The 56,466-nt window shown below is 66.1% G+C and carries 53 protein-coding genes, 2 pseudogenes and 1 riboswitch (2 of these 56 only partly in view); of the genes and pseudogenes, 23 read left to right on the top strand and 32 right to left on the bottom strand.

Translation table 11 applies throughout. The features are described from left to right. A protein-coding gene (locus tag B4U45_RS00820) for a nuclear transport factor 2 family protein (RefSeq protein ID WP_075548498.1) crosses the window boundary here: on the top strand, positions 1–417 show its 3' portion. The gene continues 42 nt to the left of window position 1, outside the view; 417 of the gene's 459 nt are visible here — the last part of the coding sequence; its start codon lies beyond the left edge, outside the window; the stop codon is at positions 415–417. Positions 418–434: 17 nt separating this feature from the next. Here the strand turns inward: B4U45_RS00820 and B4U45_RS00815 are convergent, their stop codons facing one another. The 5 genes and pseudogenes from B4U45_RS00815 to bfr form a co-directional block, all read right to left on the bottom strand. Next, positions 435–1,145 (bottom strand): hypothetical protein, encoded by a 711-nt coding sequence (locus B4U45_RS00815; RefSeq protein WP_075548499.1) that lies wholly within the window; start codon positions 1,143–1,145, stop codon positions 435–437. A 208-nt stretch (positions 1,146–1,353) separates the two neighbouring features. Then, complete coding sequence (locus tag B4U45_RS00810; protein WP_075548500.1) at positions 1,354–1,848, bottom strand: carboxymuconolactone decarboxylase family protein; 495 nt, start codon at positions 1,846–1,848, stop codon at positions 1,354–1,356. Between the two features lie 34 nt (positions 1,849–1,882). Beyond that, a pseudogene (locus B4U45_RS00805) lies at positions 1,883–3,026 on the bottom strand (MFS transporter); the annotation flags it as partial. Positions 3,027–3,147: 121 nt separating this feature from the next. Beyond that, entirely contained in the window at positions 3,148–5,223 is a 2,076-nt protein-coding gene (locus B4U45_RS00800) for an MDR family MFS transporter (RefSeq protein WP_075548501.1), read from the bottom strand. Between the two features lie 72 nt (positions 5,224–5,295). After that, a complete protein-coding gene (gene bfr, locus B4U45_RS00795; RefSeq protein ID WP_036403411.1) occupies positions 5,296–5,775 on the bottom strand; it encodes a bacterioferritin in 480 nt (159 codons plus the stop codon). Between the two features lie 321 nt (positions 5,776–6,096). Between bfr and B4U45_RS00790 the strand changes: the two genes are divergently transcribed. After that, the gene (locus tag B4U45_RS00790; RefSeq protein WP_075548502.1) at positions 6,097–6,273 is read left to right on the top strand and encodes a (2Fe-2S)-binding protein; all 177 of its coding nucleotides are present in this window, start codon (positions 6,097–6,099) and stop codon (positions 6,271–6,273) included. A 17-nt stretch (positions 6,274–6,290) separates the two neighbouring features. Here the strand turns inward: B4U45_RS00790 and B4U45_RS00785 are convergent, their stop codons facing one another. The 4 genes and pseudogenes from B4U45_RS00785 to B4U45_RS00770 all read right to left on the bottom strand — a co-directional run bounded on the left by B4U45_RS00785 (position 6,291) and on the right by B4U45_RS00770 (position 9,195). After that, a complete protein-coding gene (locus B4U45_RS00785; protein ID WP_075548503.1) occupies positions 6,291–7,046 on the bottom strand; it encodes an enoyl-CoA hydratase/isomerase family protein in 756 nt (251 codons plus the stop codon). A 9-nt stretch (positions 7,047–7,055) separates the two neighbouring features. Beyond that, a pseudogene (locus B4U45_RS00780) lies at positions 7,056–7,498 on the bottom strand (TIGR03618 family F420-dependent PPOX class oxidoreductase). A 9-nt stretch (positions 7,499–7,507) separates the two neighbouring features. Then, positions 7,508–8,209, bottom strand: a complete 702-nt coding sequence (locus tag B4U45_RS00775; RefSeq protein ID WP_075548505.1) for an EthD domain-containing protein — start codon at positions 8,207–8,209, stop codon at positions 7,508–7,510. A 29-nt stretch (positions 8,210–8,238) separates the two neighbouring features. Continuing rightward, the gene (locus B4U45_RS00770; protein WP_075548506.1) at positions 8,239–9,195 is read right to left on the bottom strand and encodes a hydrogen peroxide-inducible genes activator; all 957 of its coding nucleotides are present in this window, start codon (positions 9,193–9,195) and stop codon (positions 8,239–8,241) included. A 106-nt stretch (positions 9,196–9,301) separates the two neighbouring features. Here B4U45_RS00770 and B4U45_RS00765 point away from each other — a divergent pair, with 106 nt between their 5' ends. Then, a complete protein-coding gene (locus B4U45_RS00765) occupies positions 9,302–9,889 on the top strand; it encodes a peroxiredoxin (protein WP_075548507.1) in 588 nt (195 codons plus the stop codon). 17 nt (positions 9,890–9,906) lie between these two features. Further along, positions 9,907–10,443 (top strand): alkylhydroperoxidase, AhpD family, encoded by a 537-nt coding sequence (gene ahpD / locus B4U45_RS00760; RefSeq protein ID WP_075548508.1) that lies wholly within the window; start codon positions 9,907–9,909, stop codon positions 10,441–10,443. A gap of 9 nt (positions 10,444–10,452) precedes the next feature. Here the strand turns inward: ahpD and B4U45_RS00755 are convergent, their stop codons facing one another. Then, positions 10,453–10,890, bottom strand: a complete 438-nt coding sequence (locus B4U45_RS00755; protein WP_075548509.1) for a DUF1810 domain-containing protein — start codon at positions 10,888–10,890, stop codon at positions 10,453–10,455. A gap of 57 nt (positions 10,891–10,947) precedes the next feature. Between B4U45_RS00755 and B4U45_RS00750 the strand changes: the two genes are divergently transcribed. From B4U45_RS00750 to B4U45_RS00725, 6 genes are all read left to right on the top strand, one after another. Next, positions 10,948–12,189: an alpha-hydroxy acid oxidase gene (locus B4U45_RS00750; RefSeq protein WP_075548510.1), complete on the top strand. Its 1,242-nt coding sequence runs from the start codon at positions 10,948–10,950 to the stop codon at positions 12,187–12,189. 173 nt (positions 12,190–12,362) lie between these two features. Then, positions 12,363–12,752, top strand: coding sequence for a nitroreductase family deazaflavin-dependent oxidoreductase (locus B4U45_RS00745; protein ID WP_075548511.1), 390 nt, complete (start codon positions 12,363–12,365; stop codon positions 12,750–12,752). A gap of 6 nt (positions 12,753–12,758) precedes the next feature. After that, positions 12,759–13,091 (top strand): TfoX/Sxy family protein, encoded by a 333-nt coding sequence (locus B4U45_RS00740; RefSeq protein WP_075548512.1) that lies wholly within the window; start codon positions 12,759–12,761, stop codon positions 13,089–13,091. Positions 13,092–13,132: 41 nt separating this feature from the next. Then, positions 13,133–13,768, top strand: a complete 636-nt coding sequence (locus B4U45_RS00735; RefSeq protein ID WP_075548524.1) for an HhH-GDP family DNA glycosylase — start codon at positions 13,133–13,135, stop codon at positions 13,766–13,768. A 7-nt stretch (positions 13,769–13,775) separates the two neighbouring features. Continuing rightward, positions 13,776–14,501 carry a DUF72 domain-containing protein gene (locus tag B4U45_RS00730; protein WP_075548513.1) on the top strand — a complete coding sequence of 242 codons (726 nt, stop codon included), beginning with the start codon at positions 13,776–13,778 and terminating at the stop codon, positions 14,499–14,501. A gap of 13 nt (positions 14,502–14,514) precedes the next feature. Continuing rightward, the gene (locus B4U45_RS00725) at positions 14,515–15,753 is read left to right on the top strand and encodes an NAD(P)/FAD-dependent oxidoreductase (RefSeq protein ID WP_075548514.1); all 1,239 of its coding nucleotides are present in this window, start codon (positions 14,515–14,517) and stop codon (positions 15,751–15,753) included. A 5-nt stretch (positions 15,754–15,758) separates the two neighbouring features. On the opposite strand, the gene B4U45_RS00720 is transcribed toward B4U45_RS00725, so the two are convergent. The 4 genes from B4U45_RS00720 to B4U45_RS00705 form a co-directional block, all read right to left on the bottom strand. Continuing rightward, entirely contained in the window at positions 15,759–17,867 is a 2,109-nt protein-coding gene (locus B4U45_RS00720; RefSeq protein WP_075548525.1) for a Rossmann-fold NAD(P)-binding domain-containing protein, read from the bottom strand. Between the two features lie 113 nt (positions 17,868–17,980). After that, positions 17,981–19,465 (bottom strand): acetyl-CoA acetyltransferase, encoded by a 1,485-nt coding sequence (locus B4U45_RS00715; protein ID WP_083154858.1) that lies wholly within the window; start codon positions 19,463–19,465, stop codon positions 17,981–17,983. Positions 19,466–19,523: 58 nt separating this feature from the next. Beyond that, positions 19,524–21,917 carry a CoA transferase gene (locus B4U45_RS00710; RefSeq protein ID WP_089025184.1) on the bottom strand — a complete coding sequence of 798 codons (2,394 nt, stop codon included), beginning with the start codon at positions 21,915–21,917 and terminating at the stop codon, positions 19,524–19,526. 78 nt (positions 21,918–21,995) lie between these two features. Beyond that, positions 21,996–22,505, bottom strand: a complete 510-nt coding sequence (locus B4U45_RS00705) for a GNAT family N-acetyltransferase (protein ID WP_075548516.1) — start codon at positions 22,503–22,505, stop codon at positions 21,996–21,998. 98 nt (positions 22,506–22,603) lie between these two features. Between B4U45_RS00705 and B4U45_RS00700 the strand changes: the two genes are divergently transcribed. Then, positions 22,604–23,452, top strand: a complete 849-nt coding sequence (locus tag B4U45_RS00700) for an SDR family oxidoreductase (RefSeq protein WP_075548517.1) — start codon at positions 22,604–22,606, stop codon at positions 23,450–23,452. A 63-nt stretch (positions 23,453–23,515) separates the two neighbouring features. Then, positions 23,516–25,891 carry a phosphoketolase family protein gene (locus B4U45_RS00695; protein ID WP_089025182.1) on the top strand — a complete coding sequence of 792 codons (2,376 nt, stop codon included), beginning with the start codon at positions 23,516–23,518 and terminating at the stop codon, positions 25,889–25,891. Between the two features lie 41 nt (positions 25,892–25,932). Here B4U45_RS00695 and B4U45_RS00690 read toward each other — a convergent pair whose 3' ends face one another. After that, positions 25,933–26,637, bottom strand: coding sequence for a TetR/AcrR family transcriptional regulator (locus B4U45_RS00690; protein ID WP_241780301.1), 705 nt, complete (start codon positions 26,635–26,637; stop codon positions 25,933–25,935). Between the two features lie 38 nt (positions 26,638–26,675). On the opposite strand from B4U45_RS00690, the gene B4U45_RS00685 reads away from it, so the two are divergent. Together B4U45_RS00685 and B4U45_RS00680 are read left to right on the top strand one after the other, a co-directional pair. Next, entirely contained in the window at positions 26,676–27,710 is a 1,035-nt protein-coding gene (locus tag B4U45_RS00685; RefSeq protein ID WP_075548518.1) for a pyridoxamine 5'-phosphate oxidase family protein, read from the top strand. 13 nt (positions 27,711–27,723) lie between these two features. After that, positions 27,724–28,920 (top strand): hemerythrin domain-containing protein, encoded by a 1,197-nt coding sequence (locus B4U45_RS00680; protein ID WP_082275549.1) that lies wholly within the window; start codon positions 27,724–27,726, stop codon positions 28,918–28,920. Here the strand turns inward: B4U45_RS00680 and B4U45_RS00675 are convergent. Then, the gene (locus B4U45_RS00675) at positions 28,913–30,160 is read right to left on the bottom strand and encodes an ISAzo13 family transposase (RefSeq protein WP_116526644.1); all 1,248 of its coding nucleotides are present in this window, start codon (positions 30,158–30,160) and stop codon (positions 28,913–28,915) included. The genes B4U45_RS00680 and B4U45_RS00675 overlap by 8 nt on opposite strands. A gap of 152 nt (positions 30,161–30,312) precedes the next feature. Between B4U45_RS00675 and B4U45_RS00670 the strand changes: the two genes are divergently transcribed. Together B4U45_RS00670 and B4U45_RS00665 are read left to right on the top strand one after the other, a co-directional pair. Next, positions 30,313–30,987: an MOSC domain-containing protein gene (locus B4U45_RS00670; protein WP_075546630.1), complete on the top strand. Its 675-nt coding sequence runs from the start codon at positions 30,313–30,315 to the stop codon at positions 30,985–30,987. Between the two features lie 166 nt (positions 30,988–31,153). Then, the gene (locus B4U45_RS00665; protein ID WP_075546632.1) at positions 31,154–31,867 is read left to right on the top strand and encodes a CPBP family intramembrane glutamic endopeptidase; all 714 of its coding nucleotides are present in this window, start codon (positions 31,154–31,156) and stop codon (positions 31,865–31,867) included. A 6-nt stretch (positions 31,868–31,873) separates the two neighbouring features. On the opposite strand, the gene B4U45_RS00660 is transcribed toward B4U45_RS00665, so the two are convergent. The 8 genes from B4U45_RS00660 to B4U45_RS00625 all read right to left on the bottom strand — a co-directional run bounded on the left by B4U45_RS00660 (position 31,874) and on the right by B4U45_RS00625 (position 41,754). Further along, complete coding sequence (locus B4U45_RS00660; protein WP_075546631.1) at positions 31,874–32,902, bottom strand: zinc-binding alcohol dehydrogenase family protein; 1,029 nt, start codon at positions 32,900–32,902, stop codon at positions 31,874–31,876. Between the two features lie 48 nt (positions 32,903–32,950). Then, the gene (locus tag B4U45_RS00655) at positions 32,951–33,247 is read right to left on the bottom strand and encodes a GlsB/YeaQ/YmgE family stress response membrane protein (RefSeq protein WP_075546575.1); all 297 of its coding nucleotides are present in this window, start codon (positions 33,245–33,247) and stop codon (positions 32,951–32,953) included. 154 nt (positions 33,248–33,401) lie between these two features. Then, on the bottom strand, positions 33,402–34,433 hold the full coding sequence (locus B4U45_RS00650; protein WP_075546576.1) for an alanine and proline-rich secreted protein Apa: 1,032 nt from the start codon (positions 34,431–34,433) through the stop codon (positions 33,402–33,404). Positions 34,434–34,515: 82 nt separating this feature from the next. Then, positions 34,516–35,613, bottom strand: a complete 1,098-nt coding sequence (locus B4U45_RS00645; RefSeq protein ID WP_075546577.1) for a sulfate/molybdate ABC transporter ATP-binding protein — start codon at positions 35,611–35,613, stop codon at positions 34,516–34,518. A 275-nt stretch (positions 35,614–35,888) separates the two neighbouring features. Further along, the gene (locus B4U45_RS00640) at positions 35,889–37,781 is read right to left on the bottom strand and encodes a serine/threonine-protein kinase (RefSeq protein ID WP_075546578.1); all 1,893 of its coding nucleotides are present in this window, start codon (positions 37,779–37,781) and stop codon (positions 35,889–35,891) included. A 137-nt stretch (positions 37,782–37,918) separates the two neighbouring features. Beyond that, a complete protein-coding gene (locus B4U45_RS29755; RefSeq protein WP_219859281.1) occupies positions 37,919–39,838 on the bottom strand; it encodes a serine/threonine-protein kinase in 1,920 nt (639 codons plus the stop codon). 261 nt (positions 39,839–40,099) lie between these two features. Further along, a complete protein-coding gene (locus B4U45_RS00630) occupies positions 40,100–40,300 on the bottom strand; it encodes a hypothetical protein (protein ID WP_075546580.1) in 201 nt (66 codons plus the stop codon). Beyond that, positions 40,297–41,754, bottom strand: coding sequence for an NAD(P)/FAD-dependent oxidoreductase (locus B4U45_RS00625; protein ID WP_083153847.1), 1,458 nt, complete (start codon positions 41,752–41,754; stop codon positions 40,297–40,299). Before B4U45_RS00625 ends, B4U45_RS00630 begins: the two co-directional genes overlap by 4 nt. A gap of 158 nt (positions 41,755–41,912) precedes the next feature. On the opposite strand from B4U45_RS00625, the gene B4U45_RS00620 reads away from it, so the two are divergent. After that, positions 41,913–42,749, top strand: coding sequence for a class I SAM-dependent methyltransferase (locus B4U45_RS00620; RefSeq protein WP_075546582.1), 837 nt, complete (start codon positions 41,913–41,915; stop codon positions 42,747–42,749). Positions 42,750–42,763: 14 nt separating this feature from the next. Here the strand turns inward: B4U45_RS00620 and B4U45_RS00615 are convergent, their stop codons facing one another. After that, positions 42,764–43,558, bottom strand: a complete 795-nt coding sequence (locus B4U45_RS00615) for an ABC transporter permease (protein ID WP_075546583.1) — start codon at positions 43,556–43,558, stop codon at positions 42,764–42,766. A 9-nt stretch (positions 43,559–43,567) separates the two neighbouring features. Then, positions 43,568–44,347 (bottom strand): molybdate ABC transporter substrate-binding protein, encoded by a 780-nt coding sequence (modA, locus tag B4U45_RS00610; protein WP_075546584.1) that lies wholly within the window; start codon positions 44,345–44,347, stop codon positions 43,568–43,570. A 234-nt stretch (positions 44,348–44,581) separates the two neighbouring features. Here modA and B4U45_RS00605 point away from each other — a divergent pair, with 234 nt between their 5' ends. Genes B4U45_RS00605 through B4U45_RS00595 form a run of 3 tightly spaced genes read left to right on the top strand, consistent with a single transcriptional unit; the run spans position 44,582 to position 47,722 of the window. Then, the gene (locus tag B4U45_RS00605; RefSeq protein ID WP_075546585.1) at positions 44,582–45,259 is read left to right on the top strand and encodes an SDR family oxidoreductase; all 678 of its coding nucleotides are present in this window, start codon (positions 44,582–44,584) and stop codon (positions 45,257–45,259) included. Between the two features lie 40 nt (positions 45,260–45,299). Further along, the gene (locus B4U45_RS00600) at positions 45,300–46,286 is read left to right on the top strand and encodes an LLM class F420-dependent oxidoreductase (protein ID WP_241780219.1); all 987 of its coding nucleotides are present in this window, start codon (positions 45,300–45,302) and stop codon (positions 46,284–46,286) included. A 50-nt stretch (positions 46,287–46,336) separates the two neighbouring features. Further along, positions 46,337–47,722, top strand: a complete 1,386-nt coding sequence (locus tag B4U45_RS00595) for an NAD(P)/FAD-dependent oxidoreductase (RefSeq protein WP_083153846.1) — start codon at positions 46,337–46,339, stop codon at positions 47,720–47,722. Here B4U45_RS00595 and B4U45_RS00590 read toward each other — a convergent pair. From B4U45_RS00590 to B4U45_RS00565, 6 genes are read right to left on the bottom strand one after another with little or no spacing between them, the layout of a single operon-like run. Then, the gene (locus B4U45_RS00590; RefSeq protein ID WP_082275353.1) at positions 47,628–48,362 is read right to left on the bottom strand and encodes an urease accessory protein UreD; all 735 of its coding nucleotides are present in this window, start codon (positions 48,360–48,362) and stop codon (positions 47,628–47,630) included. The two genes, B4U45_RS00595 and B4U45_RS00590, sit on opposite strands and share 95 nt — an antisense overlap. Continuing rightward, positions 48,352–49,023 (bottom strand): urease accessory protein UreG, encoded by a 672-nt coding sequence (gene ureG / locus B4U45_RS00585; protein WP_075546588.1) that lies wholly within the window; start codon positions 49,021–49,023, stop codon positions 48,352–48,354. The genes B4U45_RS00590 and ureG overlap by 11 nt, the downstream gene beginning before the upstream one ends. Positions 49,024–49,033: 10 nt before the next feature. Beyond that, positions 49,034–49,669 (bottom strand): urease accessory protein UreF, encoded by a 636-nt coding sequence (locus tag B4U45_RS00580; protein WP_075546589.1) that lies wholly within the window; start codon positions 49,667–49,669, stop codon positions 49,034–49,036. A gap of 20 nt (positions 49,670–49,689) precedes the next feature. Continuing rightward, complete coding sequence (locus B4U45_RS00575; protein WP_075546590.1) at positions 49,690–51,411, bottom strand: urease subunit alpha; 1,722 nt, start codon at positions 51,409–51,411, stop codon at positions 49,690–49,692. Further along, a complete protein-coding gene (locus B4U45_RS00570) occupies positions 51,408–51,722 on the bottom strand; it encodes an urease subunit beta (RefSeq protein ID WP_075546591.1) in 315 nt (104 codons plus the stop codon). The genes B4U45_RS00575 and B4U45_RS00570 overlap by 4 nt, the downstream gene beginning before the upstream one ends. Beyond that, positions 51,719–52,021, bottom strand: a complete 303-nt coding sequence (locus tag B4U45_RS00565) for an urease subunit gamma (protein ID WP_075546633.1) — start codon at positions 52,019–52,021, stop codon at positions 51,719–51,721. Before B4U45_RS00565 ends, B4U45_RS00570 begins: the two co-directional genes overlap by 4 nt. Positions 52,022–52,129: 108 nt before the next feature. Beyond that, a riboswitch (guanidine-III (ykkC-III) riboswitch) is annotated at positions 52,130–52,197 on the top strand. A 116-nt stretch (positions 52,198–52,313) separates the two neighbouring features. Here B4U45_RS00565 and B4U45_RS00560 point away from each other — a divergent pair. The 3 genes from B4U45_RS00560 to B4U45_RS29745 all read left to right on the top strand — a co-directional run. Further along, positions 52,314–53,477, top strand: a complete 1,164-nt coding sequence (locus tag B4U45_RS00560; protein ID WP_075546592.1) for an agmatinase family protein — start codon at positions 52,314–52,316, stop codon at positions 53,475–53,477. A 760-nt stretch (positions 53,478–54,237) separates the two neighbouring features. Continuing rightward, entirely contained in the window at positions 54,238–55,626 is a 1,389-nt protein-coding gene (locus B4U45_RS29750; protein WP_082275357.1) for a PPE family protein, read from the top strand. Between the two features lie 8 nt (positions 55,627–55,634). Further along, positions 55,635–56,466 carry the 5' portion of a PPE family protein gene (locus tag B4U45_RS29745; protein WP_082275358.1) on the top strand. 557 nt of this gene lie beyond the right edge of the window, so only the first 832 of its 1,389 coding nucleotides appear in the window; its start codon is at positions 55,635–55,637; its stop codon lies off the right edge, out of view.

Here is a 56,466-nt window from a genome sequence, read left to right as displayed (position 1 = left end):
GGGCTGTGGCGAGCCCTCGCGCAGCGTGATTGGGATGCCGTCAAGACTTTTCTCGCCGCGGACTGCCTCTACGTCGACATACCGGTGCCGGCGCTGGCCGCGCGTGGTCCCGACGACATCGTGACGCGACTGAAGCTCGGACTGGAGCCGCTCGCCGACTACCAAAACCACGACGGGCTGCTGCTGTCCAACGGATCCGACGTGATGTACGAGCATTCGGAGACCTGGACGTTCAGCACCGGCGAACGCGGCCTGCTCAGGTTCGTCAGCGTCCACAAGGTGGTCGACGGGAGGATCGCCGTGTGGAAGGACTATTGGGACTTCAACAGCCTGGTCAGTTTCGCGCCGCCGAACCACTTTGAGAACCTTGCAAATACGGACACCAGCTGGGTATTCGATGCCACGGCGTTAGTTTGACACGGCCCGCGCCACGGTTAGTGATGGTGATGGTGATGCACGCCGCTGCCGAGCGGCGTGCAAAATTGCCTGCATCCCGTGAGGAATGTCAGAGTCGCTGTCGGTCCGGTTTCCGTCAGGGTGGGTTTGCATTGCCAGTATGTTTCGATGGCGTTGTCGGGAGTTTGTGTGCGGTCGATGACGTCGCAGTGCAATGCCCGGCGCCACGGGTCGCAGGTCTCGGAAAACACTTTCGTCTCGGATAGTTTTGATGGGTTGCGGATTAGCCGCACGCCGAAGCGGTCGATTTTGCCGTGGTCATGCAGCCGTTGGGCCAGCCCGGCCAACACCTCGTCGTCGGAGTCGTTGATCGGCGCAGTGTCGCCGAAGTCGGCCGGTCCGGCGAACTCCATGCCAACAAGGCTCATTCCGCAGTCGTGCTCGCTGTCGAACCGCACTGCAGTAGCACGCAAACCCGCTGGGGAGAACGCATTTCGCTCAATCGGGGTGGTGTGGGTCTGCGGCGGCCAGTCGATGACACGTTCGACGAACACCTCGCCCGGTTCGGGATCGAAATGCTTGTGCAACAGCCACACACCAAACCGATGCCAGGCACCAGCCGCGACCAGATAGGCGCCGAGATCGCTCAGACAGGCCCGGTCATCTGCAGTCAAGACACCCACGTCGGTGCCGTCCATATCGGCTAATTCCGTGTAATCCTCGACTCGATGATCGCGCAACGAAAGCATCGCACTTCTCTCCTACCGCTCCTACGGATTGACGGCCCCGAAAAGGGTGCACGAACCAAACGGTAACAGTCGAGTCGCAGATATTTCACGGTACAGCGGCTGACGAATGCCGACACCGGCTTGATCTTCGGCCCCACCGACATCGCCCGGATTTCCCCGCTACGAATTCTGCTGCGTCACAACGTCACCCAAGACAGCGTCAGGTGTTTCAGACTCGGCTGGTTAAGGTCACCCGGCAAGCCTGACCGATGTCCAGGGTCCGCAGCACCCGCCCCATGCCCACCCACAGCGCGCAGGACAAGGCCAAGTCGGCGAGCAATTCGTCGGAGAAATGTTCGCCGCAGCGGCTCCAGAAATCCTCGTCGTCACGCAGCATGGTGTGCTCGGTGGCGAACCGGTACGCGAACTCGGCTGCCAGCCGCTCCTGTTCGCTGTAGCCCGGCCAGGTGCGCCATTCGGCCGCGTGCGCGTACAGGTCCTCGTCGACCCCGGCGGCGGGCCCGTCGGCATCGCGGGTGTTGGCGCAGACAATGCACTCGTTGTTGTCGGCAATCACCGCGCGGGCAAGCTCGCGGGTGCGCATCGGCAACCGGTTGCTGGTGTAGACCGCCCGGCTGAAGGCGGCCAGGGCGCCGCCGAGCTCAGGGGATTTCGCGATCCAGCCGGCCACGTCGTCGTCGGCGAAAGTTCCGATTCGGCTCATGGCGCGATGGTACGCCCGGGTGGCACGCCGTCGGTCAATGCGGGTGCGGTATTGCGCCGGTGGCAGTGGAGGCTACCGCGGGGGCAGCCGCAGCCGGTGCGTCGCCGGCCCAGCCATGGCCCCAATCACGCTGCGCCAGCACACGATACGCAATATGTCGGAGAGCCGTTTCGACTTCGCGGCGATCCGGCCGTCGTGCAAAGCCGGGTGATCTGGCCAGTTTGTCAGCGATCCAGTTCAACAGCAGCGAGTACACGTAGTCGACTTGGCGGACCCCCGCGGCGGTCAGCGACATGTGATCGTCGTCGTGCGCCACATCTCCGTTGGCAACCAGCGGCTGAAGGTGGGCTCCACGACCTCGAAGGGTGACCCCAGGTGGTTACCGATGGGGCCGCGCCGAAGTATTGCTGATAGCGGTTGATGCGCGGCAATGCCCATAGACCGGCGACGTCGAGCCGGCAATCGGGACGCATGGCGATGCTGCGCAGTCGCATACCGGGATCGCCGCGCAACATCCGGCCGATCGCGTTCTCCAACAGCGTCTCCGGCGTCTCGGTGGTCGGCATCCCGAATCCGTCGCCTAAATCAACCGCGCTGTTGTGGATGTCGCGCGGCGGGGCTTCGCGCAAAACAGCGCCAGGGCGAAAGCGACGGCGGCAACCGTTGCGGCCCAAGGAAAACCTCGCCCAGTGATTCGGCGTAGGCCTGCACGACAGGTGCCCCTCGGCGAGAGGCTGTCGGTGCAGGGCTTCCGGGGAGTTGACCGACTCGGCCGACGACCCGTTGCTTGCCAGCGCCGGGCCCAATCTGTCCGGCAGGAAGTTCACGAACAGCGAGCCCAAGACCGCCGCACCGAATGAGCCGCCGATGGTGCGGAAGAACGTCACACCCGACGTCGCCACACCCGGATCCTCGAAATCGGAGGTGCATTGCACCACGAAAACCGGGACCTGCATGGAAAATCCGATACCGGCGCCCAGCACCAGCAGATACGGCGACTGCACCACGGCCGGGGTTGTCGCATCCATGCGTGACATCAGCACGAACGCGACAGCCATCAGCGCCGTGCCGGTCACCGGGAATATTTTGTACCGGCCGGTCCGGCCGACCACGACACCGCTGCCGGTGGAGGTGACCAGCATCCCGACCACCATCGGCAGCGTGCGCAGACCCGAGGTGACCACGCACCGCGGAGCACCCGGCTGGGCAGCGGCGGGAGCGGCGCGGGTCGTCAAGTCTCGGGATGCCCAGGATAGCCACCGGTCAATCGAGGCAGAGGCCGAACTCCCGGCGCGGGTCCTACTTGGCGGCAGCGAGGGTGCCCGCCGGCGCGAGCGTGTCCAAGTCTTCGTACCAATCGCGCTGAACCAGCACACCGTCGGTGAGTCGTTGCAGAGCGGCTTCGAATTCCTGGTGGTCGGGCTGTTGCTCGACGCCGGGCGCTACGGCCAAGTGGTCGACAAGCCACTTCCGGAGCAAGTCGGAGAGGGCATCGATCTGGTCGAGCCCGGCGGCGGTCAGTGACAGGGCGTCGCCGTCGCGTGACACGTAGCCGGTCTGGACCAGCCGGTCGAAGACCGGTTCCAGCACCTGATGGGGCAGGTGCAGGTGTTTGGCGATGTCGGTGAGCCTCGCGGTCCCGAAAAACCGTTCGTATTGATAGATCCGCAGTACACCCCACAGCGCTGCGACGTCGAGCTCCGAATCCTGGTACGCCGCAGCAAGGTTCGGCAGTCGCACCTCGGGAGCTTCGTGCAGCAGATGGGTCACCGCGATTTCCAGCACGTCCTCCGGAGTTTTCGTTCTGGGCACGGCGAAGCCGTCTCCGAGGCAAGCCGGGCTGTCGTGGATATCGGCGAGCGGAATCTCCCGCAGGAACAGCGCGAGGATGAAGCCGGCCAGGGCGACCACGGCCGCGCACAGAAAAACCTGGTTGAGCGACTCGGCATAGGCTTGCACGATCGGTGAGGCAACGTAGTGCGGCAGGCGGTGTAGGACGGCTGGAGAGTGTGCGGCCTCGACGGGCGCGCCGCTGGCGACCAGCGCGGGACCTATCCGCCGGCCCAGGAAGGTTGCGAACAGCGCGCCGAATATCGCGGCACCAAACGAGGCGCCGACCACGCGGAAGAAGGTCACGCCCGAGGTGGCGACGCCGAGGTCCTCAAAGCGGGAGGTGTTCTGCACGATGAGAATGAGCACCTGCATCGACAAGCCGATCCCGGCACCCAGCAGCACCAGGTACAGCGACTGCACCGGCCACGGCGTGGACTCGTCCATCCGTGACAGCAGCAGGAAAGCGATGGACATCAGCGCCGTCCCCGCGACCGGGAAAATCTTGTACCGACCCGTCCGGCCGACCATGACGCCCGCCCCCACCGAGGTGGTCAGCAGGCCGACCACCATCGGCAAGGTGCGCAGCCCCGAGACGGTCGCCGAGGCGCCTTCGACGTAGCGCAGATACATCGGCACGAAGGTCAGCGCGCCCAGCATCGCAAACCCGACCATCAACGACAACACGGAGCACACGGCGAACACCTGGTTGCGAAACAGCCGCGGCGGCAGGATTCCCGCAGCGGCTCGGCTCTCGACCCAGACGAAGACACCCAGCGCCACCGTGGCGCCACCGAACAGCCCCATGATCGGCGCCGAGCCCCAGCCGTAGGTGCTGCCACCCAGGCTGGTGGCCATGATCAACGCCGTTGTGGCCAATGCAATGACCATGATCCCGAGGTAGTCGATAGCCGGTTTGGGGCGGCGGGGCAACGCCGGAATGGCCGTCGCGGCCACGGCGATGACCACGATGGAGATCGGCACGTTGATCCAAAATGCCCAACGCCAGTTCAGATAGTCGGTGCAAAAGCCGCCCAGCAGCGGGCCCGCGACCGTGGTCACCCCGAACACCGCACCCAACATGCCCTGGTAGCGGCCGCGGTCCCGCAGTGGGAAGGCCTCACCGACCAGCGCTGCCGCCGTCACCGAAATCGCACCGGCGCCCACGCCCTGAACAGCCCGCGAAATCGCCAGCATGGTCATCGTGTCCGCCACCCCGCACAGCACCGAGCCCAGCAGGAAGACCAGGACCGAGCCCTGCAGCACCCGCTTGCGACCGAGCAGGTCGCCCAGCTTGCCGGCCACCACGACAACGATGGTGCCGCCGAGCAGGTAGCTGGTAATGGCCCACGATTGATGAACAGAGGCCCCCAGCTCCTCAACGATCGTCGGCAACGCGGGCACCACAATGGTCTGGTCCATCGCCGCGACCAGCACCCCGAGCACCAGCGCCATGAAGATGACATTGCGTCGTGCTGGGCTGATCGAGATGCAGGGAGATCGACTATCCGCAGCAGCGGTCCGGGATGCCGTCGGGCTCGTCATATCTGCCTCCTGTCGGAGTTCGAGCCCGTGCGCGATACCCAGGAGTGCTGCCCGCGGAATCTCGATCGGATATCAGGTCGGCGGCCGGGAGACGCATTGCGCCGAGTACAGCGCCTCTCCGAGTTTCTCCATCAGTTCCAGCTGCGTCTGCAGGTAGTCGAGATGTAGCTCCTCATCGGCCACAATTTGTTCTAGCAGCTGCGCACTGGTGGTGTCCTGCTTTTCGCGGCACATGATGATTCCCGGCTTGAGCCGATTCAGCACTTCGATTTCGATGGCGATATCGCTTTCGAATTGTTCGCGCAGTGTCTGGCCCACCCGTAACGAGCCGATGCGCTGGTAGTTCGGCAACCCGTCGAGGAGGAGGATCCGATCGGTAATGGCCTCCGCATGCCGCATTTCGTCGAACGACTCGGCGCGGGTTTTGGCAGCCAGTTCGGTAAAGCCCCAGTTCTCCTGCATCTTGGAGTGCAGAAAGTATTGATTGATAGCGGTCAGCTCGCTGGTCAATTGTTCGTTGAGCAGACGCAAGACATCCGGATCACCTTGCATGATCACTCCTACGGTGTGAAGGCTGGCATCGTTTGCCGCAGCAGATGGGCTGGGCTGGAGCACCATCATGGCGGGTTCTAGCAGCACCTTCGGGTGCCGCGTTTCAATCTAGTGCAGCAACGGGGCTTGGGCGCAGTCATTGTTGCGACGTCGGCGCGTCATGCACAGCCCGGCCGAGATGGGCGAGATTGGGCTTAGGTTAGACTGCACTAACCTACTTAGGTTAGACTCTACTAATATGCGGACCGTTCGTTCGGTGGCTCCCCTGGCCACTCCGATTCCGGAGGATGTCATGAGCGAGCATCGGGTGGGAGTTTGCTGATGTACGTGTGTCTGTGTGTTGGAGCTACCAACCAGACCGTGTGTGAGGCCGTCGCCCGTGGTGCGGCGACTTCCAAGGAAGTCGCCGCGGTCTGCGGCGCGGGCAGCGATTGTGGCCGTTGCCGCCGCACGCTGCGCGCGATCATCGCGGCGGCCACCCAACCGGCCGCGGTCTGAGGTCGACGTCCGGTCGGCTACCTTGGCCGCTTGGTGAAGTCGGCCAACGCCGCGGCATTGGCCTGCGCGCCCATCAACTCGGCGAAATGGGCATTCTCCCGGGCACTCGCGGCAGCCATCTCGGGACGGATCGGTTCGACGATGGTGTGCTTGACCGCCATCAGGCTCGAAAGCGGCCGGGCCGCAAGGATTTCGGCATGCCGGCGAGCCTCGGGAAGCAACGCCTCCGGTTCGCAGACACGCCAGACCAGCCCCATCCGCAGGGCCTCGGCGGCGCCCACCCATTCCGAAGACATCAGCAGCCAGGCCGCGTTCTGCCGGCCCACCAGCTGCGGCAGCAGATATGAAGACGCCGCTTCAGGTGCCACCCCAAGGCTGGTGAACGGGCATTTTAGGCGCGCCGTCGAGGACATGAAGGCCAGGTCGGCGTAGCCGAGAATGGTGGTGCCGATCCCCACGCCGACGCCGTTGACCGCGCAGACCAGCGGTTTGGGGAAACTGCCGAGCGACTCGACCAGCCCTCGGAAGCCGTATCGCCCCTCTTCGAAGTCGGGGTCGGTGATGCGTGCCTGCATCTCGGCGAGATCGGTACCGGCGCTGAAGCCGCGACCCGAGCCGGTCAGCAACACCACGGAAACCTCTGGATCCAGGGCCGCGTCGAACAGGGCCTGCGCGGTGGCGTCGTAGAGGGCTTCGTTGAAGGCGTTGAGTGCCTCCGGCCGGTTCAGGGTGAGCGTGCGTACCCGGTTCTGGTCATCGATCAGCAGCGTCACGGCGGCAGCCTAACCGTTGCCGTACACGCGGGTCGGCTCGATCAACACCACGGCACGGCGCTCCGCGGCCATCACCCGGTCGTACTCGTCCCAGTCGTCGTGGGTTCCACCCGCCGCGATGAAGACGTCGCGAAGCAGCAGCCGCAGCTGTTCCTCGTCGCTCAGCCACGGCTGGGAGTCGTCGGGTCCGACGAGTTCGGCGCGGCCCTCGACGGTTGCCCACCGCCAGCCGTTGCGGAAGGTGACGGCCAGTTGGGGTCGGGTTCGCAGATTGGTGAGCTTGACCTTGCCGTAGGTGGTGAAGCCCAGGACGGTTTCGCCACCGGCCGGATGCGTCAACAGACCGACGTTGACCAGCGATGCCTGCACGGTGCCGGCTGCGCGAACGGTGGAGACCACCGCCAAGCCTTTGTCGGCGGCGGCCAGTGCCACGGCTTGTTGAGTGTCGTCATGAGCAGTCCTCACATTTCGAAAGGTGTAGTGAACATGTAGCGGCTGGTGGGCACCGTGTCGATATTCTGGTTGGCGCCGAAAGCGGTTGTGCTGGCCACCATTCGGCTGATCCGGTGCTGTAGGTCGGCGTCGTCGTCGGCCCCGAAGAACGCCTTGAGGTCGGTGATGGCTTCGGCCGGAAACAGCTCTTCGACGATGCCGGAGATTGCCGGCGCCCCGGGAATGAGCGTGCGCACCACCCAGTTCTGGGTGTAGCCGAAGGTGGCCTGCGTTTCGATGGCCACCGCCGTGTGGTCGCGCTGCCAGCGGGTCAGCCAGGTCGCCTCGTCCATCCCGGGAGGCCGTCGCAGCAGCGCGATATTTGCCAAACCCGGTGTGCGACAACCTGGTTCGGTGGTCAGCGCGGCCATCGGAACCGACTCGGTCACCAGGTATGCGCCGAGTTGCGCACATTCCCGTTGGAGCAGTTGCAGGGCCGCCGCCAGCTGGTCGCCATAGCACTGCTGGGTCCACATGCTCACCACCGCCGCCACCGGTGGCTGCAAAGTGGTCAGGGTCATCAGGGACTTACGCACCGCGCCGTCGCGGACATTGACCGAAAGTCCGGGAAGGCCCAGATCCACCAGCGCGTCGGCGACCGGCCCGCGTTGGCGAGCACACCAGTCGTCGTCCGGCTCGTCGCGCATCAGGATGGCGATGACCTTCTCCATAGCCCGAACCTACCTTCGCCACCACCGGCTCAGGGCCGACCGCCGGTGCTGTGCTTGACCAGGCGCACCGGTTGTTCCGCGGCGACCACTTCCCCGATGATCCGGGCAAGCAGTCGATACGACTCGTCGCGACCGCTCGACGAGCGGTATGCCAGGCCGATTCGTCGACCCGGGCGGGGCGCGTCAAAGTGCGCGAGCCCGACGCGGCTGCGTGCGGCCTCGACGGCCACCGCGCTCTGCGGTATCAGCGTGACCCCCAATCCGGCTGCCACGCATTGGGCGGCGGTGGCTAACGACGCCGCCCGCGTATCGGCGAGTTCGGCGCGGACCCCGGCGTTGTGGCAGAGGTCCAGGGCCTGATCGCGCAGGCAATGGCCCTCGTCCAGCAACAGCAGCGGCAACGTCGCCAACGCCGCGGCCGGTACCCGACGCTTGCCGGCAAGCGGGTGCCCAAGAGGTAGCGCCAATACGAAGTCCTCGTCATAAATGGGGATCTGCGTAACGCCGCCGGAATCGACGGGTACCGCGATCATGGCCGCATCCAGCGCGCCATCACGCAAAGCCGCCAGCAGGCGTGAGGTCTGATCTTCGATCACTTGCGCGGTCAGCGCCGGGAGTCGGCGGGTGAGCCCGGCCAGCACCGTCGGCAGCACGTAGGGCGCCACCGTGGGAATCATTCCCAACCGGATGCCGCCGTGCAGCGGATCGGACACTCCCCCGGCGGCGGCGCTGAAAGCCTCCGCCGCCTCGACCACAGCCTGCGCGAGCGGTAGCAGTTGCATGCCCTCGGCCGTCAAGAAGACCCGACGCGTCGAACGCTCGACGAGGTGGGTGTGTAGGCCGGCCTCCAGCGCGGCCAACGCCTGCGATAAAGTCGACTGACTAACGCCTAAAGTGGTTGCGGCACTGCTGAAATGCTGCTTCTGCGCGACGGCGACGAAAGCCCGCAGCCCGGCAAGGGTCGGCTGATAGCTCTTATCGGCCATGCCGATAAGTATAGTGTGATATATCACCTTTACTTCCGAGCCGGTTTCACGGCATCATTGGTGTGGAGACAGCTAAACTTGACTTAATCCAGATTAAGGAGTGGATATGTCCTTGCTCACGATCGGCGACCAGTTCCCCGCCTACCAGCTCACCGCGTTGATCGGCGGCGATCTGTCGAAGGTCGACGCCAAGCAGCCCGGCGACTACTTCACCACCATCACCAGCGAGGACCACCCCGGCAAGTGGCGCGTGGTGTTCTTCTGGCCCAAGGACTTCACCTTCGTGTGCCCGACCGAGATCGCGGCGTTTGGCAAGCTCAACGACGAGTTCGAGGACCGCGACACGCAGATCCTCGGCGTCTCCATCGACAGCGAGTTCGTCCACTTCCAGTGGCGCGCCCAGCACGAGGACCTGAAGAAGCTCCCCTTCCCGATGCTTTCCGACATCAAGCGCGAGCTTTGCCTGGCCACCGGCGTGCTCAACGAGGAGGGCGTCGCCGACCGGGTGACCTTCATCGTCGACCCGAACAACGAAATCCAATTCGTCTCGGCCACAGCCGGTTCCGTCGGGCGCAACGTCGACGAGGTGCTGCGGGTATTGGACGCTCTGCAATCCGACGAGCTGTGTGCCTGCAACTGGCGCAAGGGCGACCCGACGATCGACGCCGGCGAGCTGCTCAAAGCTTCGGCGTGACGGGCGCAGGAGAACAGATGAGCGTCGAGAATCTGAAGTCCGCGCTGCCCGAGTTCGCCAAGGACCTCAAGCTGAACCTGGGCTCGATTACCCGCAGTACCGAGCTGAACCAGGAGCAGTTGTGGGGCACCCTGCTGGCCAGCGCCGCGGCCACGCGAAACACCCAGGTGCTGGCCGGAATCGGGGCCGAAGCGGCAGATAACCTGTCCGAGCCGGCATACCAGGCGGCGCTGGCAGCGGCATCGGTCATGGCGATGAACAACGTGTTCTATCGTTGCCGCGGCTTTCTCAACGGGCAGTACGACGACCTGCGCCCCGGATTGCGGATGAATGTCATCGGCAATCCGGGCGTCGACAAGGCCAATTTCGAGCTGTGGTGCTTCGCGGTCTCGTCGATCAACGGCTGCTCGCATTGTGTGGTCGCCCACGAGCACACGTTGCGGGAAGCGGGTGTGGGCCGGGAGGCGATGCTGGCGGCCTTGAAGGCCGCGGCCATCGTTTCCGGTGTGGCACAAGCGGTTACCGTTGCCCAGACATTGGCTGCCGTTGGCTGATCGCCCGCTTTAGGAACCCTTCAGGCGCGCCAGTGTCGCCGGATCCTGCTGCCCGCCGTAATAGCGGGCAAGCAGCGTGACGAAATCCTCGTTGTCGGTGGTGGCGCGGGCGAACAGCGTCATCGACGAGCGCAGCTTGAGATCATCGGGCCAACCGAAGATCTCTTCGATGGAGCGGCCCGCCACCTGGTTGACCAGCTGAGTGCACTCATGCAGGCGCGGCCCGAGCAGGTCATGGTCCAGATACGCGCGTGCTTCCGCCATCGACGAGATACCGTAGCAATCCGCGATCGGGCTGTGGCCAAGTCCTCGCAATTGCGGGAAGACGAACCACATCCAGTGAGTTCGCTTGCGTCCCGACCGCAACTCCGCGACCACGCTGCGGTAGACCGGAGCCTGCGCGTCAACGAAACGCTTCAAGTCGAAGGGGTCGGATGGTCTTGTCATACGACCACGGTTGCACACTGGTGGGATGGCGCGCCTCAGCATCGGTTCCAGCGGGTAATGGCGGTCCGGCGACGGGTGCCCAAGGTCGGCGACCTGGCACCGCTGATTCAGCTCAGAAGGCCTCGATTCGGCCGCTCGAAGCGCCGCCTGGATGCCGCGCTGACCATCGAGGACCTGCGTCGGATCGCCAAGCGGCGGACCCCCAGGGCGGCATTCGACTACACCGATGGCGCCGCCGAAGACGAACTGTCAATCCGGCGAGCCCGACAGGCCTTCCGCGACATCGAGTTTCATCCCACCATCCTGCGTGACGTCACCACGGTGTGCCCGGGTTGGGACGTCCTCGGCCAGCCGGTGGCGTTACCGTTCGGGATCGCGCCGACCGGGTTCACCAGGTTGATGCAGACCGAAGGGGAGATTGCCGGCGCGCGCGCGGCGGCCGCGGCGGGGATTCCGTTCGCGATGTCCACCCTGGCCACCTGCGCGATCGAGGATTTGGTTGCCGAGGTTCCTCAGGGCCGCAAGTGGTTTCAGCTGTACATGTGGCGTGACCGGGATCGGTCGATGGCGTTGGTCAAGCGCGCGGCGGCCGCGGGCTTCGACACCATGCTGGTCACCGTCGACGTTCCGGTGGCCGGCGCCCGGCTGCGTGATGTCCGCAACGGCATGACGATCCCCCCGGCGCTCACGCCGCGCACCGTCCTCGACGCGCTGGGCCACCCGCGGTGGTGGTTCGACCTGCTGACCACCGAACCGTTGGCGTTCGCGTCGCTGGATCGCTGGTCGGGCACCGTCGGTGAGTACCTGAACACCATGTTCGATCCCAGCGTCACGTTCGAGGATCTGGCTTGGATCAAGGCCCAATGGCCGGGCAAGCTCGTCGTCAAGGGGATTCAGACGCTCGACGATGCGCGTGCCGTGGCGGAGTGCGGGGTCGACGGCATCGTCTTATCCAATCACGGTGGCCGGCAACTGGATCGGGCGCCTGTTCCATTTCACCTGCTGCCGACGGTGGCCCGCGAACTCGGCAAGCAGACCGAGATCCTGATGGATACCGGCATCATGTCGGGTGCCGATATCGTCGCGGCGATCGCGCTGGGAGCGCGGTGCACGTTGGTCGGGCGAGCCTATCTGTATGGGTTGATGGCCGGCGGCCAGGCCGGTGTCGCGCGCGCCATCGAGATCCTGGGAAGTGGTGTGATCCGAACCATGCGGCTGCTGGGTGTGACTTGCCTGGCGGAGCTGTCGCCCAAGCACGTGACGCAATTGCAGCGGCTGGGGCCCCGTCCCACCGCGTGACCCTACTGCGTCGCGCCGAGATTGCCGCTATGGCTGTGCCTGGGACCTCGAGCGCGACCATGACGGCAATCTCGTTACGGCACCGCCGGCGAGCTAGGTGCGGCGGCGCCTCGTGAGGTCGGGGTGGACCGGCCGGCTGTCTTCGCGGCCGGCGATCCTGCACAATCACACCCATGGCTCAATTGCGAGACGTCAAACGTCAGCTGGTCCATGGTTTTCAACGGCTGGTAGCCAACCCCCTGGGTCGGCAGTTGCCGCTGACCATGCTCGAAACCATCGGCCGCAAGACAGGACAACCACGCCGCACCGCCGTCGGCGGAAAGGTCATCGGCAACCAGTTCTGGATGGTGTCCGAACACGGCGAACATTCGGACTACGTCTACAACATCAAGGCCAACCCGGCCGTCCGGGTGCGCATCGGCGGCCAGTGGCGTACCGGGACCGCGCATCTGCTTCCGGAAGACGACCCGCGGCAGCGGCTGCGGGACCTGCCCCGGGTCAACAGCGCGGCCGTGCGCGCCATCGGTAGCGACCTGCTGACCATCCGGGTCGACCTGGACTGACCGCCGATGGCCTACGACCTCGACCTCGTGGAACGGATCCGCGAGTTGCTGGCGCCGCAGTCCGGCGTAGACGAGAAGCGGATGTTCGGCGGGCTTGCCTTCCTGATCGACGGGCACCTGGCCGTGGCGGTCAGCGGTCAGGGCGGACTTCTGGTCCGGGTGCCGCCGGCAGACACCGACAAACTACTCGGTGGCGCCCACGTCAGCCCCATGGTGATGGCCGGCCGGCAAACCCGCGGATGGTTGCGCGTCGCCGCCGAAGGGGTGAAAACCAAACGGCAGCTTCACAGTTGGGTCACGCGCAGCGTGACCTGGGTGCACAGCCTGCCGCCGAAATGACCACCCGGTTTGCGGCCGGCAAATGCGGGTACGCCGCCGGAATGGACAAGCCCGAGCAACAGGTGAAACGACTGCTCGAGGTCGCCGGTACCAGCTACGCTGCCGAGGCCGGCATTCGCATCGACGACAAGCCGATGCCGCTGTTTCAACTGCTGGTGCTGTGCATGCTGGCCAGCAAGCCGATCGACGCCACTATCGCCATGCGCGCCGCGAGGGAACTGTTCAAGGCGGGCCTGCGCACCCCCAAAGCGGTGCTGGAATCCCGGCGACAGACCACGATCGATGCGTTCGGCCGCGCCCACTATGTGCGCTATGACGAAAGTTCGGCCACCCGGCTTACCGAAATGGCCGAGCGGGTCCGCGACGAATTCCGCGGCGACCTGCGCGAAATCGCGCGTCGCAGCGACCACGACCCGCCGAAGGTCAAACGAATCCTCAAGCAGTTCAAAGGGATTGGCGATACGGGTGCGGACATCTTCCTGCGCGAGGTACAGGATGTGTGGACCTGGGCACGGCCGTATTTCGACGACCGTGCCACCGCCGCGGCCAAGGAGCTGGGCCTGCCCACCGATCCGGCAAAACTGTCGGCGCTGGCCGCCGGCGCCAACGCCCGGCTGGCGGCGGCACTGGTCCGCGCGTCCCTGGACGACGACGTGCGCCGCCAGGTGACCGATTGAGCACCACATGACCGTCCGGATCGGTACCTCGGGCTGGTCGTATGACCACTGGTCCGACGTGCTGTATCCGCCCGGGCTGGCGTCTGCCCGGCGATTGTCCTACTACGTGCAGACGTTCGACACCGTCGAGCTGAACGCCAGCTTCTACCGGTGGCCCAGAGATTCGACGTTCGCGCGCTGGCGAGCCCAGTTGCCCGACGGGTTCACCATGTCGGTCAAGGCGCACCGCGGTCTGACCCACTACCGCCGGCTGGTGTCGCCCGAACCCTGGATTGAGCGGTTCGAACACTGCTGGCGGCTGCTGGGTGATCGTCACGGCGTGTTGCTGGTGCAGCTGCATCCCGAGCAGCGACGCGACGACGCGCGGCTGGATTCGTTCCTGCGCTGCGTTCCGGCGTCGATCCGGGTGGCCGTCGAGCTGCGCCACCCGTCCTGGAACGACCCGGCGGTATATGCGGTGCTGGAAACCCATCGAGCCGCCTACGTGGTGATGAGCGGCGGAGGTCTCGCGTGTATCCCACGGGCCACCACCGACCTGGTGTACGTCCGGATGCACGGTCCCGATCGGGACGCGATGTACGCGGGTTCGTACTCGCCCGACGACCTGCGACGCTGGGCCGACCGCATCACCGACTGGGATGTCGAGGGCCGTGACGTGTGGATGTACTTCAACAACGACTTGGGCGGCCACGCGGTCCGCAACGCGCTGTCATTGCGGGAGCTGATGAGCTAAGTAGGCTGGGGGCATGGCCAGTTCGACAACATTCGTCATCGTCGGCGGCGGTCTTGCCGGTGCCAAAGCGGCAGAAGCCTTGCGCGACAAGGGGTTCGACGGCATCATCACGCTCTTCGCCGAAGAGGAGCAGCTGCCCTACGAGCGTCCCCCGCTGTCCAAGGAATTCCTGGCGGGCAAGAAGTCACTCGACGAGTTCACCGTGCACAACTCGGATTGGTATCGCGACCACGACGTCGACCTGCGACCGGGCGCGCGGGTGTCGTCGCTGGATCCCGCCGCTCACAGCGTCGGACTTCCCGACGGCACCACCGTGCACTATGACAAGCTGCTGCTGGCGACCGGATCGGCGTCGCGTCGCCTGCCGATACCCGGCGCCGATGCAGCCGGCGTGCATTACCTGCGCACGTTCGAGGATGCGTCGGCGCTGAATTCCGCTCTGGCCGAGGGCTCTTCGCTCGCGGTGGTGGGCGCGGGCTGGATCGGTCTGGAGGTGGCCGCCAGCGCTCGGCAGCGCAACGTCGATGTCGCCGTGGTGGAGGCGGCCGGCCAGCCGCTGTCGGCCGCGCTGGGCGATACCGTCGGCAAGGTGTTCGCCGATCTGCATCGCGATCATGGTGTGGACTTGCGGCTGGAAGCGCAGGTGGCCGAGATCACGACGCAGGGCGGCCGGGCCAGTGGGCTCAAGCTGGGCGACGGGTCCGTCATCGCCGCCGATGCCGTGCTGGTTGCCGTCGGCGCGAAACCCAACGTCGAACTGGCCCAACAGGCCGGCTTGGCGATGGCTGACGGCGGTGTCCAGGTCGATGCGTCGCTGCGCACCAGCGATCGCGATATCTACGCCGTCGGCGACATCGCCGCCGCGGAGCACCCGCTGCTGGGCACCCGGATCCGCACCGAGCATTGGGCCAACGCGCTCAAACAACCCGCGGTGGCGGTCGCCGGCATGCTCGGCGCCCCGGGCGAATACACCGAGCTGCCCTACTTCTTCACCGATCAGTACGACCTCGGGATGGAGTACGCCGGCCACGCTTCCGGCGTCGAGCGGCTGGTGTTCCGTGGCGACGTCGCCGGCTGCGAGTTCGTCGCATTCTGGCTCGACGGCGACAACCGGGTGCTGGCCGGGATGAACGTCAACATCTGGGATGTGCTCGACGACGTCAAAGCCCTGATCCGATCGAAAGCCCCGGTCGACGCCGGCAGGTTGGCTGATCCCGCATCGCCGTTGGCCGAAGCGCGGATCGGCGCTTAGCGCATTCAGCGCTGTTGGTCCGGGGGCTTCCAGGTGTGGTCGATGACGTCGGGCGGCGGCTGAGCCTGCAGCCGCTCGCGCTCGGTGCGTCGGCGTTTGACCCGCAGCCGGGCGTCGGCCGGCATGGTGACCAGCTCGTCGCAGGTCAGATAGTAGACGTCGTCGACGGTGTCGATCAGGTCCGCCGCAACCCGCCGAGATCCTAACTCGCGCAGCGTCATCCGGAGTTCATGGGTGAACCGAATGGTGGTGTCGTGAGCCAACTCTCGCGAACTGCGAGCGCTGGCCGCCAACCGCTGGGCAAACGTCGCCGGTGGCGCCGGCTCGGCGGGCGCCGTAGCGGCTTGCGCAGCGAAGGTCAAGAGTAGCGACGGGTCGTCGCCGAACACCGGGTTGGCCAGCTCCGCTTCCCCGGGGCCGCGGTGCCCCAGCTGGGCAACGGCCGCCTCGAGGGCCGCAGCGGCGGACGGCGATAGCGCCCGGATGCTGTCGACGTTGCCTTCGCGAGCCAGGGCGCACAGCGGTGCGTCGGCGCGCAGCATATCCGTCAGCTCAGTGCTCACCGCCGCGACACGACGGCTGTCCATGATCACCCCGATACCGGACACGCTGGATTTCGCGTGTGTGTGCTCCAGCGTCGCCGCGGTGATGCCGGTGTCGATGACCCATAGCGACGTCAGGATCCAGCCCTGGTGAATCCGATCCCGCAACAAGCGAACCCGTACTTCCAGACTGGCGTCCGGTAGTTCGCTCAGCTGCCCGGCATCGACATGCTCCGCCGACGCCGCGGCAACGTAGGCCTGAGTGTCAGCCCGCAGATGACGCAACAGCGACAGCGACCGAGCCGTCACGACCACTTTGGCGACCGACCCGAGTGCTCCGCCGGCCAACTGGGGCCGCCCAAACGGCAGCAGGCCCGTCGGCGGTTGATGGTCCCCCAGCGCACGGCGGGTGATGGCGTGCTCGTCCCAGCCCGGCAGCTGGCTGGCAGCGACGATGTTGGCCGACACGCCGACGTAGGGGCGATGACCGAACACCGCGATGGCCCTGCTCTCCCACTCCTGGGCGACCACGTCGCCCAGTGCCAGGATTCGCCCCATGGCCCGACCTGCGGCACGTAGTCCGCCCATCTGGACGTCCAGTGTCATCGGGGTCAGCGGGCCCGGCAGCGCTTCGGCGAGACCGGTTGCGCTGAACACCGGAAACCGCGGATCGATCCGGTCGTCGAATTCACCCTCGAGCCCGTCGGGCCCCACCGAGTTCACGGTCGCGCCGTAACGGGGAAACGACCGCGGGACCGGCTCGATCGGCAGCGCGAGTTGGCCTGACCCGATGGTCGCGCCACCACGATCCAGCCGCCGGCCCACTAGTCCACGACCGGTATCCACGATCGCCTCGGTCGCCTGCCACCCGTACTGAAATTTCCAATCTTCTTGGGCCGCAGCGGTGTCCATCTGTGGAATCAGGTCGGCCCAGCGGCGAATCCGGTGCGTTCGCAGGTGTGGGTCGGCCGATTGCAGCAGCCGCCACGCGGTGACCAGGTTCGCGGCGTCCGGCGTGGCCAGGTCGACGACGCCGTTGCGGTCGGTGTTCAGCGCCAATACCAGGAAGCGAACCAGGTCATCGAGGTGCAGCACCCGCATCGGCTGCGCCGAGACCCTACTGCGCAGCAGGGTGGCCACCGTCCGGCACACCGTCCAGTCGAGGTGCCGACCGACCGGCGGCGCGATGCGAATCACCAAGTTCGGCGCCCAGCAACTGGCCACCAAGGCCTCGGCCTGCTGATACAGATCGGGTGACCCCGCGGCCTGGGATACGAACAGCAGCCGTGCCCCCGCACGCGAGGCCGCATTGCTCACGTGCGCCAGGCCGTTGAGGCCGGCCGCGCCCGGTGCGCTGGTGTCCACCGGGGCCAGATGGATCACCGCGTCCGCTTCGGCGGCTAACTCCAGCAACATCGGGTGGTGCAGCGACGCGCAAACAAAGTCGACACCGGCATCCAGGTATGGGTGTCGGTGCGGGGCGATGCCGCTGACCGTGTGTCCGGCCGCGATCAGCTGGCGTGCTACCAGTCGCCCGACCGCGCCGGCAGCATCGGTAACCAGGACGTGCACCCTGCCCACCTTCCCCAACGTCTTGTCATGACAATAAGCACGCCGACCCTACTTGCGCGACAAATTGAGTCCGGACCGTGACTCGGAAGGGTTTTCTCAATCGTCGCGGCCGGTTACCGCAACGTCGCGCTGCCGTCGGCGGCGACGGCAACCTTGGCCCCGGCAATGTCGTCCCGCACCGTCGCTTCGGCCGAATCGGGATCGGTGATCACCCCCAGAGTTCGCGCCCCGTCGGGCGTGCGCACCGCCACAAAGGCCTTCTCGGGCCGGCCCTCCCGGGTGAACGGCGTGGTCCACGCCTCGACGGTGCCGATTCCCTCCCACTCGACCAAACCCGCGGTCGTGGGCTCGCGGTCCACGACCGGCTGCGCATCTTCCCAACGAAATTCCGCGGGCGGCTCGGTGCTGTACACGCCGAAGCTGTGTTTGGTCAGATAACCGCCGTTTGCGGTGATCAGGCCGCGGCTGCCCGGGTTGGCGACCAGCAGTTCGGCCATGGTGACGATGGAGTGGGTGACGTAATTGCTCCACGGGCCGCCGGCGAAGGTCAGGCCGCCGGTGACCGTCAGCGGGCGGGCGGGGTCGTCGGTCGCCAGGCCGAGTTCGGCCGCGGCAACCTGCACGGCAGAGGGAAAGCACGAGTACAGGTCGACGTAGTCGACATCATCGGTGGTCAGGCCGGCCAACTGCAGCACACGCGCACCACCGATCCGGATCGCCGGAGACCGGTGCAGCTCAGCCCGCTCGGCGATCGCGGGGGTGTCGTGGGCGTCGGTACCCGCATGCGGGTAAACCCAGCGCTCGCTGGGGACCTGCAGGCGGGTGGCATGCTCAACCGACGTCAGGATCAGTGCCGCGCCCTGGTCAACCATGTTGTTGGAGTTCATCAACTTGGTGTAGGGCCAACTGATCATCCGGTTCTGCGGGCCGGGCCGGCAAATCTCCTCGGCGGTCATCGGGGTGCGGATCCAGGCGTAGGGATTGTCGACCGCGACGGCGTTGAAGCGGGCCCACAGCTGACCGACCCGGCGCCGGTGATCCTCCATCGACTCGCCGTTGGCGATGCGCAGCGCCTGCTCGAACAGCGGGTAGACGTAGGCGGGCCGGTCCAGCTTGATCCTGAGCTCGGCCTCCCCCGCCATCGGGACGTCGTCACCAGCGATTTCCGGCAGCGGCACGGAGTCGTCCTGTCGGGTCCACACCAGCCTGCTGCCCTGGGACTTCAGTCCGGTCCTGGTACGCCAGGTTTCGGCGCCGCCGATCAGCACCACGTCGGCGCGCCCCTGCTGGATGTCCAAGCATGCCTGGCTGACCAGCGATTGTGGCGTGTTGCCACCGACACTGCCGTATCTCGTGGTGAAGCTGCCGGCGCCGAGGCGCTCACCGAGCAACTGCCCCGGGTTTCGGTAGTGCGCCGACAGCATGTGCACGACACGGATCGAGTCGACCGCCGCCAACACCTGAGAATCGGCGGCTTGCCGGGCCGCTGCGACCATCAAGTCGACCGGTTCGACCGAGGGCCCGGCCGGGTCGATCTCGTCGCGATGGTTGACCTGACCGTAGCCGATCAGCACCGGAGTCCTGGGATCAACGGGCATGCCTCGAACCTAGCGCCGAGCTTCGGCCAGCCGCACACCACGTCTCGTTCGCGGACCCTTACCCGCCGGCCGGCGCGAACAGCACGCCCTCGGAGATCAGCCGCTCGATCTCATCACGGCTCATTCCGAGCAGCTCGTGACAGATGGCACGAGTGTCCTGCCCCGCTTGAGGCGCCGGTCGCCGCGGTGAATGCGGGATGTGGCGAAACGGCGCCGGACCCGTCTCTGCCGGCAGCGGACGTGAAATCAGCGGGTGCGTCATGGTCGCAAACAGCTGTCGCTCGGCCAGTTGAGGATCCTCGAGCAGGTCCGGCGGGCGGTTCATCGGGCCTGCAGCGACTCCGCCCGACTGCAGTAGTTGGGCCGCCTGCAACGGGGTGCGAGCGCTCGTCCACGCCGACATCACCGCCGACATTTCGGCGCGGTTGGCCCTGCGAGCCTCGGCCGTCGCGAAGCGCGGGTCGCCTCCCAATTCCGGCTTACCGAAAACAGATGCAGCACAACGCCATTCGTAATCAGTGCAGATGGAGATCACGCACCACTCGTCGTCGCCGGCGCAACGACAGACCGCGTGCACGCTGATATCGTCGCGGATTTCGGCGGCGCCGGCGGCCCGTGCGGCTTCCGTCACAAACAGCGTGTCGAGTTGATTGACGACGACTTCGGCCTGTGAGACGTGGACGTGGGCGCCGGCTCCGGTGCGATCGCGGTGGATCAGCGCGGCCAGGGCCAGGATCGCGACGACCCGTCCCACCACATGATCGGGGAAGATCGTTGTCGCGTCGTAGAAGGGATGTCGGGAACCGTCGGGAGGGGCGTCTTCGGACGTCCACACGCTGGTGACACCCGTGGTCGCGCGCACCAACGGGCCATAACCCAGCCGGCGGCTCCACGGGCCGCGGTTGCCGAACGCGCTGCTGCCGGCCAGCACGATCCGAGGGTTGAGACCACGCAGCTTGTCGTAGTTGAACCCAAGCGAGCTCAGCGTCCCCGGCTTGAAGTTGGCGAAGACGGCGTCGGCCTCGGCCGCCAGGCGACCGAAGATTTGCTTGCCATCGGTGCTGCGCAGGTCCACGCCGAAACCGCGGTGATTGCGGTGGGTCCAGGCGAACGACTCGCTCATCGCCTCGCCGACGCGGGCCTGCCGCAGCCCGTCGGGGTAGTCGGCACTCTCGACCTTGATGACCTCGGCACCTAGGTCGCCGAACAGGCGGCTCAGTTCCCCGCCGGCGACGATGATGCCGAGATCGAGAATGCGCAGTCCCTCGAACGGGTAGCCGCCCACCTCGCCCGCGGGCGGCGGCGCCGGTGCCGGGTCGGCGAGCCAGCGCGGTTCGTGCCGGCCGGCGGTGGGCGCCGGGGTGCGAAAGCCGGCGCGCTGCTCGTTGACGGTGAAATATCCGGTCGGCACCTTGGCGTGCACACCGGGGACGAGCTCGGCATCGGTGATCGCGCCCACCGCCTGGAAATGTTCGGAGGCCAGGATCCGCGACGGCGTGAGCACCGCCGCGATCGGCACGCCATGAGCCTGTCCGGCGGCCACCAACTCTTTCATGGTCTGGCCGGCGAAGAGCGCCGCCACCAACAGACTGATCTGGGGCCAGGCGGCAAAACGGGCCCCGATCACGTCGTATTTGGGATCCTGAAAGTCTTGCGGCTCCCCCAACCAGCGGCGCAGGCCGCGCCACTGGCGCGGCGCCATCACACACAACCGCACGTAGCCGTCCTGGCACGGATAGATCGGGTACGCGTCCTGGTTTCTGGGGCGTCCGCGCCACCGTGCGCTGCTGCGGATGCCGGCGGCGACCTGCCCGTGCGCCCCGAAAGCCGGGTCAAGGGCCATGACCACCGCGTCGAACCGCGAGAAGTCGATGTAATCACCTGTGCCGCAACGCAATCTGTTGTAATAGGCGACCAGCAGCGCCCAGGCCGCTTGGACGGCGGCGGTCGCCGAAGCGATGCCGTCCGGCGGTAACACCGGGGTGCCGGTGGTGGGGCCGGACCGCGACAGCGAGCCCGACATGGCATACAACACCGGATCGGTGGCACGCCACCGAAATCGTGGCCCCGAGGTGCCGAAGTCGGTGAACGACAACACAACTAGGTGCGGGTGGCGATCGGCCAGTTCGGCAGATGTTGTTCCGTAGGCGGACGCCGCTCCCGGGAGACCGCTGTCGACCACGATGTCGGCGTTGGCGGTGAGCTCGTCGAAACGCCGGCGGTCCTGCTCGTCGAGCGGGTTCAGCACCGCGCTGCGTTTGTTGGCGTTGTGCACGGCGAACGGGATGCTGGTGCCGGCCAAGGTCGGCGGGACGCCGCGTCCCGGGCTGCCGCCGGGAGCTTCCACCTTCAGGACGTCGGCACCCAGATCGGCCAGCAACCGGGTGACGGTGTCAGCGCCACCACCGGACAGGTCCAGGACGCGCACCGCATCGAGCAACCTGTCGGCCATGCGCACACCGTACCGGCGGCCACCCACCTCCGCGCGCCTCATCCCGCCGCGCGAGTTCGAAAGCCGTGCTGCGCGGGATCAGACCGGCGTGCGTTGGTAGCGCAGTTGTTCCACGGTCGTGGCCCCGTAGACCTCGGTGCGCCGCGAGCCGTCGAAGCTCCACCCGTCGCGCTCGTAGAACCGCCGGGCGCGGACATTGCCGTCCAGCACCCACAACAAAGCGTGCCTGACCCCGACTCGACGCAGCCGATCTCGGGCAGCGGCCATCAGCAAACGGCCGACCCCGCTACCCATCCAGGCCGGATCGACGTAGATTGCCATCAGCTCACCGGAATTCGGCACGTCGTGGTCGCGGCACAGGCCCGTGGTGGCCAAGCCGCAGATGGACGAACCGTCGACGGCCACCACGGTGGTCGGCAGCCGAAGGCCCATGCGGCCGAACGTGTATCTGCCCGCCCACACCTCGGGCCGCAGACCGTCGAGGTATTCCTGGTCGATCAGTCCCGGATAGGCGCACTGCCACGACCGGACGTGGACCCGAGCCACCGCTTCGGCGTCCTCCGGGACGGCCGCACGCACCTGCGTCACTGTTGCAGTATCGGCGCGGTTGTTGCGCAGTCCCCGGCCGGGTGGTGTGCTTACCAGATTGCCTAGTTGACACCCGTCAAGCCCCGGAGAGGACGAACATGGCAGACACGGCATCCCTCGGTGTCAAGGTTCGCGGCAAGGTCATCGTCATCACCGGCGGCGCACGAGGCATCGGGTTGGCGACGGCAACCGCTCTGCACAGGTTGGGCGCCCGGGTAGCGATCGGCGACATCGACGAGGCAAAGGTCAAGGAATCGGGTGCCGACTTGGGCCTGGATGTCTACGGCAAACTCGATGTCACCGACCGAGATTCGTTTTCGGACTTTCTCGACCGGGTCGAGCGCCAACTCGGCCCGATCGACGTGCTGGTCAACAATGCCGGCATCATGCCGGTCGGTCGGATTATCGACGAGCCGGACTCGGTGACCCGCCGCATTTTGGACATCAACGTTTTCGGGGTCATCCTCGGCAGCAAGTTGGCCGTTGAGCGGATGATCCCGCGCGGGAGTGGGCAGGTCATCAACGTCGCCTCGCTTGCCGGCGAGCTCTATGCGGTGGGGCTGGCCAGCTACTGCGCCAGCAAGCACGCGGTCGTGGCGTTCACCGACTCGGCGCGGCTCGAATACCGTTCGGCGGGCGTGAAGTTCTCCATGGTGTTGCCGACGTTCGTCAACACCGAACTGACCGCCGGGACCGCCGGGGTCAAGGGATTCAAGAACGCCGAACCGGAGAACATCGCCGACGCGATCGTGCGCCTGGTGGCCCACCCGAAGCCGCGGGTGCGGGTTACCCGGGCGGCCGGCGCGATGGTCGTCGCGCAGAAGTTCATGCCGCGGCCGGTGGCCGAGGGACTGAACCGCATGTTGGGCGGCGAACACGTCTTCACCGACGACGTCGACGTCGCCAAGCGCAAAGCCTACGAGGCGCGCGCTCGTGGACAGGACTGACCCGCTTCAGCTGGCAGTTCACCGAGGGCGCGCACAATCGGCCCGGTGAGCCCGGTGAGCCCTGTGAGCCCTGAAACCCCAACAGTCGCGACCCTTTCCGACGACGAACTGGCCCGCATCGACGCGTACTGGCGTGCCGCCAACTACTTGTCGGTCGGCCAGATCTACTTGCTGGACAACCCGCTGCTGGTCGAGCCGCTGTCAGCCGAGCACGTCAAACCCCGGCTGCTGGGACACTGGGGCACGACGCCGGGGCTCAACCTGGTCTACACCCACCTGAACCGGGTCATTCGCAACCGCGACGCCAACGTCATCTACATCACCGGCCCCGGGCACGGCGGTCCCGGCCTGGTCGCCAACGCCTACCTCGAAGGCACCTACAGCGAGGTGTACACGGGTATCGGGGAAGACGCCGAGGGATTGCGGCGGCTGTTTCGGCAGTTCTCCTTCCCCGGCGGCATCCCCAGCCATGTGGCGGCCCAGACCCCGGGGTCTATTCATGAGGGCGGCGAGCTGGGGTATGCGCTGGTGCATGCCTTCGGCGCGGCGTTCGACAATCCCGATCTGGTGGTGGCGTGCGTGGTCGGTGACGGCGAGGCCGAGACCGGTCCGCTGGCGGCCAGTTGGCATTCCAACAAGTTCCTCAACCCCGCGATCGACGGGGCGGTGTTGCCGATCCTGCACCTCAACGGATACAAGATCGCCAATCCGACGGTGCTGGCCCGCATTCCGCACGACGAGCTCGAATCGCTGTTACTCGGCTACGGATACCGGCCGATCACGGTTTCCGGGGACGATCCGCCCAGGGTGCACCGGCAGCTGGCCGCTGCGCTCGATGACGCGTTCGACGACATCGCGGCCATTCAGCACGCAGCCCGCGCGGGCGAGAATTCCGCGCGGCCGGTGTGGCCGATGATCGTGTTGCGCACACCCAAGGGCTGGACCGGGCCGAAGGTGGTCGACGGCAAGAAGGTCGAAGGCACCTGGCGCTCGCATCAGGTCCCGCTCGCCGACACCCATGACAGCGCCGAGCGGCGCCGGCAGCTTGAACAGTGGCTGCGCAGCTACCGGCCCGATGAGCTCTTCGACGACAACGGCACGTTGCGGGCCGAGCTGCGGGCGCTGGCGCCTACCGGTGATCGGCGGATGAGCGCTAACCCGCACGCCAACGGCGGGCTGCTGCTGCGCGACCTCGATCTTCCCGACTTCCGTGACTACGCGGTGCCGGTGGCACGTCCGGGTTGCGAAACCCACGAGGCCACCCGGGTGCTTGGTACGTATCTGCGAGACGTGATCCGGCGCAACCCGGATCGGTTCCGGCTGATGGGCCCGGACGAAACCGCGTCGAACCGGCTCAGCGCCGTGTTCGAAGCGACCGGGCGGACCTGGCTGTCGGAGACCAGCGCCGACGACGATCATCTGTCTGCGGCAGGCCGGGTGATGGAGGTGCTCTCCGAGCACCTGTGTCAGGGCTGGCTGGAGGGCTATCTGCTGACCGGCCGTCACAGCATGTTCGACTGCTACGAGGCCTTCGTGCACATCGTCGACTCGATGTTCAACCAGCACACCAAATGGCTGTCGACCAGCCGGGAACTGCCGTGGCGGCGGCCGATCGCGTCGCTGAACTACCTGCTGAGCTCCCATGTGTGGCGCCAGGATCACAACGGCGCATCGCACCAAGATCCCGGATTCATCGACCTGGTCGCCAACAAGCGACCCGAGGTGGTACGCGTCTACCTGCCGCCCGACGGCAACACGTTGTTGTCGGTGGCCGACCATTGCCTGCGCAGCCGTGACTATGTCAACGTCATCGTCGCCGGCAAGCAACCAGCACTGTCCTACCTCGCCATGGACGAAGCCGTCGCGCACTGCACTCGCGGGCTCGGCATCTGGCAATGGGCCAGCACGGCGACCGGTGAGCCCGACGTGGTGCTGGCCTGCGCGGGCGACGTGCCGACGCTGGAGACGCTGGCAGCCGCCGACATTCTGCGGCGGGAACTGCCCGGGTTGGGTGTGCGGGTGGTCAACGTCGTCGACATCATGCGGCTGCAGCCGGAGTCTGAGCACCCACATGGCTTGGCCGACAAGGAATTCGATGCGTTGTTCACTCGCGACAAGCCGGTCATCTTCGCCTATCACGGGTATCCGTGGTTGATCCACCGGCTCGCATATCGCCGCGCCAATCATCCCCGTATTCATGTGCGCGGGTTCAAGGAGCGCGGGACCACGACGACACCGTTCGACATGGTGATGCTCAACGATCTGGATCGCTTTCACTTGGTCATGGATGTCGTCGACCGCGTTGAGGGACTGTCCAGCCGAGCCGCCGTGCTACGCCAGCGGATGGCCGACGCGCGGCTCGCAGCACGTCTGTATACCCGTGAGCACGGCGCCGACGACCCCCGGATCGCGGGATGGGTCTGGGAGTCGAACGGCTAGTGAGCGTCAACTCCTAACGCCTAAGGAGACGACGGCTCGGGTCAGTCGCTTAAGAGTTCCGGCCGCAGCAGCAGCTGCGGCAACGCGTGGGCGAGCCATTTCTGGTAGCGATCCGGTGACCAACCCATGTCGGCGGTGAGCATCGAATAGGTTTGCGGCAACGTCATCGTCGCCATCACGTCTGCGGCTTCCTTCTTGGAGAGGCCACGGCGCAGGGCGTTTCGCCAATGCTTCTCGATCGCCGCCGCGCAATCGGAACGCAGCGCGCGGATCAGACCGGTGCGCAGCTGCTCTAGGGCCGGGTCGGCCGACGTCGCCTGCTCCATTACCCGGATCAGTGGCGCTACCCGCGTATTGATGGTGTGGATGAAACGGGCGACGGCGGCAAATTGCCGAAGTGCCTGCGGGCCGGCCTCCCCGATAAGGCTCAGCACCCGGTCCACCACCGGGACATCTTCATAGTCGCCGACGACGGCGACGTCGATCGCGCGGGCCAGCACACCGGCTTTGGAGCCGAACGTCGCGTAGATGGTCGGTGCTGAGACCTCGGCCGCGGCGGCGATCTGGTCGATGGAGGTGGCGCCGAACCCCTGCTCAATGAACAGCCTGGCCGCGGCGTCAATCACCCTGCGCTGCCGGGCCTCGGCGTCGGCGCGGCGACGACTGCTGTCGTACTTGCGCCGCGGGGATGGCCGGGAACTCGTTGACACCATTGCACCCAAGTCCTTATAGTTGTCTCTATTCAATAGACTATACTATATTTAACTGTACCTGGGAGGTTGCGATGGTATCCATCCTTGACACCCGGGTCGCCTTGGACTGGCCAACCATCCGCGGCCAGGCGGGCGCGTTCATCACCACGGAGTACGCCTCGTTGGACCGCGGCGGCGCACCCATCACCTGGCCGGTCACGCCTTACCTCGGCGAAAACGGACGCAGCGTCGATGTGACCACCGGCCTCACCTACCCGCTCAAGGCGGAGCGGGCCCGGCGCAATCCCAAAGTGTCGCTGTCATTTTCGCAGCCACTGGGCTCCCGGCTCGTCGATCCGGCGACGTTCGTGATCCATGGCCTGGCCACCGTCCGCGACGCCGATCTGAGGGCAAATTCAGCCCGCTATCTGGCGGAAGTCGCCGCGCACCTACCGGAAGCCTTCGACAGCATCCCCACCGTGATGCTGCGCCGGATGGCGTGGTACTGGGCCCGCATCTGGATCGAAGTCACCCCGGTCCGGGTGCTGTGGTGGCGGGGCGGGAATCTTGATCAGCCGCCACAACTTTGGCAGCCGCAGACCCCGCCGACCGTGGAGCCGTCGGATCCCGCGCCGGTGGGCCGCGGCGCCGGATCCTGGACCACCCGCGCAGCGGCGGACTGGCGGATGCGGATGCGCGGCGCACTCGACCGACTGGGCCTACCGGTGCTGACCAGCGTCACACTCGACGGCTGGCCGCTGCCGCTGCGCGTGCGCACTGCCAAGCCGATCCCCGGCGGCTTCCGGATGCGCCCGCCCGCTGGCATCGACATCATCGACGGACCGGCCTGCCTGACGTTCCACACCCACGGGCCCGCCTTCGAAAGCCAGGACAATGCGTGCTTAGTGGGGCACTGCCGCAACGTCGGTGAACACGTCGAGTTCGACGTCGAGCGAGCGCTCAACGACTTCATCATTCCGGCCAATCCGCTGCGGCGCGCGGTGCACCTGATGTCGGCGAGTCGGCGACTGAAGCGGCGGTTGGACTCCGAGGCGCGCCGGCGTGGGCAGCTCGTGCCCAGCTTCGACGAACTCGGCTTCACTAAGCCTAAGACCAAGCGAAGCTAGTAAGGAAAGCCCGATGAGAGCCGTCGCTCAGCCCGCGGATACCCGGATGATGGGCATCGTCCACAACGCGCTGCGGCGCGACATTGCCCGCGCGCAGTTGGCGCTGACCCGGTGGCCCTACCCCGACCCCGGCCAGCGCTCGGCTGTCGCCGAGCACCTGGTGTGGATGACGAAGTTTCTGCACCGCCACCATCGCGTCGAAGATGACGGCCTTTATCCCCTGGTGCGGCGACGCGTCTCGCAGGCAGCGGGCATTCTCGACGCGATGGACGCCGACCACCACGCACTGATACCGGCGATCGAACAGCTCAGCCACAGCGCCCGGCGCTACGCCGCGCACCCGTCGGCCCGCCTGGATCTGGTTGACACGCTGAACCGGCTGGCGGCGGTGCTGCTGCCGCACTTGCAGCGCGAGGAGCTCGAAACTATGCCGGTCGTGTCGGCGGCGCTGACGCAGGCCGAGTGGGATGCCATCGAACAGGCCCATGCGGTCAAGCCGCTGAAGCCAACCGAGCTTGCCTTCACCGCATTGTGGCTGTGCGATGACGCCAGCGATGAGGACCGTGCGATAGTCCGATCGCTGGTCCCCAAGCCGGTCGCGTGGGCGATCGAGATCATTGCCGCCCCTGGCTACCAGCGCTACGCATGGCACCGTTGGTATCTGGCGCGGGACACCCGGCTGCGCCAGAAACTCAATGGACAACTCAGCGTCGAAATTTCCGCCCCGATCGAGGCGGTGTGGCAGCTGGTCGCCGATCCGCTTCGGGTTCCGGAGTGGAGCCACGAGTGCCGCCGGGTGCGATTTCTCGATGGCGCGACGTCTGCGGGACCGGGCCGGCGATTTCGCGGGACCAACCGCAGCGGCCGCTATCGATGGTCGCGTAGCTGCACAATCTTTGCCTACGACGAGCCCAACGAGTTCGGCTACATCACCTCAGGAGGTCCCGGCGATGCAACCGCCTGGCACTTCCGGCTGGAGCCCACCCTGGCGGGCACCCGGCTAACCCAGGCTTTCCAAGGCGTCTCGATGCCACGGTGGTTATCCAGATTGGTTGCATTGCTGATACCCGAGCACGACGACCGCACCGAGGCGCTGCGCGCTGACCTGGTGCGGTTGGCCGCGCTTGCCGAAATGGAGCACTGCGCGCAGCCGAGCGGCCGCGCCGGCCTGCCCGGTCCACCACTTAGGGCTCGCGCAGTAATTAGGTAGGTGGTGTCGGGCGTGTCGGGGTGTGGTGGGCGGTGAGTGTGTAGTTCCAGTCGCCGTGGAATTGGTGGCGGTGTAGCTGGGTGGCTTGCAGGGCAGCGATCTGTTTGTCGGTGATCTTGATGCCGCGGGGGTAGGTGGTGGTGTCGAGTGCCGCGTTTACGGTTAGTCCGGTGGATGTGGTTGTTGCCCTGAGGGTTTCGATGATCACCTCGTGGGATTCCAGGGGTCGTCCGCGCCAGTTACGGCTGATCGCGGAGAACAGCCGGTGTTCGATCTTGTTCCATTTGGAGGTGCCGGGCGGCAGGTGGCAGACGGTGATGTCGAGTCCGGCCTCGGTGGCGAAGGCGGCGAGTTCGGTTTTCCACAGCCGCAGCCGGGATCCGTTGGAGCCCCCGGAGTCAGCCGTGATCAGCAGCTTGTTTGATCCGGGATAGCTGATGGCGCCCATCGTGGTCCACCAGCGGCGGATCGATTCCACGGCGAACTGGCCAGTGTCGGCGTCGGTGCCGACGTTGACCCAGCCGGTGTTGGCGCCGACGTCGTAGACCCCGTAGGGAGCTACCTTGCCCAGCTGTTTGTCGGCGAAGTCGTGCACCTGCACCTCGCGCGGTGACCCGGCGGGCTCCCATTCGCGGCCAGCGGCTTTGTAGTTTCCGACGAGTTCCTTTTTCTTGGTGTCCACGCTGATCACCGGATCCCCGCCGGCCTGGAATCGTTCGACGAGGGTGTTGAGATATCCGAACTGGGCATCCCGATCCAGATGCTGGGCGCCTTCAATGGTTTTCGAGTTCGCCTGCAGGCTGTAACCAGCCTGTTTGAGCAGCTTGGACACCGTGCGCGCAGACACCCGATGCCCCCTGGCGGCTAGCTCGGCGGCCAGCTTGGCCGTCGATTTGATCGTCCAGCGCAACGGTGACTCCGGATCACCCCGCGAGACCGGATCCACTAGCGCATCCAGCGCGGTGAGCAGGTCGGGATCGGTCACCGCTATCGGTGGGCGCCCCGCACCTGGCCGGCGCACCCGCCCCGGAATCGGTTCGTCGGAATCCAACTCGCGCGCACCCTGCGCCACGGTGTCTGGATGCACCCCACCGGCCGCCGCGACCAGCTTGATTCCACCCCGACCCAACACCGTGGCCTCCGCGCCGAGCAACAACCGCCACGCCCGCTCATCGAGATGCGGGCGGATCAACGACAAACGGGCGGCGACCCGATCGGAGTCCACAGCAAGCAGCGTCATACCACAAGTGTGAACAAACCAAACAGAAAAACCTAAGCAATTACTGCGCGAGCCCTTAGGTCTTGTCGGTCTTGACCAACCCTCGCGCCCGGAACCAGACGACCGGGTACAGTGCCTGCCGGCCACCAGCGCGGCAGCGCTAGCCTGTGCGGGTGGCGCATGTCTTGTCGGTGAACGTGGCCCGTGCCCGAGCAAACCCTGATCCCCGCGCATTGTCGAAGGTGACGGGCATCGACAAGGTCGCGGTAACCGAACCGGTCATGGTCAGAGCGCCGGGCCCGATGCGCGGTGGTCTGGGCAGCGGGCTGGTCGGCGACACTATCGGCAATCAGAAATTCCATGGCGGCGACGACCAGGCCGTTTACGCGTATGCACGAGAAGACCTGGACGGCTGGGAATCTCAACTCCAGCGAACGCTCAGCAGCGGAATGTTCGGCGAGAATCTGACCACCGTGGGCATCGATGTGACCGGCGCACGGATCGGTGACCGATGGCACGTCGGCACGGACGGCTTGGTGCTGGAAGTATCCGCGCCCCGGACACCATGCCGGACGTTTTCGGCGTTCCTCGACGTGAGCCATTGGATCAACACCTTCACCCAAGCGGGGAAACCCGGCGCCTACTTGCGGGTGATCTCGCCCGGAACGGTTCGGGCCGGTGATGCAATCACCATCGAACACCGCCCCGTTCATGACGTGACCATCGGTCTCGTCTTCCGTGCCCGAATGTCAGAACCCGAGCTGCTGCCCCGGCTGTTGGCGGCAGACGCGCTCTCGGCGGAACTTCTGGACTACGCGCGCCGCAGGCTGACGCCGGACAAAGGGTGAGCCGCCCCGGCTCCGAGCTGGCCGACGATTGCGTCGCCACGTGATCTGGTCTGCGCTGCCGAAGAGAACGGGCATTTGGCCGCGCGCGGGTAGACTCGCGACGATGCGTGACCCAGCTCCGGACCAGGCCCCTGCCAGCGCTCAGCACGACGCGCTGGCATTGCCGATGCCGAAACTTGAGCGGCTGCGGATCCACGTCGATATCGCCGTCGTCGTCGTGGTGCTGGTGCTGACCAATCTGGTGGCGCACTTCACCACACCGTGGGCCAGCATCGCGACCGTCCCGGCCGCCGCCGTCGGTCTGCTGATCCTCGTCCGGTGGCGTGGGCTGGGCTGGACCGAACTGGGCCTGGGTCGGCAGCACTGGAGATCCGGTCTGGGGTATGCGCTGGCCGCCGTGGGCGTGGTGGTGTCGGTGATCGCGGTCGGCGTGCTGGTGCCGGTGACCCGACCGATGTTCCTGAACAACCGCTACGCGACGGTCTCGGGCGCGCTGATCGCCTCGATGCTCGTCATACCGTTGCAAACCGTCATTCCCGAGGAGCTGGCGTTCCGCGGTGTGCTGCACGGCGCGCTGAATCGTGCCTGGGGATTTCGCGGCGTCGCGATGGCGGGCTCGCTGCTCTTCGGTCTGTGGCATGTCGCGACGTCATTGGGCCTGACCAGCACCAATGTCGGCTTCACGCGGCTGTTCGGCGGCGGGATCGCCGGGATGCTGGCGGGGGTGACGTTGGCGGTATTGGCTACCGGCGCGGCCGGCTTCGTGTTCAGCTGGCTGCGCCGGCGCAGCGGCAGCCTGCTCGCGCCGATAGCGCTGCATTGGTCGCTGAACGGGATGGGCGCGCTGGCCGCCGCCGTGGTCTGGCACCTGAGCACCTGAACCCGGTTAGACCAGCAGCACGGCCGCACCCGCGATGCGCCCGGAGCTGAGGTCGCTCAGCGCACGATCGGCTTGTCCCAACGGGTATTCCGGAGCGGTGACCTGGATGTGATGGTGCGCCGCGAAGTCGAGAAACGCGCGCGCGTCGGCCCGGGTGTTCGATGTGACCGACCGGATCTGGCGCTCCTGGAATAGGTGCCGCTGGTAGTTCAGGGCCGGGATATCGCTGAGGTGGATGCCGGCGATCGCCAACGTACCGCCCCGGTCCAGAGCCTCGCAGGCGGGCAGCACCAGGTCGCCGACGGGAGCGAACAGGATGGCAGCGTCCAGCGGCACCGGGGGCGGATCGGCGGCGCCTTGAACCGAGGCGGCGCCGAGCTCGAGCGCCAGCCGGCGCGCTTGCGCCCCGCGAGTCATCACGTGCACCTCGGCACCCTGGGCCAGCGCGACCTGGGCGGTGATATGGGCGCTGCCGCCGAAGCCGTACAGACCCAGCCGACCGCCGGGCGGCAGCTCGGCCCGCATCAGTGAGCGGTAGCCGATGATGCCGGCACACAAGAGCGGCGCAAGCTCGCTGTCGCCGTAGCCACTGGGCAGGTGGTGCGCGAAAGCCGCTGGGACGGTGGTGAATTCGGCGTATCCACCGTCGGCGTCCCAGCCGGTGTACCGCGACTTCGGACACAGATTCTCGTCGCCCCGCAGGCAGTACTTGCACACCCCGCAGGTGTGGCGTAACCACGCGATACCAACCCGGTCGCCGACCTGGAACTCGTCGCCGGCATCGGCGCCCACCTCGATGACCTCCCCCACCACCTCATGTCCGGGAGTGACCCGTTCGCGGTGCACCGGAAGATCGCCTTCGGTGACGTGCAGATCGGTGCGGCAGACCCCGCACGCGTGCACCGCCACGAGCAGCTCAGCCGGCCCAGGTCGGGGGATCTCGGTGCGGACCCGCTCGAGCGGGCTGCTGTCCATCGGTCCGGGCCGGCGGACCTGCCAGGCCGTCATCGTTGGGGTGCTCGCTGCTGCGGACATCACCTCATCATGCCGCAATCCGCCACGGCCGCAACGGGTTAGCTGCTGTTAACGCTTCTGCACCAGGCCGACCAGCCAGAGCAGGACCACCGAGCCCAGGATTGCGGTGAACAGGGTGAACCACCAGCCGCCGGCTGCCGTGTCGACGAAGAAGCTCAGCAGGAAGCCGCCGATCAGCGCTCCTACGATGCCGATGACGATGTTCATCAAGATCCCGGATCCCGAGCCTTTGACGATCTTGCCCGCTATCCAGCCCGCGATGGCGCCGATGATGATGTAGCCGATCCAGCCGACACTGGTCAGCGTCGTGGAACGGGCCAGAAACTCGGTTGCCATGACACCCATCGGGATCTCCTTGTCATCACCGGCTCATAACCGACAGAGCCCAACTCGACTGCTGGACCGTGATCTCGGTATACCCGGTTCGCGCGGCGATGGGAATGGTCGACTTCGCGACGCCCGGTCAACCAGGGGCGGATGTGCGTTTCGCGGCGGCCGGTTACGCCGGTTGGGTCCGCTGCGGTGTCGGCGTGAGGGTCGGCGTCACTCCCGCGGCCGGAGCCTGAACCGGTGCGGGAGCGGGCGCGGGCACGGGTGCACCCGGCTCCGCCGCCGGCTCGCCCGGAGCCGGTGCCGGCGCGGGCGCCGGCGGGGGTGTCCACGGACGGATCGACTCGGCGAGAGCCTTTGCCGCGCCCTTGTCCACCGGGTTGTTCGAGGTCCCCAGCCACACCACAAACCAGCGCTGCGGAGGTCCGGCATTGGGCGTACTGCCCGCGGGCGTACCGATCACCCCGGTCCAGATCTGGCCGTTCGGCTTGGCCGGATCGCTGAATTTGACTTCGTAGTACGACGCGCTTCCGGACACACCGTTGGCGTTGAGCGGAACCGTTTCCTGGTTGATTCGGGTGCCCGGGTACGGCATGAAGAACTCACCCATGTCCGAGCCCAACCGGACCGCGGCCTTGGGATTGGTGGTTTCGGCGCTGGCGTAAAGCCGTTGGTCCAGCCGGCCCAACACGATACGAGTGTCGTTGGCGACCGGCGGTGCCTGGCCGGGCATGGGGGGCTCCCCCGTTGCCTTGCTGAGCAGCGCCGACCCGTAATCGAGATGCGAAGCGTCCGACTCCACCCAGCCCGGGGGCAGGATGAAGCTGAATCCGCCGACGGCATTGGTGATCCGGGCAGGTTCCGGTGCATTCGGGTCGGCCACAGGCACCGGCGGTACATTGGGGTCGGCAACGGCCGGTGGCGGTGCATTGGGGTCGGCCGGTGGAGGTGCCGCATTCGGCGTCGTCGTTCCCGGTGGCGGTGTCGCCGGAGTGGTCGCCGGTGCGGGTGCGGGCGACGCTGGGGTGGTCGAGGGGGGCGCGACCGCTGTCGTGGTGGCCGGCGCGGGTACCGGCTCCGGGTCGGCGTAGGAGGTCGCCGGCAGCGCGATGGTGAGCGCGCCGGCGCTGCTTACGGTGGCGATCGCCAGCGTTGCCCACAGTCCGTTGCGACGTCTCGTGTTGGAGTCCACCTCATGCATGGCGACGAACCTACCGTGTTGTCGCCATGAAGCAAGGATGGCCTGCCGGTGTCGAGGCTGCTGTTCGTCATCGGCAGCTCCCCTAGCGGCGAGCGGCCGGGTGCAGCGCCACTTCATGCGCCTTGATGCTGTACCACACGCGCGAACCGAGCGTCAGCCGCAACTCAGCCGCGGCATCGGCGGTGATGCTTGCGGCTAGCCCCGGGGCGCCGTCGGGCTGATCCGGACCGCGCACCAGGACCCCGGATCCGCGGGTCTGCAAATCCGTCACGGTCACTTCGACGGTGTTGCGGGGGCTGCCGTGCGGCTGTTCCAGGTGCACGGCCACCGCTGTCGGCGCGAACACCGCGACGGCGTCGCGGCCACTGGTGAGATCTTGCGCCGCGATTCCATGCCAAACGGCGCCGCTCGAGCTGCGCAGTGCGCCGTCGGCGCCGATGGTCCCGCTGACCAGGTTGATGCCCGCGATGCGGGCCCCGAAATGGCTCCGGGGCGCGGCAAGCACCTCCGCCACCGGACCGATCTCGGAGATCTTCCCGGACTCGACCACCATGACCCGATCAGCCAGCGCAAACACATCCAGCAGGTCGTGGGTGATCAGAACCACGGCACAGCCGGTGTCGGCAACCACGCCCCGCAGCACCGCCCGTACCGCCGCGGCTGCAGTCACATCCAGTCCGGTCAGCGGCTCGTCGAGCAGCAGCACATCAGGTTCTGCCGCCAGTGCACGCGCAATGGCTACCCGCTGGGCCTGACCCCCGGACAGCTGCCGCGGCTTGCGGTCAGCGAATTGCGCGGCCTCCACCTCACTCAACCAGCGCAGCGCCGACTCCCTGCGCCGGGAACGAGCCAACCGGAACATCCCGCGACGGCTGAGCGGTCCGAATACCACGTTGGCGGCCACGCTCAGATGCGGAAACAGCAGCGGATCCTGGTGGAGCAGCCCCACCCGGCGGTCATGTGTGGCCACCTCGATCCCGGCCGCGGTGTCGGTCAATACCCGGTCTCCGACGCGCACCAGACCCATGTCAGGGTGAACCAGCCCGGCAATGACATGAATTGCGGTGGATTTGCCGGCGCCGTTGGGGCCGAGTATCGCCAGCACCTCCCCCGCCGACACGACGAATTCCACATCCAGACCGCGGTCCCGTACGACGGCGCGCAGCTGCAATCCACTCATCGCCGACTACCTAGTGTTGGGTCCGTGCTAGCCGCCGACTCCCGGGTTGCACACGGCGAGTTCCGTCCCCCACAGCTGCCAGGCATGGATCACACGGTAGGCGACGATTTCAATTCCGGGGCGTCGACCAGACTTGCCCAGATTGCCGTAGCGGCTGCGGTTGGCTGGCTGATCGCAGCCCTAGCGGCAATTTCGGCGGGGGCTGCCAGCTGACTCGTATGTTGCCTCACCGGCGATATTCGAGAGTCGAACGGCATTTCCCGGCGTTGACAGCGTTAATCGCTGGTGCGCGTTAATGTTTCATCAAAATCGACGCTGACTGCGCACGACCCGGATTGTTGATGGCGACCGTGGCCGGTGAGCCGTGTGATCGGGTCCTGCGTTGGTTGCGGCAGTGGATACTGTCCGGTGGTTTTCACGTAGAGGCTGACGCAGCCCGGAACGTTTTCTTCGTGTTCGAGGTCCAAAGTCCAGTTGCCGTCGCTGAATACCAGCGGCGTGTCGCTTGTTGGGGAGTAGAAATAGCTCATGCACTTCTCGCCGCTGCGCAGGCAGTCGGTGGTGACGGTCTCGTCTTGCTGCTGTTGCGGCACTGTCGTGCTGAAGTTTCGCGTGATGTGGTAGCGGCCGCGCAGCGCTTCGGCCGGTGACGCGACTCGTGCCGACAGAGCGGCTGGGTCAGGGAGGCTGTTGACGTCGACCTCTCCGGTGCGGGTGAAGGTTACGGTTCGTTTCTCGGCACAGGAATTGCTTGCAGCGCCGCGATATTCACCGGTGAACGTGCCGTTGGGTCCGGCTTGTAGCGTGAACACCTCCCACATCCTGGACGCCGAATCTCGACATTTTGCTGATCCAATGGTTACTGCTACCCAACGGCCGCCGACTTGATCGAATACCGTGGTCGACGCGAGCCTGACTTCTCCGCTCAAGCGACTGGCGGTCGCGACGCATCCGGCCGACCCGCACATGGAGCGGATGGCGTAGGTGTCCGTTGACTGCATTGCACCCGGCGCCGGGGCTTCGGCGAGTCTGGTGACCGGCCCGAACTGGACTCGGTAGACACCGGTGAACGGGCCGGTGTTGGCGGCCGCGGGCGCGGGATTAGTTGGCGTGGAGGCGCTGTGGGGTGCACCGGTCGCTTGGTGGTGGCGGGTGAGCTTCACGACCGCGAAGGTCCCACCGGCGATCAGCAACACGATGCCCGCAACCGCGCCGATCAGGACACCGGGATGCCGTCGCACCGGCCTTCCGGTGGGTCGTGCCGGCGCGGTTATCTCGATCTCTGGCGGGGTGTCCGGGAATGGAATCGCAACAGCGGACGAGAGATCCGGGCCCAGCTGCCGGCCCAAGTGCTCGGCAAACTCCCCGCAGCTGCTGAACCGGTGAGATGGGTCTTTGGCCAGCGCCGTGGCAAAAACCGGGTCCAGCTCGGCCAACCGCGGTCGGTGGGCGCCGATCGAGGGCGATGGCGCACTCAGATGCTTGGTGATCACCACCGCGGAATTGGGACCCTCATACGGCGGCATGCCGATCAGGAGCTGAAATGCGGTGCAGGCCAAGGCATATTGATCGGCACGCCCGTCGATCGGTTCACCCATCAGCTGCTCGGGCGCCGCGTAGGCCACTGTGCCCACCGCCATGTTGGTCGCGGTCAATCGTGTCGCGTCCTCGATGGGGCGGGCGATGCCGAAATCGGCCAGGAAAACCCGCGGTGCCTGCCCGTCGGGTTCGGCCAACAAGATATTGGCCGGCTTGACGTCGCGGTGCAGTAATCCGCGATGATGCGCGTAATCCAGCGCCGAGGCGACCGCGGTGATGATCGACAGCGCCTCATCGACCGGCATCCCGGCAGGCCAGTGCTCGCGTAACAGACGTCCCGCATCGGCGCCGGCCACATATTCCTCAGAGATCCACAGGTGACCGTCGTAGTCACCGCGGTCGTGAATCCCCACGATGTGCGGATGAGACAAGACCGCCGCCAACTCAGCCTCACGCATAAACCGCGCCCGATACTGAGGATCGTCGGTCAAATCCGCAGGTAACACCTTGAGGGCATCTTCGCGCGGTAGGCGCGGGTGCGTCGCCAGATACACGTGACCCATTCCGCCTGCGCCCAGCACCCGCAGGATGGTGTATCCGGCGAACACCTGGCCGACCTCAAGCGACATGGCCACATCGTAGGTGCGTCAACTCGGCCGAACCGCATATATCGGGATCATCGCCGTCGCCGGCCGCGCCAACCGCTGGCCGGAGCCGGCACGGGTTCGGCGCTGTTGGAATTCGGGCAGCAGGCCAGAACATGGCCCTAATCGCCGGTGCGCGTGAATGTTTCGTCGAAATCTACATTGACTGGGCAGGATTGGGTCTGTTCCTGCTTACCCTGGCCGCTGAGCAATGTGATCGGATCCTGCGGTGGTTGCGGCAGCGGATACTGGCCGGTCTTTTTCACATGCATCGGGGTGTTTCTGCCTGGGCACACGGTGTCGGACTCGGTGTCCAGGGCCCAGTTGCCGTCACCGAACACCAACGGTTCCACGGCACCCGATGGCGCGTGGAAGAAACTCATGCACCGGTCGCCGGTACGTAGACAGTCGGTGGTTACCGCGTAGTCGGTCTCCTGCGTGACGCGTCCGATCCTGAAGGTTCGCTTCTCGTGGTAGCTGCCGCGCAGCGCCTCGGCCGGCGACACCACCCGCGGCGGCAGACCGGCCGGGTCGGGAAGGCTGTTGAGGTCGACGTCGCCGGTGCGGGTGAAGGTCACGGTGTGCTTGCCCACGCAATTATTGCTGGTCGTGGCGGTGAATTCGCCGGTGAAGGCGCCGTCGGGACCAGGTTGCAGCGTGAACACTTCCCAGATTTCGGCGGGAGCGCCTTGGCACTTGTCTAGCCCGATGGCCACGCCCAGCCAGCGTCCGCCGACCTCGTCGAACACCATCGCCGGGGCAAATGTGGTTTCGCCGCCGAGGTGCGACGCCGTCGCTACGCACCCGGCGGTCCCGCACGCCGAGCGGACGGCGTAGCTGTCGGTCGACGGCGGCACGCCTGGAACCGGGGTATCGGCGAAGGTAGCGCCCTTGCTGAAGTCGGCCCGGTAGACACCCGTAAAGGGACCGGTATTGGCTACCGCCGTCGAGGTACTACTCGGGGCGTTTCGCGCAGCGGTGCCAGGCTTGTGGGATTGCGTCAGCTTGACGACCGCGAAGACACCACCGGCGATCAGCAACAGGATGCTCACCAGGGCGCCGATGAGAAGTCCCGGGCGCTGGGCCAATCGCTTGCGGTCGGCCGGCGCACCCGGAAGAGCGGGCACCCTGCGGTCAATCGCGGGTTGGGTGTCTGCAGTGTCGGCCCGCTGTGGAATCTCACCGGCGTATGCGAAACCCGGATTCAGCTGCTGGCTCAGTTGGGCGGCAAACTCCGCACAGCTGCCGAAACGGTCGGCAGGATATTTGGCCATCGCCTTGGCGAACACCGAATTCAGCGCGGCCAACTCGCTGCGGTAGGCACCGATCGGGGGCGGCGGGACGTTGATATGTTGGCTGATCACCACCGCCGGGTTGGAATCACGATATGGCGGTACTCCGGTCAGGAGGGTAAATGCCGTGCAGGCCAACGCATATTGATCTGCACGGCCGTCGACCGGATAACCCGTCAACTGCTCGGGCGCCAGGTAGGCCACGGTGCCCACGGTCGCGTCGGTCGCCGTCAGTCCGGTCGTGTCGTCGATACGCCGCGCAAGTCCGAAATCGGCCAGAAACACCCGCCGCGGCTGCCCGCCACCCGGGGCGGTCAACAAGATGTTTGCCGGTTTGACGTCGCGGTGGAATAGCCCGCGATGATGCGCATAATCGAGTGCCGAGCCGACCGCGGTGAGGATCGGCGCCGCCGCATCGAGCGGCATCCCGCCCGGGAATTGCTCCAACAACAGCCGGGCCACATCCGTGCCGTCCACATACTCCATCGAGATCCAGAGGCGGTCTTGACATTCACCGCGGTCATGAATCCTGAGAATGTGCGGATGATTCAAGCCGGCCGCCAGGGCCGCCTCACGCTCAAATCGGGCGCGATACTCGGGATCGCCAGTCAATTCCGCCGGCAATATCTTCAGCGCCTCCTCGCGGGGCAAACGCGGATGCCTCGCCAAATACACTCGGCCCATCCCACCCGTACCCAGCTCCCGCAGGATTGTGTATCCGGCGAATACCTGACCAACCTCTACCGACATGGCCAAGATCGTAGGTCTCGTCATCACGTTGCACTCGTAATTCGCGATCGCCGATACCCCGTGCGTTTCAGAGTTCAGTCAGGCCATGCAGGCGTTTACCTGGAGTGATGAAATACCTTTGACCACCGCCTAATTCGTCGTGCTCGGCGATGGCGCGGCAAAGCGGAACACCGGCCAATCCGATGCCGCACTTTCTTTACCTCACGGCCTGCGAGGTGACGCCGTGCACGAAGCAGGGCCTGCCAAGCGGTGCGAATGCGATCAGTCGTGCCTGCTGAAGATGATCCGCATCATCTTCAGGTTGATGCGAGCGAAACGCCAGAACTGGACGGGAAGGTTCTGGCGCATCCGAAGCTTGGCACCCGTGGGTAGCGGGGCATCGGCGATGCGTTCGGCGGTCCGGACGTCCACTTCCGAGTAACCGTTGTCGTTTCCCATGGGAACGCCTTTCATCTCGGTCATTCCGGAATCAGCCACCAGAACGGCCTGGCCTTGGCCTTATAGATGAACAGATGGTGCAGCAGGACCTTGATCCAGTGGCCGGCCAGTCCGAGCTCACCGGACGTCCCGGCGATGTCGCGACCGGTCTGCGGGTATCTCACCGGGTCGGGGACCACCGGGAACATCGTCATCGCGGCGGCCGAGCCCTCGCGAAACCCGGTGCCGGCCGAGGCGATGCAGGCGGCACCCATGGTCGCCATGGAGGCGCGGTGGGCGGGAGCTGCGGAGCCCTTGGTGATGCGGTCGCGGATGGTCTCGGCGACAGTCTTGGCCATAATGCCCGACGGCATGCCGGTGCGCGGCGGGCTGGGGGTGATGACCGTGCCGGTAACACTTTTTCGCGGCCGGGAAATCGGGTGTGGCGGCGCGAATGCGATGCCCGGCGCGAAAATATTGGGGTAGGCGACGGATTCGTAGGTGTGCGGCCAGTCCTCGGCCGACCATTCATCGTACGGCTTGCCCGAGTAGTCGGCGTCGACCTTGAGGAAGCCCGACGGCGCGAAGAGAGCAGCGGTGATGTCGCGGCCGCCCCTGTCGTAGGCGGCCAGAGTTGCGCCTTTGAACGGCGGCAGCAGCATCGCGAAGTCGAACTCCAGGTGGTGCACCTTGCCGTCGAGCTGTTCGTAACGCAGCTTGCCGTCCATCACCTCGTGCACGTGGGCCTGCGTGATGGCCTTGACCTCGCGTTCGCGAAACAGCGACTCGGTCCACAGCCGGCTGGACTGCATGAAGCCCTTCTCGACGAACCTCATGCCGTCAACACCGAAGTCGCCCAGTTCGTACTCGTTGGTGAGGTAGACGACCTCGGCCAGGTCACGGACCCCGGCCGACCGCAGCCGGTGCTCGACGTTGAAGGTGTACTCGAACGCCGCGCCCTCGCAGGTACAGGTGCCGTGTCCGACACCGATGACCAGGCGCTGCTGCTCCCCGGCCTTCAGCTTCGCGATCACCGTGTCGAGCGCCTTGGCGGCCTCAGCGGCGTGGTCGGCGGTGCACACCGAGTAGGAGTATCCGTCGGGACCGAGGCCCGGGGTGGCGGCGAAGTTCAGCTGCGGGCCGGTGGCGTTGATCAGATAGTCGTAGGTCAGGTTGGCGGTCTGTCCGCGGTGCTCGTCGTCGGTGTAGGTGAAGTCCACCGACGGCGAGGGCTGCTCTGCGGTGCCCTCCGGACGGATGGCTGTCGCGAGCCCCTGATGGAAGGCGATGCCCTTGCGCCGGTAAATCGGTCTCAGTGGAATCAGCACCTTCGCCGGTTCCATCCGGCCCACACCAACCCAGATGTTCGACGGAATCCAGTTCCAGTCGGCGTTCGGGGAAACGACGACGATCTCGTGTTTGCGGGGTAGCCAGCGGCGTAGGTGCAGGGCGGCGGTATGCCCCGCGATGCCGGCGCCGAGAATGATGACTCGTGCCATGGATGCTCCTTGGTCACAGTATGCCCAAAACGCATACTCGTCCCCAAGTGTATACCCGGAGGGGTATATATCGCGACGGGCATCACTAGCGGATCGGCCCAACGATCGGCGGAGATTCTGGCGCCACGTGTTCCATTAGGTCCATTAGGGTTGAAGCGATGAGCCAGTCGGACAACGCCAAAGTGGACGCCAGAACGCTGAGCGGCGTGTCGGAAACGGCGCTGCTGACCCTCAACGGTAGGGCCTACCAAGCCGCCCGGCCTGACCCGATCATTGACGACCCGATGGCGATCAAACTCCTCGAGTCCATCGATTTCGACTTCGAAATGTTTGGGCGCAGAGGCCAAGAGATGGCGTTGCGCTCACTGGCCGTCGATCGGTGTGCAATCGCATACCTAACCAAACACCCCAAGGCCACCGTCGTTGCGCTTGCAGAAGGCTTCCAGACCAGTTTCTGGCGCCTTAGCAGCGTACTACCCGACGCTCAATTCCGTTGGCTGTCAGTTGATTTGGAGCCGGTGATCAAACTTCGGCAGCGCTTGTTGCCGCATTCTGGGCGTATCCGCAGCCTCGCGCGGTCCGCTCTGGACTACACGTGGATGGCCAAGGTGGACAGCAGCAACGGCGTATTCATCACCGCCGAGGGCTTGCTGATGTACCTACAGCCCCACCAGGCAATGGAGCTAATCGCCCAGTGCGCCAAGCGGTTTGCCGGCGGACAGATGTTCTTCGACCTGCCACCGACGGTCGTCAAGAAAATCGCACCCAAAGGGATGCGCTCCTCCAAGCGCTACCGGGTGCCACCAATGCCGTTCAGCCTCTCGGTGCAACAACTGTCAGATCTGGTGGACACCATGCCGGGACTCAAGGCGGTGCACGACGTGCCGATGCCGCAAGGGAGGGGTCTGTTCTTTAAGACCCTGTATCCGGCATTGTGGCGCTTCCCGCCAACGAAGCGATTCCGTGGGGTCTACGCCCTGCTCGATTTTGGCTGAGTTCAAAAGTGCAGCTACCTAGCGTCGGTCCCGGTCAACCTTCGAGCACCCAGGCCCAAGACCACCAGCGCTGCCACCGCCACGAGCAGAAGTGACAACGCCACCGCAGCGTCCGGCTCGTTGACCCGCTGCAGGTAGATCTCCAGCGGAAGGGTGCGGGTGACTCCTTGCCGGGAACCGGCAAACGTCAAGGTTGCGCCGAACTCCCCCAGCGACCGGGCGAATGCCAGCACGGCTCCGGACACCATGCCGGGCAGCAACAGTGGCAGGGTGACCCGCCACCAGATCGTGCTCGGCCGGGCTCCGAGGGTAGCCGCGACAACCTCGTAGTCGGCTCCCGCTGTGCGCGCCGCCCCCTCCAGGGATATCACCAGGAACGGCAGCGAGACGAAGGTCTGCGCCAGCACCACAGCCGTCGTGCTGAACGCGATCTTGATGCCGGCCGCCTCCAGGTAGTGCCCGATCAGGCCGAGCCGGCCGAACGCGTAGAGCAGCGCGATGCCCCCCACCACCGGCGGCAGCACGAGGGGCAGCAGGATCAGCGGCCGCAGCAACCGCACCAGCCGCGCCCGGCTGCGGGCCAGCACCAGCGCCATCGGCACTCCCAGCAGAACGCACAGCATCGTGCTGGCCGCGGCGGTCTTCAGGCTCAGGACCAGTGCTGTCTTTGAGGAGGTGCTGGCGATCAACGACCAGAAGTTGGGCCAATCAACCTTGAGGGCAATCGCAATCAGTGGCAATACCACGAAGATCGTCCCGGCGGCGGCGGGGACGTAAACCCAGCGGGGCAGATCGGCGGGCCGGCGCACAGCAGCTCGTCAGGGCTTGGCAAACCCCGACCGATCCAGGATCTGCCGCCCTGTCTCGGCCGTTACCAGGGCCACGAACTTCCGCGCCAGCTCAGGCTGGGGCGCATTTCTCAACACCGCGATGGGATACACATTCACCGCGCCACCGGCCTCGGGAAACTTGACCGTCGCCACTTTGTCGCCGGCGTTCACTGCGTCGGTGACATAGACCAGCCCGGCATCGGCCTGTCCGGTCGCGACCTTGTTGAGAACGTCGGTCACGCTGAGTTCTTCGCTGACCGGCCGCAGCTGGATCCCGGTGGCGTCCTCGATGCGCCGGGTAGCCGATCCACAAGGCACCGGCTGCTGGCAGATCACCACGCTGAGTCCCGGCCCGGCCAGGTCGGCGAATGATCCGATCCGCTTCGGATTTCCCGGCGCGGTGACGATGACGAGCGTGTTGGAGGCAAAGTTGGCCGGATCTGCGGCCACCAGGCCGGCCCCGGCGACGGTGTCCATCTGGGCGGTGTCTGCCGACGCGAAGACGTCGGCGGTCGCGCCCTGGGTCAGTTGTATCGCCAGCTCGGAGGAACCGGCGAAGTCGAAGTCGACTCCAACGCCGGGGTTGTCCTTCCGGAACTGCTCACCGATCTGAGTGAACGCCGACTTCAGCGATGCCGCGGCGAACACCACGATCGATCGCGAGCCCGGGGCCGGTTGCGCGGGTGGACTACACGCCACCACGCTCCCGGCCAGCCCCCAGATCAGCAGCCTTGATACCAAACCGCCCCGCGTCCCGATCCGGCGCATTGGTCAAACGTAGCAGCCCGGGCCCCTCACCCACGGCCGGCCAAAAGCGCTCCCCAACAGGCCGCAACAGTTATGAAAATCGTCTGCGCGTCGCAGCGGCGCGGAGTTTCGCCGAATAGCTACTGTCCAGTAACATGTACCGGGATTGAGGCCATACATGCCGAGATCCCAGGCAAGGCTCCTGTGGCGGGTGAACTTCCAGGATCTGGGTTCAATGGTGAACACGAGGAGGTCATGGCAGTGGAGGTGCTGGTCACCGGCGGTGACACGGATCTGGGGCGTACAGTTGCCGAGGGTTTTCGCGACGACGGTCACAAACTGACGCTGGTAGGCGCCCGGCGCGACGAGCTGGAGGTTGTCGCCAAGGAACTCGAGGTGGACGCCATTGCCTGCGACACCACCAACCCGGCGAGCCTGACCGAGGTCCGCAGCTTGTTTCCCCATCACCTCGACACCATCGTCAACGTGCCCGCGTCGTCCTGGGAAGCCGGTGATCCGCGGACCTACTCGCTGTCGGACACCGCCGCCGCGTGGCGCAACGCGCTCGATGCGACGGTGCTCTCCGCGGTACTCACGGTGCAATGTGTGGGTGACCATCTGCGCTCCGGTGGTTCCATCATCGGCGTGGTGGCGGAAAACCCGCCCGCAAGCAGCGCCGACGCAGCGGTCAAAGCCGCCCTCTCGAATTGGATCGCCGGGCAGGCCGAGGTTTACGGCACCCGCGGCATCACCGTCAACGCTGTCGCGTGCGGCCGCAGCGTCCAGCCCGGGTACGAGGGTCTTTCCCGCGCACCCGCTCCGGTTGCGGCCGAGATCGCCCGGTTGGCGCTGTTTCTGACCACCCCCGCGGCACGCCACATCACCGGCCAGACACTGCACGTAAGCCACGGCGCGCTGGCGCACTTCGCCTGACCCTGTCGGGTTACCCACGCCGATCGCTACGGTAGATGCCGTGGCTATCAGGCTCGGCTTTCAGATCCCCAACTTCTCCTACGGCACCGGCGTCGAAAAGCTGTTTCCATCAGTCATCGCCCAAGCGCGCGAGGCCGAAGCTGCCGGCTATGACTCGCTATTCCTGATGGACCACTTCTATCAGCTGCCCATGCTCGGGACGCCCGACCAGCCCATGTTGGAGGCGTACACCGCCCTGGGCGCCCTGGCCACCGCGACCGAGCGGCTGCAACTGGGCACCCTGGTGACCGGAAATACCTACCGCAACCCGGCCTTACTGGCCAAGATCATCACCACGTTGGACGTGGTCAGTGCCGGCCGGGCGATTCTCGGCATCGGTGCCGGCTGGTTTGAACTCGAACACCGCCAGCTCGGATTCGAGTTCGGCACCTTCACCGACCGATTCGAGCGGCTCGAGGAGGCGCTGCAGATTCTCGACCCGATGATCACAGGCGAGCGCCCCACCGTCTCGGGCAAGTGGTACACCACCGAATCGGCCATGGCCGAGCCGCGTTACCGGGACCGCATCCCGATCCTGATCGGCGGCGGCGGCGAAAAGAAGACCTTCGCAATCGCCGCCCGTAATGCCGACCATCTCAACATCATCGCGGCGCTCGACGAATTGCCCCGCAAGATGGACGCCGTCGCGGCTCGCTGCGAGGAAGCCGGGCGAGACCCCTCGACGCTGGAGACCAGTGTGATGTTGACCGTGGTGATCGACGAGAAGGCCAAACCGGACCAGCTGCCGGCGGAGACGAGTCGACGCATGGTGATCGGCAGCCCGGCGCAGATCGCCGAACAGGTCCAAGCCAAAGGTGCTCGACGCCGGCGTCGACGGTCTGATCATCAACCTGTCCGCGCACGGATACAGCCCCGGCCTGATCACCACAGCCGCCGAAACGCTGCGCCCGCTGCTCGGGCTCTAGCCGGTGTGGTTGATTACACACGCTCGCACCTGGGTATTCAGCGCCCGGCTTGGCTACGGTAGTAGCTAACTGCCGTTCGCCGGTCAAGGAGACCCCTCAGGAGTAGCCGAGCATGAGCCCCCAGCCAGATCCGACAGCTGAAACACGTCGTAGGCATCGAGTCGTGATCATCGGATCTGGATTCGGCGGCCTCAACGCGGCAAAGAAGCTCAAGCGCGCCGACGTCGACATCAAGTTGATCGCCCGTACCACGCACCACCTGTTCCAGCCGCTGCTCTACCAGGTTGCGACGGGCATCGTGTCCGAAGGCGACATCGCGCCGCCCACCCGGGTCGTGCTGCGCCGGCAGCGAAACGTGCAGGTGCTGCTGGGTGACGTCACGCATATCGATCTGGCCGGTCAGTTCGTCGTGTCTGACCTGCTCGGCCACACCTACGAAACCCCGTACGACAGCCTGATCGTCGCCGCCGGGGCCGGGCAGTCCTACTTCGGCAACGACCACTTCGCCGAGTTCGCGCCGGGCATGAAATCCATCGACGACGCGCTCGAGGTGCGGGGACGGATCTTGAGCGCGTTCGAACAGGCCGAACGGTCCCGTGATCCGGAACGACGGGCCAAGCTACTGACTTTCACCGTCATCGGCGCCGGCCCTACCGGTGTCGAAATGGCCGGGCAGATCGCTGAATTGGCTAGCCACACATTGAAGGGCTCGTTTCGGCACATCGATTCGACCAGGGCGCGAGTGATCCTGCTCGACGCCGCGCCTGCCGTGCTGCCGCCATTCGGCGAAAAGCTCGGTCAGCGCGCGGCCGCCCGGCTGGAAAAGATGGGCGTGGAGATCCAGTTGGGTGCCATGGTCACCGACGTAGACCGCAACGGCATCACCGTCAAAGACTCCGACGGCACCATCCGGCGCATCGAGTCGCAGTGCAAGGTATGGTCCGCCGGTGTCTCGGCCAGTGCCCTGGGTCACGATCTCGCCGAGCAGTCGTCGGTCGAACTCGACCGCGCCGGCCGGGTCAAGGTGCTGCCGGATCTGACGATCCCCGGGCACCCCAACGTGTTCGTCATCGGAGACATGGCAGCGGTCGAGGGCGTGCCCGGGGTGGCGCAGGGAGCCATCCAGGGCGCCAAGTACGCCGCCGGCACAATCAAAGCCGAACTCGCCGGGGCCGATCCGACACAGCGTGAGCCCTTCCAGTACTTCGACAAGGGGTCCATGGCCACAGTGTCGCGGTTTTCCGCGGTGGCCAAGATCGGTCCGGTGGAGTTCAGCGGCCTGATTGCCTGGTTCGCCTGGCTGGTGTTGCACTTGGTCTACTTGGTCGGGTTCAAGACCAAGGTCAGTACGCTGCTGTCCTGGACTGTGACCTTCCTGAGCACTCGGCGCGGTCAGCTGACCATCACCGAACAGCAGGCGTTCGCGCGCACCCGGCTCGAGCAGCTGGCGGTACTGGCGGCCGAGGCGCACCGCCCGGCGGCTCGGCGGGCAAGCTGACAGATAACCGGGCACCCTGCCAGGTGCTCAGTGTCCCGCCACCTGCCAACGTCAAGATCGTCGACGTATCCGGTAGGTCGGAAGCCAATGTCGTTTCGGGATAACGTAGTTCGTTGATAGTCGCCCGCGGTGCCGAGATGACGTCATCGGCCAGCGATCCGGCGCCCAGTTCCACCCGGTGTCGCAGCATCGGGCGGCCATCCCGGTCGGCGCGCAGCGAGCCTGTCCAAAACCCTTCACTTTCACCGTATCTGCCGATCTGAACCCGTTCGCGGAAGCGGAGCTCGCACCCGTCGTGCAGCCGCAGGGCAACGGTCGACAGGTGTCGGGCCGCCGCGGCGACGACCGTCGGCTCCAGGTCCACATCCAGGATTCCGGTCACCTCGATGTCCCAATGGGCTTGGGATGTCGGTGTTTCGACACCGGGCAACGCCACGGTGCCGGCTGCGCTGCGTAGCCGCAGCCGGGCGCCCTGTTCGACGACCACCCGGATGTCGACGATGTCGCCACCAAGCGGGTTTGCCGCCGCCGACACCAGATATATGGTGTCGGGCGCGGTGCAACGAGCCGTGATGCCACCGCGGGATTGGATGCGCGGCAATCGGTTCCGGGCTGCTACCAGCAGGACCTCAGATTGCATCAGCGACTGCCAATTGGGCACGAACCCAGGCCAGCACCGCGGTGGCGGCCGGGTCCTCGGTCAACGACTGCAGCACCGTCGGCCGGCCGTCGCGCACCGCGTCGGCGTCGCGGGACATCACCTGCAAGTCGGCGCCTACCAGCGGGGCAAGGTCAGTCTTGTTGACTACCAACAGATCCGAGTAGGTGACTCCCGGTCCGCCCTTGCGCGGCACTTTGTCGCCGCCAGCCACGTCGACGACGAAGATCTGCACATCCACCAGGCCGGAAGAAAAGGTAGCCGTGAGGTTGTCGCCCCCGGACTCGACCAGGATCAGGTCGAGTGGGTCGTGCGCTGCGATCAAGTCGTCGATCGCATCGAGGTTCGCGGTGATGTCGTCGCGGATCGCGGTGTGCGGGCACCCGCCGGTCTGCACGGCCGCAATCCGGTCGTCGGGCAGCACCGCATGCTTGCGCAGGAAGTCGGCGTCCTCGGTGGTGTAGATGTCGTTGGTCAGCACGGCCAGGGACAACTCGTCGCGCAACTGCCGGCACAGCGCCGCCACGAGCGCGGTCTTGCCGGAGCCCACCGGGCCGCCGATGCCGATGCGCAACGGCTCCCCCGGTTGACGGACCCGTCGTGGACGGTGGCTCTGGGCGTGTGAGTGCGAATGTGTTGACACTGCTTACCTTTCAGGAGGCGAACAAAGGTCGCTCGCGTTCGGCATGGCGTTGCGCCAGCATGTCGAGCAGCGGATCGGACAAGTCGGCCAGTCCGGCGGTGGCCTCGGCGGCGGTGTGTTCGCACAATTGCGACAGCCGGAAGGTCAGCACTGCGACGTCGGTGGGGTCCAGCGCTAGTAGTCGCTGGGCGGCGGTGGCCGAGCCGGTCATGGTGGTGTAGACGATGTGCAGCGCGTTGTGTTGCGGGGTGAGTCCGCTGAGGGCTCCGATGCGTCCTGCGGTTACCGCCAGATGTGGCCGCGGGCCGAGGTCGTCCCAGTCGGCTTCGGGCCACACCGTCCGGGCCAGCCGCGTCAGGCCGCGGCCCTGGCTGCGTGAAGCTTGCCTGGCCGCGGGAGCTGGTGTGCGGGCGTCGGTTTCGTGGTCGGCGTCGGCGGGTGTCAGCTCGCCGCGGTGCACTGCCGCCGCGATCGAGGCCGTGACCAGTCCGTGGCTGCGGATCCGTCGTGTCAGGAACGCCTGCAGGGTGGCCAGATCGGTCACCAGACCGCTGGTGACGGCCTCTTCGATGCCTCCGGAGTGCACGTGCGATCCGGTGGGCAGCCGCGAGTCGGCCAGAGCGAGCAGCACCGCAAGCGAGGTCATCGGAGGGTCACTAGAGGCTACTAGAATAAGAAATATCGTTGCGCCATGGGAAGTTCGGTGGCGGGTTGTTCCTGCCAGACTTCACCGTCAATACGCACGGTAAAGGTGTCGGGATCGACCTCGATGGTGGGTAGTGCGTCGTTGAGCGGCAAGTCGGCCTTGCCCACGGTGCGTACATCGGCCACCGGAACCAGCCGGCGGTTGACTGCGAGCCGGCCGGCCAATCCCGCATCGACGGACGCCGGCGCGACGAAGTGCACGGAAGTGGCGGCCGCAGTGGCCGGGGCGGCGCCGAACATCGGTCGCGGCAGCACCGGCTGGGGCGTGGGTATCGAGGCGTTGGCGTCGCCCATGGCCGCCCAGGCGATCACGCCGCCCTTGAGCACCAGGTCCGGGCGCACCCCAAAAAATGCCGGCTCCCAGAGCACCAGGTCGGCGAGCTTGCCCACCTCGATCGAGCCGATTTCGTGGTCCATGCCGTGTGCGACGGCCGGGCAGATGGTGTATTTGGCGACGTAGCGGCGTGTCCGGTTATTGTCGGCCCGGCCGTCACCGGGCAGTGTGCCGCGACGGCGTTTCATCACGTGGGCGGTCTGCCAGGTGCGCATTATCACCTCGCCGATGCGGCCCATGGCCTGGGAGTCGCTGCCGATCATCGAGATTGCCCCCATGTCGTGCAGCAGATCTTCGGCGGCCATGGTGGACGGGCGGATCCGGCTTTCGGCGAAGGCCAGATCTTCGGGTACCGAGGGATTGAGGTGATGGCAGACCATCAGCATGTCCAGATGCTCGTCGAGCGTGTTCACCGTGTGCGGACGAGTCGGATTGGTGGAACTGGGAAGCACATTCGGCTGTCCGGCCACTTTCATGATGTCGGGTGCGTGGCCGCCGCCGGCGCCCTCGGTGTGGTAGGTGTGGATCGAACGGCCGGCAATGGCGGCAATGGTGTTTTCGACGAATCCCATCTCGTTGAGGGTGTCGGTGTGCAGCGCCACCTGCACCCCGGCGGCGTCGGCAACCCTCAGGCAGGCGTCGATGGCGGCGGGGGTGGATCCCCAGTCCTCGTGCAATTTGAAACCCGACGCGCCGCCGCGCAATTGCTCCCACAACCCCTCGTGGCTGACGGTGTTTCCCTTGCCGAGCAGGGCAAAGTTCACCGGCCAGCAATCCAGTGATTCCAGCATCCGGGCCAGATGCCATGCCCCGGGGGTGACGGTGGTGGCCTTGGTGCCTTCGGCGGGGCCGGTTCCGCCGCCGATGATGGTCGTGATGCCCGCGCCCAGCGCTACGGGTATCAGCTGCGGGCAGATCAAGTGTACGTGACAGTCGATGGCGCCGGCGGTGAGAATGCGCCCGTTGCCGCCGATGACCTCGGTGGAGGGTCCGACGACCAGATCCGGATGCACACCCGACATGGTGTCGGGATTACCGGCCTTGCCGATCGCGACGACGCGGCCATCACGAATCCCGATGTCGGCCTTGATGATTCCCCAATAGTCGATAATCACTGCACCGGTGATGACAGTGTCGGGCGCGCCGTCGGCCCGGGTCGCGCGCCCCTGACCCATCGACTCGCGCAACACCTTGCCGCCACCGAAGACTGCCTCGTCACCGGCCAGTCCCGGCCCACCGCAGCGGTCTTCGCTGATTTCGACCAGTAGATCGGTGTCGGCCAGTCTGATCCGGTCACCGGTGGTAGGACCGTACAGCTGCGCGTAGCGCTCCCGGGTCAACCGCATCATGAAGCGTCGAGCCTTCCCGGGGGATCCAGTGTCAGCCCGTGGACCTCGCGTCGCCCGCGTAGCGGAACCAGCTGGACGGTCCGGGAAACGCCCGGCTCGAAGCGGACCGCGGTGGCCGCCGGAATGTCCAACCGGTAGCCATGGGCCGCCGCGCGATCGAACGACAGCGCCGCATTGGCCTGTGGAAGGTGGACGTGACTGCCGACCTGGACCGGACGGTCACCGGTGTTGATGACCCGCATCTCCAGCTGCTGCGCGCCCGCGTTGATGTCGATGTCGCCGGTGCCGTAAAGGATTTCGCCGGGAATCATGCGATTGGATGATGGACGGTGACCAACTTGGTGCCGTCCGGGAATGTTGCTTCCACTTGCACATCTGTGATCATCTCCGGTACTCCCTCCATCACGTCGTCGCGGCCCAGCACATCACATCCGCTGGCCATCAGCTCGGCAACGGTGCGGCCGTCCCGCGCGCCTTCCAGGATGTGGTCGGTGATTACGGCGACGGCTTCGGGGTGATTGAGGCGCAAACCGCGGCCCCGACGGCGGCGGGCCAGCTCGGCGGCGTAGGACAACAGAAGTCGCTCTTGCTCATGCGGCGTCAGACGCATGGCCTCCGATCCTGCCATGGGCGCCGCGGTGTTGCGCGCGGGAGCCGCATTCACAGCTGTCTTTCAGCGTGAAGTGCGTCGCGGCGGCCGGCGGGGTAGGTACGGTGAAGTGCGGCGCGCCGAGGGGGCCGCCCGGACGAGTTCGCCGTACCCGGAGAGCGACAAGACGGTGAGTGCGGGAAATGTGGCGCGCCGGCATATCGGAACGGTCCAGTGGACTTGCCCTTCGCTTATTGCCGGTCGCCGGTGCGTCCTCCCGCCTTGAGTTGCTTCTGGACGAGAGGACACCGTGATGACAAATCCGTTCGCTGGCCAAGCCGACATCCCGAACCGGGAGGGCCTGTGGGCTCAGCAGGCCGAAGCCGAGTTGCCCACCCGCCGCCACCGCGAAGAAATAGACCGCTGCATCGCCCACGGCCTACAAGCCGCCCCCACGATCAACGACCGGACGCTGTCGACCTTTGCCCGTGGTGAACTCCCCCACTTCGCCGGGGAACGCGGAACCTTCCTCAAGGCGCCGTTTCTCGAGGACGTGAACGACGTCGCCGACGCCGAGGTGGCCGTCTTCGGGGCACCGCTGGATGCCGGCACCACCTACCGCCCGGGCACCCGATTCGGGCCGATGGGAATCCGCCGCTCGACCAACCTGTTCGGCACATACTGCTACGAATTGGGCGTCGACCTGCGAGAACAGCTCAACATCGTCGACATCGGCGACGTGGTCACCATTCCCGCCAACATCGAGAAGTCGTTCGACCAGATCAGCCAGGCCATGGCCCATGTGGTGTCCAACGGTGTGTTCCCGGTCGTGCTCGGTGGCGACCACTCGATCGGCTTCCCAACGGTGCGGGGCCTGGCCCCCTACCTGGACGGCAACGTGGGCATCATCCATTTCGACCGGCACGTCGACACCCAGGAAACCGATCTGGACGAGCGGATGCACACCACGCCGTGGTTCCACGCCACCAACATCAAGAACGCCCCGGCCACCAACCTGGTGCAGATCGGCATCGGTGGATGGCAGGCGCCGCGCGCCGGCGTCCAGGTGGGCCGCCAGCGCGGTAGCACCGTCATCACGGTCGGAGACGTCGAACGCGTCGGGATCGAAAAGGTCGCCGAGATCGCGCTCGAAACGGCGTGGAAGGACGCCAAGGCGGTGTATCTGTCGTTCGACATCGACGTCATCGATGCCGGGTTCGTGCCCGGCACCGGCTGGCCCGAGCCCGGCGGGCTACTGCCGCGGGAAGCCCTCAACCTGATCCGGATGATCTCCGAACCCGGTCTGAACGGCATCGAGGTGGTGGAGTGCTCACCGCCCTACGACTGGGCCGAGCAGACCGCGCTGATGAGCAGCAGGGTCATCCTGGACAGCCTGGCCGTCATGGTGCGGGCCGGAAAGCTGGGCAAGAAACCGGCCACCCTCGAGCGGCACGCGTGGGGGCCCTTCGCCGATTGACTCAGCCTCGCAGGATCAGCCGATGAACGTCTACTGCCGAGACCGTCTCGCGCGCACCTATATACGCGCGAGACGCGGGCGCGCGACAACCCGTGCGCCACCGGGTTTGTCGCCCTGCCAAAAGCTACGTTCGGTGCCGCTGGGCGACGTTACCGACGTAACCCGTCACTACTGCCCACAATCCTCCGGATTGTCACTCAAGTTCGCTCATTTTACGTATAGCAAACGTTGCTTGGCATCGTTGCCGAACGTGATCTGCCGTGTGCGTCGTTGCCACACGGCACCTCCGATGCCGCGAGTGCGGACTGCGTCGGCCCGCTTCCCGATGATGGGCGATCGACTGATCAATCGCAGTGGTCAGAATTCCTCTCGAATCATAAAAGTCTGTATTGCAACAGCTTTGATGCGACCCACGGCTGGCTCGGTACAGTTTCGGATCCGCCGGCAGCTGCGGTCCACCGTTCTATCGGCCCACCGGGCTCAGTCCTGCGCGGCTGGTTTCGAACTGTTGCCGACTCGACGGACAAAGTGTCACATCGAGACCGAACCCAGCACTTTCAGCAAACTACCAGCGATTAGCCAGTGTGACTACAGGGATAGCGTTCATCATTACCTCCGGCCCGGCGAGTGGGACGTCGTGGGGGCCGTCATTCGTGCGCCAACGACGGCGCTCGAAACCGAGCAGCAAGTCAACATTCGAAAGTGTTGCGGCCGCGAATGTTTGGCCTGGTGCCCGGTCAGGTGCGAGGGGGCTTTGGCGTTGGATTTCTCGGTGTTGCCGCCGGAGGTCAACTCCGGTCGGATGTACGCGGGCCCGGGGTCGGGGCCCTTGGTGGCAGCCGCCGTCGCCTGGGACGGGTTGGCGGCAGAGCTGAATTCGACGGCGGCGTCCTATCGGGCGGCGGTGTCGGAGTTGACGGATGGGCCGTGGGTGGGCCCGTCGTCGAGATCCATGGTTGCCGCCGTGGCGCCGTTTGTGTCGTGGATGAGCGTTACGGCCGCACAGGCGCAGCAGACCGCCGGTCAGCTCAAATCGGCCATCGCGGCCTACGAAACCGCGTTCACGGCCACCGTGCCGCCGCCGGAGATCGAGGTGAATCGGGCGTTGTTGGCGGCGCTGGTGGCCACGAACATTCTGGGCCAGAACACCCCGGCGATCATGGCCACCGAGGCGCAATACACCGAGATGTGGGCTCAGGACGCGGCGGCGATGTACGGCTACGCCGGTGCGTCAGCGGTGGCAACAGCGTTGACACCGTTCAACTCACCGCCACCGACGACCAACCCTGGCGGTACGGCCAGTCAAGCCGCCACGGTCTCGCAGGTCGCCGCCTCCGCGGCCGGCCCGAGCACCCAGTCCCAGCTGTCGCAGTTGGCGGCGGTGCCCAACGCGCTGCAAAGCCTCGCGTTGGGCGGAGGATCGTTCGATCCGGTTGCGCTGCTGGAGAACTTCCTCGGTACCGAGTTGGGCACCGACGTCAACACGTTCGCCATGAATGTGGGGAACTGGACGCTGGTCCTCAGCGGGTTCTTGTTCACGGCTTCTGGCATCACTCCCCTGTTGGGCGGTCTTTACGGGTTGGCACTACCCGCGGAAGCAGCGGCTGCGGCCGGGGTGGCCCCCGACGCCGGGCTGGGAGCGCTGCTGGGCTCCTATGACCCGGCTACGGGCGGGTCACTTCCGGCCAGTCCGGGCGGTGCCGGGGTATCGGCGGGCTTGGGCGAGGCGGCCACGGTCGGCAAGTTGTCGGTGCCGGCATCGTGGACTGCGTCCCCGGCGATCCGATTGGCCGCCGCAACGTCGCCAATCGCCAGCCTCGACGGCATACCCGGGGTCGAGACGGCCGGACCGGGAGGCTGCTACGGCGGCATTCCGCCGGTGGGCAGCGTTGTCAACGCGTCGCGCGGCGACCAGACCCGCCCTCGATCCGCCTCACGTACCAAGATGCTCCCACCGTGGGCTGTCGCGCAGCGCGCCGACGACCAGCTCCCGGGCCGCTCGGCACCGGCCCAACGCGGTATCTCCCAGGTGGCCAGCACGTTGAGCCAACGCGAACGTGACGAGCTCGACAAGTTGCGCAAGGAGATCGCCGAAGTGGCGATGGAGCGCGATGCGGCAGCCCGCCTGATCAAGGAGGCGATCTTGTGATCAGCCTCATGGATTTTGGCGGACTGCCGCCGGAGATCAATTCTGCCCGGATGTATGCGGGCCCGGGTGCGATGTCACTGGTGACGGCCGCCGGAACGTGGCAGGCGTTGGCGGCAGAGTTGGGGACGGCGGCGAGCTTGTATCGGACGGTGGTCGCAGAGCTGACCGGCGGGCCGTGGCTGGGTCCGTCATCGGGTGCGATGGCCGCGGCGGTGGCCCCATATGTGCTCTGGCTGACCACCACCGCCGCCCGGGCGCTGCAGACCGCGAGCCAGCTGGGATCCGCGGTGGCGGCCTACGAGGCGGCAGTTGCGGCCACGGTGCCCCCGCCGGCGATCGAGGTCAACCGGGCGTTGTTGGCGTCGCTCGTGGCCACCAATGTTCTGGGACAGAATGCGCCGGCGATCGCGGCCACCGAGGCGCAGTACTCAGAGATGTGGGCCCAGGATGCCGCGGCGATGTACGGCTATGCCGGCGCGTCGGCGGTGGCAACCAGGTTGACGCCGTTCACCGCACCCAAGCAGGACACGAACCCGGCCGGGACCGCGGCTCAGTCCACCGCGGTCAGCCAGGCAGCCGCCGCCGGGACCGGCGCCGGCACCCAGTCGGGGTTGTCGAGCGTGCCCGACATGCTGCAAACTCTGTCGGCGGGGACGTTTCCCGGATCGAATCTGTTGCTGGACTTCTTCAACAGTTATCCGATCCAGACGTTCAACTCCCTGAGCGGATCGACTGTCGGTTATCAGATCCTTTCCGAGGGACTGAACTTCGACGCCTCCGGGCTTTGCCTGACCCTTGCACCGGCGATCGCCGTGGCCTGGAATCCATTGATCGATTCGC

Origin of the sequence: Mycobacterium persicum (assembly GCF_002086915.1) — a bacterium.
Taxonomy (GTDB): Bacteria; Actinomycetota; Actinomycetes; order Mycobacteriales; family Mycobacteriaceae; genus Mycobacterium; species Mycobacterium persicum.
The sequence above is the reverse complement of the archived record's forward strand: the minus strand, read 5'-3'. Positions and strand labels throughout refer to the sequence as shown.

Excerpts from the sequence above, each read along its gene's own strand:
- B4U45_RS00755 (WP_075548509.1), bottom strand. The coding sequence starts at position 10,890 with ATGACAAGACCATCCGACCCCTTCGACTTGAAGCGTTTCGTTGACGCG.
- ahpD (WP_075548508.1), top strand. The coding sequence starts at position 9,907 with ATGAGCGTCGAGAATCTGAAGTCCGCGCTGCCCGAGTTCGCCAAGGAC.
- B4U45_RS00645 (WP_075546577.1), bottom strand. The coding sequence starts at position 35,613 with ATGAGTGGATTGCAGCTGCGCGCCGTCGTACGGGACCGCGGTCTGGAT.
- B4U45_RS00590 (WP_082275353.1), bottom strand. The coding sequence starts at position 48,362 with ATGCAATCTGAGGTCCTGCTGGTAGCAGCCCGGAACCGATTGCCGCGC.
- B4U45_RS00565 (WP_075546633.1), bottom strand. The coding sequence starts at position 52,021 with ATGCGTCTGACGCCGCATGAGCAAGAGCGACTTCTGTTGTCCTACGCC.
- B4U45_RS00580 (WP_075546589.1), bottom strand. The coding sequence starts at position 49,669 with ATGACCTCGCTTGCGGTGCTGCTCGCTCTGGCCGACTCGCGGCTGCCC.
- modA (WP_075546584.1), bottom strand. The coding sequence starts at position 44,347 with ATGCGCCGGATCGGGACGCGGGGCGGTTTGGTATCAAGGCTGCTGATC.
- B4U45_RS00595 (WP_083153846.1), top strand. The coding sequence starts at position 46,337 with ATGAGCCCCCAGCCAGATCCGACAGCTGAAACACGTCGTAGGCATCGA.
- B4U45_RS00625 (WP_083153847.1), bottom strand. The coding sequence starts at position 41,754 with ATGGCACGAGTCATCATTCTCGGCGCCGGCATCGCGGGGCATACCGCC.
- B4U45_RS00725 (WP_075548514.1), top strand. The coding sequence starts at position 14,515 with ATGGCCAGTTCGACAACATTCGTCATCGTCGGCGGCGGTCTTGCCGGT.
- B4U45_RS00680 (WP_082275549.1), top strand. The coding sequence starts at position 27,724 with ATGAGAGCCGTCGCTCAGCCCGCGGATACCCGGATGATGGGCATCGTC.
- B4U45_RS00775 (WP_075548505.1), bottom strand. The coding sequence starts at position 8,209 with ATGGAGAAGGTCATCGCCATCCTGATGCGCGACGAGCCGGACGACGAC.
- B4U45_RS00665 (WP_075546632.1), top strand. The coding sequence starts at position 31,154 with ATGCCGAAACTTGAGCGGCTGCGGATCCACGTCGATATCGCCGTCGTC.
- B4U45_RS00560 (WP_075546592.1), top strand. The coding sequence starts at position 52,314 with ATGACAAATCCGTTCGCTGGCCAAGCCGACATCCCGAACCGGGAGGGC.
- B4U45_RS00745 (WP_075548511.1), top strand. The coding sequence starts at position 12,363 with ATGGCTCAATTGCGAGACGTCAAACGTCAGCTGGTCCATGGTTTTCAA.
- B4U45_RS00640 (WP_075546578.1), bottom strand. The coding sequence starts at position 37,781 with ATGTCGCTTGAGGTCGGCCAGGTGTTCGCCGGATACACCATCCTGCGG.
- B4U45_RS00710 (WP_089025184.1), bottom strand. The coding sequence starts at position 21,917 with ATGGCCGACAGGTTGCTCGATGCGGTGCGCGTCCTGGACCTGTCCGGT.
- B4U45_RS00815 (WP_075548499.1), bottom strand. The coding sequence starts at position 1,145 with ATGCTTTCGTTGCGCGATCATCGAGTCGAGGATTACACGGAATTAGCC.
- B4U45_RS00735 (WP_075548524.1), top strand. The coding sequence starts at position 13,133 with ATGGACAAGCCCGAGCAACAGGTGAAACGACTGCTCGAGGTCGCCGGT.
- B4U45_RS00810 (WP_075548500.1), bottom strand. The coding sequence starts at position 1,848 with ATGAGCCGAATCGGAACTTTCGCCGACGACGACGTGGCCGGCTGGATC.
- B4U45_RS00765 (WP_075548507.1), top strand. The coding sequence starts at position 9,302 with ATGTCCTTGCTCACGATCGGCGACCAGTTCCCCGCCTACCAGCTCACC.
- B4U45_RS00790 (WP_075548502.1), top strand. The coding sequence starts at position 6,097 with ATGTACGTGTGTCTGTGTGTTGGAGCTACCAACCAGACCGTGTGTGAG.
- B4U45_RS00800 (WP_075548501.1), bottom strand. The coding sequence starts at position 5,223 with ATGACGAGCCCGACGGCATCCCGGACCGCTGCTGCGGATAGTCGATCT.
- B4U45_RS29755 (WP_219859281.1), bottom strand. The coding sequence starts at position 39,838 with ATGTCGGTAGAGGTTGGTCAGGTATTCGCCGGATACACAATCCTGCGG.
- B4U45_RS00770 (WP_075548506.1), bottom strand. The coding sequence starts at position 9,195 with ATGGCCGATAAGAGCTATCAGCCGACCCTTGCCGGGCTGCGGGCTTTC.
- B4U45_RS00620 (WP_075546582.1), top strand. The coding sequence starts at position 41,913 with ATGAGCCAGTCGGACAACGCCAAAGTGGACGCCAGAACGCTGAGCGGC.
- B4U45_RS00655 (WP_075546575.1), bottom strand. The coding sequence starts at position 33,247 with ATGGGTGTCATGGCAACCGAGTTTCTGGCCCGTTCCACGACGCTGACC.
- B4U45_RS00660 (WP_075546631.1), bottom strand. The coding sequence starts at position 32,902 with ATGTCCGCAGCAGCGAGCACCCCAACGATGACGGCCTGGCAGGTCCGC.
- B4U45_RS00750 (WP_075548510.1), top strand. The coding sequence starts at position 10,948 with ATGGCGGTCCGGCGACGGGTGCCCAAGGTCGGCGACCTGGCACCGCTG.
- B4U45_RS00715 (WP_083154858.1), bottom strand. The coding sequence starts at position 19,465 with ATGCCCGTTGATCCCAGGACTCCGGTGCTGATCGGCTACGGTCAGGTC.
- B4U45_RS00630 (WP_075546580.1), bottom strand. The coding sequence starts at position 40,300 with ATGACCGAGATGAAAGGCGTTCCCATGGGAAACGACAACGGTTACTCG.
- B4U45_RS00650 (WP_075546576.1), bottom strand. The coding sequence starts at position 34,433 with ATGCATGAGGTGGACTCCAACACGAGACGTCGCAACGGACTGTGGGCA.
- B4U45_RS00605 (WP_075546585.1), top strand. The coding sequence starts at position 44,582 with ATGGCAGTGGAGGTGCTGGTCACCGGCGGTGACACGGATCTGGGGCGT.
- B4U45_RS00570 (WP_075546591.1), bottom strand. The coding sequence starts at position 51,722 with ATGATTCCCGGCGAAATCCTTTACGGCACCGGCGACATCGACATCAAC.
- B4U45_RS00740 (WP_075548512.1), top strand. The coding sequence starts at position 12,759 with ATGGCCTACGACCTCGACCTCGTGGAACGGATCCGCGAGTTGCTGGCG.
- B4U45_RS00675 (WP_116526644.1), bottom strand. The coding sequence starts at position 30,160 with ATGACGCTGCTTGCTGTGGACTCCGATCGGGTCGCCGCCCGTTTGTCG.
- B4U45_RS00685 (WP_075548518.1), top strand. The coding sequence starts at position 26,676 with ATGGTATCCATCCTTGACACCCGGGTCGCCTTGGACTGGCCAACCATC.
- B4U45_RS00700 (WP_075548517.1), top strand. The coding sequence starts at position 22,604 with ATGGCAGACACGGCATCCCTCGGTGTCAAGGTTCGCGGCAAGGTCATC.
- B4U45_RS00575 (WP_075546590.1), bottom strand. The coding sequence starts at position 51,411 with ATGATGCGGTTGACCCGGGAGCGCTACGCGCAGCTGTACGGTCCTACC.
- B4U45_RS00730 (WP_075548513.1), top strand. The coding sequence starts at position 13,776 with ATGACCGTCCGGATCGGTACCTCGGGCTGGTCGTATGACCACTGGTCC.
- bfr (WP_036403411.1), bottom strand. The coding sequence starts at position 5,775 with ATGCAAGGTGATCCGGATGTCTTGCGTCTGCTCAACGAACAATTGACC.